A 57,671-nucleotide genomic window follows, 5' to 3' on the forward strand; every position below is an offset into this window, starting at 1 on the left:
TGGTGCGCAGCACCCGTGTGTCCTCGCTCAGCTCATACTGTTCGGTTTCGTCGGGTGTGGCACCGTCGATCCGGCTTTCCACCACAACCATCGATGCCCGCCGCCCGGTCGATGCGATGAGCTCAGCCCGGTCGATCTGCTCGTCGATGCGGGCCGAGACGTCGAGCATGCGGCGGTTGATCACCGTGTCGGCGCCTTGCCGTCGACGGATATAGCCGCGTTCCTCGAGTCGGACCAGCGCCTCCCGCACCGCTGGCCGGGAGGCGGCCAGCCGCTCGGCCAGCGCCGGCTCGCCCGGCATCGGTGACCCAGACTGCGCAGACTCCCGCCACACTTCCTCCAGCCGCGCGGGTAGACCGCCGCGATCGCGGGGGAGGGGTGGCCGTGCTGGGGGCATGGCGGGAGTTTAGCGGAGGGTGGGGTGGGTTGTCTGACATGTGATACGGCGGGTGGTGCACGAACTGACACGACGATTCAGAGGAATCGGAACGGGTGGTTGCGTAGCGCTAGGTTTGCTGTGACCAGTGGAGTCGTGCGGATGAACCCAAGTTGGGCAGCGTGTACAGCGACTTGGTTTCCATCCCCGCTGTTACCGGGCCTCTCAAGACTACGAACACGAGGCATTGGCGGTGCGGGGTCGTTTGCCGCTGCGACCGTCGCCGGACTGCGCGTCCGGGCACGCCTGCTCAAAGCACCGACCTGACAGGCCCGTCGCTCCCGCGGAGAACGCACTTGATGGCTCCCAAGCAACGTCGCTGCAACCAATTGATCAACAATCACGGTGTAGTCCAAACAGGGTATTCCCACCTACTAACCACCATGGTAAAAATCGTTCTTCGCTGTTCCTGCTGTCATATTCGAGTGTCGGCTCGTTAGTCGCAATAAACGGACGCAAATCGAAGACGAAGTGTAGTAAATTCACGATTTAGAATTTCGCCGGGAGGTCCGCGACTAGTCGGCGAGTTGCGGTCCGCTAACTCGACCTTTGCTGGTCCTTATCGCCCCGGCTCGAGAAGTGTGTCCCAAATCACTTGTCCAACCGGCAATCCGGCATCGTTAGCAGCTCTAACGATGCTGGTCAGCGAACATGCAGGTCACCGTTGGGGCCGGCTAACGGAGATGTGGACAAACCCGATGTAGCAGACTGGCTTGGCGTGTGCGCTGCCGGCCCAAACCTCCCAATCTTTGCGATGGCGGAAGGGCTGCGGTCCGCTTTCAAGTTGTCAAAGTCAGGTGACTGCAATAACCTTCTCAGCATCCGTTCAGGGTCAAAAAATGGTCTCTGAAGAAGCCTAGAAATGGCGGCGCTGGCTCTGTGCTGCCTTTTTTGGCGTTCCAGTAAAAACACTGTGAACGGGGTCGGGGAGAGGAAGCGACGTTGGCGAATGGTCAGGCGTACGACGCTTCACGTGGAGTGACGTCGGCGCGACTCGGACAGCGACTGCGATTCGTGAGTCGCTCGGGCGAGCGCTCACGCTCGTGGGTCCAGGGTTACCTCGCACGCCTCGCCTGGTCTGATGCGGTGATCATCGCGGTGGCGATGACAGTCGCGCAGTGGGCGCGGTTCGGCGCCGACGACGCTTTGACCCCGAACGGCGCAATTAAGGCGCCGGCCGCTTACGTGTCAATCGTTCTCGGGGTGGTGTGGCTACTGGCCTTGCGCGCGTTCCAGACCCTTGACCGGCGCATCATCGGGTCGGGCCCGCAGGAGTACAGCCGAGTGGTCACGGCCTGCTTCTCGGTATTCGGCGCACTCGCGATTCTCGACCTCCTGTTCCGGCTCAACATCGCCCGCGGGTTTTTGGCGTTAGCGCTGCCGATTGGCACGTTTGGGTTGCTGTTCACCAGGTGGCTGTGGCGGCGCCGGCTCTTACGGCAGCACGCTGCAGGCAAGAACCTGGAGCATGTGCTAGTCGTTGGTTCGCCGAGTTCTGCAATGCCCCTGACAGACCGACTGATGAGGCAGCCGAGCCTGGGATACCGGGTCGTGGGAATCTGCCTTCCAGCGCGCAGTGGACTTCGCGAATCAGTGACCGTAGGTGAACGTCAGATCCCGGTCCTCGGCAATTTCGACGACGTAGCCAACGCAGTTGGGCGCTCGGGTGCAACGACGGTTGCGGTCACGTCGGCAGAAGCCGTTGGGCACAGCGCTATGCAAAGTTTGTCGTGGGATCTCGAAGGTCTGGACGTCGACATGCTGGTGGCGCCGGGCATCACTGACGTAGCGGGTCCACGCATGATGGTGCGCCCGGTAGCTGGTCTACCCCTGGTTCATATCGACAAGCCGCAATACGAGGGCGCTACACGCTTCCGCAAGGCCTTTGTAGACCGAGTCGGTGCCGCGGTCATCGTGACACTGCTGACGCCGGTGCTCCTTGCTGTGGCGGTGGCGATCAAAGTGGATTCGCGCGGACCAGTCTTCTACCGGGCTACCCGCGTGGGCATCAACAACAAGCCCTTCCGGATGTGGAAGTTCCGATCGATGGTGCCGGACGCCGACGCGTTCAAGGAGAACCTTCGCTCACATAACGAGGGCTCAGGCCTTCTGTTCAAGATGCGTGACGACCCTCGGATCACTAAGGTCGGCGCCGTTATCCGGCGATACAGCCTTGACGAACTTCCCCAGCTGCTGAATGTGCTTACCGGCACGATGAGCCTGGTGGGGCCACGCCCACCGCTGCCAGATGAAGTCGACCAGTACGACGGCCGCGTTGCCCGCCGGATGTTGGTGAAGCCGGGGATGACGGGGCTCTGGCAGGTGTCTGGGCGGTCGGACCTGTCGTGGGAGGAGTCTGTGCGACTTGACCTGTCGTATGTGGAGAACTGGTCGATAATGCAGGACGCGCTCATCTTGTGGAAGACCGTAAGAGCAGTCGTAGCGAAGGATGGAGCGTACTGATGAGGATGGTGGTGCTCGGGCTCGGATACCTAGGCGCGACACATGCGGCGTGCATGGCTGAATTGGGGCACGAAGTCCTTGGGATTGAGGTCGCTCCGGAGAAGCGCGAGCAGCTTGCGGTGGGTGAAGTTCCTTTCTATGAACCGGGCCTACCTGATCTGCTAAGAAGGCACATCGAATCCGGTGCATTGAGGGTCTCGGCCTCATATGGTGAAGCGGCCGATTTTGCCGACTTATTCTTTATAGCAGTAGGAACGCCGCAGAAAAAGGGAGAATACAGCGCCGACTTGACGCACGTCGACGGAGCGGTCGAAGAGTTGGTACCGCTGCTTACCCGCGATTCTCTAATCCTTGGCAAGTCGACGGTACCTGTAGGCACCGCGCAGCGGCTCGCAGACCGCATCGACGACCTGGCGAAGGACGTCAACGTCGAAATCGCATGGAATCCCGAGTTCCTCCGCGAAGGCTATGCTGTCCAGGACACGCTCAATCCCGACCGATTGGTGCTCGGCGCGTTTACGGGTGGTCAGGCTGAGCTAGTATGCCGTACGATCTATTCCTCTATAATCGAGACGGGCACGCCGCTGATCGTTACCGATCCGCCGACGGCAGAACTTGTTAAGACGTCCGCCAATGCCTTTCTAGCAACGAAAATATCATTCATCAATGCGATCGCCGAGGTATGCGATGCGGCTGGAGCAGATGTCCAGGCTATAGCCGAGGCGATCGGGTATGACGCCCGAATCGGTCGAAGATTTCTGAACGCGGGGCTGGGATTTGGCGGTGGGTGTCTTCCGAAAGATATTCGAGCGTTTATGGCACGAGCTGGTGAGCTCGGAGCCGCAGAGGCGCTGAGCTTCCTACGCGAGGTCGATAACGTCAACATGCGTCGCCGCACGCGAATGGTCGAGCTAACGCGGAAGGTCTGTGGAGGCTCGCTCCTCGGAAAACGAATCGCCATACTAGGTGCAGCGTTTAAACCCGAGTCTGACGATGTAAGGGATTCGCCAGCATTGAACGTCGCGGGCCAGATCCAGCTCCAAGGTGCGTCAGTAACTGTTTATGACCCTAAAGCGATGGACAACTCGCGCAAACTGTTTCCAACGCTCGACTACGCGGTCACGGCGGTCGAGGCCTGCGAAGGCGCAGACGTTGTGCTAGTACTCACCGAATGGCAGGAGTTCATCGCCTTGGTTCCTGGTGAGCTGAGTGTAGTGGTTCGCCAAAGGAATATTATCGACGGCCGGCTTTGTCTCACACGTATGTCGTGGGAGGACAAGGGCTGGAACTACTTCGCTTGAAGGATCTTTAACAACTATGACACCGAGAACAGCAGCCAGCTTCCATCTGCGAAGTTCCAAAGTAAGCAACAAGAAACTCTCTCGAAAGACCGCTGAGATAATTTGGAAGGACGGCGGCGACGAAAAATCCGTACTCTGGCTGTTTCTGGTTAACGAGATTCTTGCGACATTTCTTCTGCCATCTCGAATTCGTACACAGCTACTACGGATGTTCATCCCCGGCATTGATCGGCGCGCGATAATACGCGCACACGTAATATTCAAGTCGCGAAACGTTAGTATAGGCAAAGGCGCCGTTATTTCCTACCGAACGCTGTTCGACACTCGCGACGGCATCACTATCGGAGAATACGTATCCGTAGGGGCGGACGTTCGATTTCTCACGTCCGACCATGAAATGTCAGACCCAAATCGGAGGTCGGGTCAGAGGCTCGGTGCACCTATAACAGTCGGTGATGGAGCTCGGGTCGCCACAGCTAGCACAGTTTTGATGGGCACGGAAATAGGGCAAGGGGCGGTGGTCGCTGCAGCATCCGTGGTGCGAGGGCGACTTAGATCAAACTGTCTGTACGCAGGAGCGCCGGCGCAATTTAAGCGAGAACTCCCGGGGGCTGGCGAATGAGCTGCGACGACAGTTTCCGAGAAGAGCGAAGAATAGATCGATTTGGAACAATGCTAATACCAAATGTTCCTGGACTTGAAGCTGGTCCTACTGACGCTCCGCAGCTCGAGCTGAACATGGCTTTCGTACACGACTATCTGACACAGACCGGCGGTGCGGAACGTGTCGCTCTAGCCATCGCTTCAGGTTTCAACTTATCAACGATACATACAACCTTCTATGACGAAGATTCAACATTCACGGAATTTCGCGATTTTAAGATCGAACATCCAAAGTCAAACTTCGGATGGCTCGCTAAGAAGAACATTCGCCTGACCCTCCCTATAATGAGACGATCGATTCGTAATATCGAGATTCCTGACGCTGATGTGGTCATCTGCAGCAGCAGTGGATGGGCCCACGGTGTCCGTACAGATACGCCTAAGGTGATCTATTTCCATACTCCAGCAAGATGGCTCTACGAAAAGGAAGACTTCTTCAAAGGTCCGACCGGAGCTTTGCGTCCCTTCATAGGCGGTTTCGAAAAGAAATTAAGGATCTGGGATAGGGAAGCGGTCGAATCGGCAGAAGTATTGGTGGCTAACTCTTCGACAGTTGCAGCCAGGATACAGAAGGTCTACGGCCGTGAAGCCCGCGTCGTTCATCCTCCAGTGACCATAAACACGGAGGGAGTCGCGGAACGACCCCCAGGAGTTCCTGACGAGTATCTCCTCATTGTTGCACGAAAACGTGGGTACAAGAACGTAGACGAGGTGTGCCATGCAACAAAAGGCATGGGAATTCCACTTATCGTCGTCGGTGGAGATGTTGGAATCGAGGATAGTAGCGCAGTCATTCGACTTGGGCGTGTCCCGGAATCTGAATTACGCTGGCTCTACCGGAACTGCAGTGCGCTGATCGCGGCTGCACATGAGGACTTTGGACTGACGCCAATTGAGGCGAATTCTTACGGGCGACCGGTTGTGGCGCTTCGCCGCGGCGGTTATCTCGATTCAATGGTTGAAGGAACTACGGCCGTATTCTTTGAACGACTTGCAGAAGAACAAATTCAGGCGGCAATTTCAGAGGCACTGAAAACACAGTGGGTTCCCGAGACGATTCGCAGGAATGCAGCGCGTTTTCGCTTGGATGAATTCATCCGTCAGTTGGGCATCGCTGCGCGCGAAGCAACCGAAGTGCGGAAAGTCGTGGGAGGCCAATAGATTATGGACGAGGTGTCGCGAAGCAGAGTTAGTTACACGGTGACGATACTGTCCACGGCCGATTGGGATGCACCACTATGGACAAACAAACAACAGATTGCGAGTCGCCTAGCTCAGCGCGGCCACAAGGTGGTATACGTAAACTCGCTGGGCTTGCGTCAGCCTTCTGTTTCGAGCGCCGATCTAGGTCGAGTGTGGCGCGTCGTGGAAAGGGGCTTAGGTAAGCTCTTAGCGCGATTGCGCTTCAGAGAAATCACCCTTCGTTCGGTTGGGCAGGCAGATAATGGCCGAAAATCTCCTACGGTACTGAGTTTGCCCGTGGTACCATTTCATCGATTCCGCATCGCGCGAACGGTGAATGTAGCGCTTCTCAAGATGGCGGCGCGAAATATTTCTGGAGATGTGTTGTGGACCTTTTCTCCTGTGACCTACGGATTAGAGCGATCGCATTCCGCGCTTGTTTACCATAGTGTCGATATTCTTCAAAACTTGCCTCGTGTACCAAAGCAGTTTGTTCAGCGCTCAGAAGATGCAATCGTCGCAGTTGCCGACGAAATTGTAACTAGCTCGCAGGAAATCGCTAAGTCAATAGGTCTTCGCCATGATAGAGAAGTTCTGGTCTGGGAGAACGTAGGTGACGTCTCCCTTTTCAGAGCATCGATGCTCAAGAGTCGTAAGTCTACCGTAGTTTTCTGCGGCAACCTGACCCCGACGAAGGTAGACTTTGATCTATTACTAAGCCTTGCCTCGGCTGGTATTCATTTGACAATTGCGGGCCCAACTTCGATTGACGGCGAGAGGGCACGGGTTTCAATTCAAACGTTGCTGGCACATCCGAATGTTTCGTATGTCGGCACACTTACGCAAAACGATTTAGCAGTATTATGCGGATCAGCCTCTATCGGCCTCATCCCATATAAAATCAATGACTATACTCGAGGTGTGTTTCCCTTGAAGGTGTTTGAGTATCTTGCTGCTGGGCTTCCAGTTGTTAGCACGCGCTTGCCGAGTCTTCGGGGAAGGTCAATTTACGGACTGGAGACGGCAGATCGCGGATCATTCGTCGATAGGGTTCTAACACTAACGTCGACTACGATACCGACCAATTTTCGGGAGGCAGTGTCTGACGCAGTTTCTAATAACTCTTGGGACGCGCGAACAGACGAGGTCGAGATCCTCCTGGATACCATTATGGATGGAAAGAGCGCGCGTTGCGAAGCCTAAACGTGCGCTTTAGTAGCCTGGCGGAAAGCCGTGACCAGTTCCGGGGTATCCTTATGTATCTCGCTGGTCCATTGTTGGGAATTGCGAGCGGCCCGGTGTTGGCAAGATGTCTTGGCCCAGACGGACGTGGCCAGTTCGCGGCGATCATGGCGCCGATCTCTATAGCAGGAGCGATTGCAAGTCTCGGATTCCCTAGTGCCATCGTATATTTTTCTGCGCGGGTTGGACGTCCGCTAGGCGTCTACAAGCGCGCCACAGCTGTTTGTATCGCCCCCGCGCTCTTAACTTATGGCGCCATGATTGTCTATGCTAGAACAGTCAGTGCGAATCAAGGCCTTTCTTTTTGGGCGCTTGTTATCGCCTGGAGCGCTATTCTTCTCTCAGCGGTCGTGCAATTGAGGCGTGCATTGTGGCAGTCGGTTTCCGCATGGCGCTTACTAGACGTGGAGCGGGGCCTGGCTGCCGTCTTGCGCTTCGGTTCCGTTGTGGGGATTGCGTATCTAGTACAGGGTTCGGCGATAGCGGTCGCGGGCGCCGCGCTGGTGGCCTTTCTTCTGTCGAGCGCACTGCTCTTCATCAGACGGCCCGCTCAAGTTCCACCCGCTGAGGACCAACTGCTTCCGAGTGTTTCCACGATGGTCCGGTACAGCACGGTCGCGGCGGTCGGTACGGTGACGACCATTGCTGGGGCGAGACTCGATCAACTTCTGATGCCGGCTACTTCAAGCTCTCGTGAGCTTGGGTACTACGCGGTTGCAGTAACGATCGCTGAGGTGCCGCTCGTCCTTGGCACGCTCGCTTCGCGAAACACGTTGACGTTATCGTCAGCTGGCCTCTCAACGCAAGAGATCATCTCACGCATAAGGGTATATCTGGCCGGTAGCTTCGTGTTGGTGGGAATATTAGTCGTGTTAGCGCCATACTTCATTCCGTTCGTTTTTGGAACCGCTTTCCAAGAATCCGTCGGTCCAACCTGCATCCTTCTTGTTGGAACGCTATGTACGTCCCTGTCATTGGTGTTGTCAGCGGTACTTCAAGGCCGCGGGCGTCCTGGACTTGGAAGCTTTGTGCCCGTCGTAAACGTTGTTATTGTGGCGCTTGGCTTCGTAGTATTCTGGGGCGACATCTCGAGTCACCGCGCAAGCGTGATCTCACTAGTTGGTTCTGTCATGTCGGCCATATTCGGATTTTTTCTCGTCATGAGGAGACAGCAACCGACACCCGCCGCCGTCGCTGCGCAATCCGTCAACAGCGTTCGCGGATAGGGGTCAGCTTATGCACGTCGCGGTAATTGCGAGTTCGGAGACTTCCGGCGGCGCTGAGGAGTACCTATATCGGCTTTATCATGCGCTGTCGAGGGACCACGGGGTTCGCGTCACCGTCCTGGGTCAGTTTCCAGAATGGCCACGCGAAATAGGTGAAACGGTGGATGTCGGCGCGGGGCCCAAATTCACCCGGCGCAGGGGATTGCCCGTGCAGGCAATAGAGACGATGAGTTACATACCTCAGGTGCTCCGTAGCCTCGGTGAGCTGCATCCGGATGTCGTTCATATCCAGTATTTTCGCGAGAAGATCTTCTTGCCGTGGATAGTCTCTCGTTCCTACCCGCTGGTTTGGACTGAGCATGCTCCGTTGCCCACTAATTTCCCGATGGGTGGTCGCCGTTTAGTCGCTCGCCAGTCGCGGTTCGCTCGCGTGATTGCTGTCTCGAATGGTGTCGCGCGTGACCTGAGCTTAGCGGGGATCGATTCGACAGTTATTGCCAATCCGGTGCCGCAATCCATAGGAGTCCAGCGAAGGCATGGGGGAGAAGCTAGCGCGCCTGCTGACGCCGGGTACGTTCTCTACGTTGGTCGCCTGCACGCGAACAAACGGGTCGATCTCCTTCTAGATGTAGCGCGCGTTATGCCAGACCGGAGGTTTGTGATCGCTGGTACCGGACCTGCTGCCGGCACGCTCGCTTCGTCGGCACCGCCTAATGTGGATTTCATCGGTCATGTCGCGGTGTCCGACGATCTATACAGAAATAGTCGGGCGGTTGTGATCACGTCGGGCCGACCGGCACGAGAAGGGCTGCCGATGGCTCTGTTAGAGGCACGTTCAGTTGGCGCCCGGGTAATGATGGCAAGCGACTGCCACGCCGCCGACGATGCGCTAGCACTCGGCGGCGAGGTGTTCGAACCTACTGTGGACGCGCTGGCCACAACACTCGCACGCGAAGAAGCCATGTCTATTGAGAACCCGATGTCTGGGGGTCTCTCCGAGACAGAATGGGCGCGTATGCATCATAAAATTCTTAATGAGGCGATCAATCGAGGTGCTCGATGATTCTCTCCGTTTGCCTCTATTTCACGCTGTTCGCCTTAATTAACGTACGGGCGATCATGAAGTACCTTGATCGCAATGTCATGCAATGCATCATCTCATTTGTCGCAGGCTGGATGTACACGGTATGCATGTGGATCCCTGCTGTACTGCAAAGCGCCGGGCGGACGACCAGCAAACTGGTCGGCCCGGGGGTATTGCCGTTGCCCAGCTGGCCTGAAATATATGAACTGAGTCTACACTGGTCAATTGAACTTGCAACGATTATCGTTGCGGAGCTAATTGCTGTACGGCTCGTCTGTGTTGAGCGCCGAAGCACAAAAGCGTCCAGGTTTAGTGAGTACGATTGGAAGATTTCCTCGTGCATTTTGATCATGGTCGGCGTCGCGGCAATGGTCTTCTTCCCAGTCGACTTAACCAGCCGTGCTGCTACGGGCCAGGGCATACTGGCGATCCTGCGATCATGCCTGGTCTGTGGACTCGCAATTTTGGCATACTTTCGCGCGTTTAAAAGTCCTTGGTTGACCGTCGTCCTCGCGACCGGAGTTGCGATACTAGTAGCCGGAAATGTTCGTTCACCGATCTCCGTGGTTATCGTAGCTGCTGTTGCTGGCGTTATCGCCCGTGGATCAATCTATCGTGTCAAGACCTTGGCTATGGGTGTTGTTCTCATTGTGACTGCGACTATGGTCGGCGCGTTTATGTCGGATATGCGTGCGAACATTACGAGGCATCAGGGTCAGTCTACAGGCGACTTGATCCGCAACATCGCGGCTGATCCCATAGCTGCACCGTTTAGAGCTGGAATTGACACTCTGGACGGATACCGCTTCGCCCAGTTCGCTGCAAAGCTAGAACCGTCCGCGCTATCAGATCTGCTCTCACCCCTTTATACGTTCATTCCCCGGAGCATTTGGGTGGATAAGCCGGACTCACTAGCGGTGAGGCTGAGCACAAAGTACTTGGGGTATAAATCGAGTGGCCAATTTCTATCACCGACGGGCTATCTTACTGTCGCTACCGGCAGTTATATTGTCGCCATTCTCGTTCTAGGATTCACCGTCGTTCTCCTCGTAGCCTTTGCGAACTTTTTCTCAAATACTTACTGGCTCACTCTCGTACTGGTTGTTACATTTAGATTATTTTTGAATGGTACCAGCTTTGATATCTATTATGGTCTGACTCTGCTTCTGCCAACCATAGTGGCGGTGGCGTCCTGCAGAGTTTTTGTGGCTCCGGACCGTGGCGTACCTTTATTGACTGTCGACCGAGCGCGTGATGGGTTGGTGAGATATGAGTAGTCAAAAAGACAAGTTTGTGAGTATAGCTAAAGAGGTTGTCTACCGCAATTTGATAAGCATTGAATACTCGAACTGTGATCGACGGGAACTAGGTCAGATTAGCAAATGGGGCCTTCAGTCGGACCTTTACGAACGGTTTGCGAGAAACTCTCTATTGGCCGCTTTTCTGATTCGGAGTGGCGACCTCTCTATTGTCGAATCGCAGAGTATTGTGTCTAACTTTCGGAAACGCGTGTTGCTGAATCTCCCTGATGATCGCGCGTCTGGATGGTGGGGCCTTTCTCATATTCGGCAGTCTTATGTCGAATCGGGCGGACTGGCCATGGCGTATCTTGTGTGCCCACTTCTGTTCGAAGACGATAGTGCGACTCCGCTTATGGACTGTTCTGAGGTTCGGGGTCGAATTACCGAGTGGTTTCGAACCAACTTAAACCGATACTCATCCGACAATAACTGGCTTATTTATAGACTGGTGCTGATTAGGGCTCTGGCAAGACTTGGTTTGCGGGAGCCGGGCTTCGATCGTATCGAGAGTAAGTGCTATTCCCGAATCGAAGCGTGGTACCGGGCGCACGGTTGGTATGCGGACGGTCCGGGGAATTCTATTGATTACTATAGTTCGTGGTCTTATAACTTTTATCTACCGCTTCTAGGTCTTCTCGACTCCGGCGAGCGGGATGACCGTTCTGAACTATACCTAGATCGTTGTGACGAGCACAGTTCGACTCTAATGGGAATGGTGGATTCGATGGGAGCTCCGGTCTTCTTTGGGCGTAGCATGACGTATAGATTCGCTGTGGTCGCCCCGCTAGCCATCTCCGCGCTTCGAACATCGATTACGCCTGATCTATCGCGCGCGCTAGGGCAGACTTGGATGCGCTGCGTGGATTATTTCGCAGATAGCGGCGTTGTCGATGGCGGGGTAGTTCGCTTGGGGTATCTCAAGGATACGAAGACAGTTGCTCAACGCTATTCTGGGTTTGGGTCCTCGTATTGGTGCTTTAAGGCTTTCGTGGCGCTTCTCGTGCCTTCCTCATCCTGCTTCTGGGAGACGAGACCAGCAGATCGGGTAAGGGCCACGTCTCTGATGGAATTTGGCGCTTGCGTCTCGCGGGAGCACGGTGTTGCACACCTCCACAATCACGCTGTTGATTTTCACCGCGGTCGAAGGCATGGCTGGTTCCACGATGATCCGTTGTATGCCAACATGAGTTATTCGTCCCGCTCCGTGCCAGTTGTTATATCGAACATCCGATCAAATCATTTTGCACTTCTTCGGGGTACGAATGGCACCGAGCGAGGGCAGTTGGTGCGGCAGGCAGTGGGCCAAAGTTGGATTTCATCTACTTCGTATCCCCGTTGGCGCATCCCTGGCTCCGGCTTGCCTATATTCCGATACGGAAAGTTCGACAGCATTGGCCCACGGACAATGCCAAGCCGGTACGTTTTATCTCACACCTCAATCTTTGCCGGATCGTGGGTGGTTGATGTTTTTTACGTTCGTAACAGTCTGGCATGCAGAAACCGCGCAGTACGTTTCGCGTCGTGGGCTTTGCCGAGTAATGCTGCCGACGCTATTTCAATCCATCAGAGCGAATACCGAGATTGTCGCGTAACTCGTATAGCGAGCGCTGGTTTCGCGAATGTCTTTGTGACGCTCGCGGGATACGAATCGACAGACCTCATCGTCAGTGATCTCGAGACGCCTCTTGGAGACGTCGTTGCGATGCCGGTCGCACGCGGTGCAGTCTGCGCCGAGCAGCCTTTCGTGTCAGCTCGTCGCCTGTTCTCGACTTGCGAGCCTCGTCGGCCCGAGCTTGAAAATATTCCTTGCGCTCGGGTGGTCGGTAATTCGGTGACCATTCAGCATATAGATTGTGTATGGACAGTTTCGGTGGAAGGTGTTATCGATGCCAGCTGACTCACAGCTTTGCGCCGATCAATTGGTTGACGGTGCGAGGCCTTCACTCCTTGACGTACCAGTTTGTCTGCTCGGACACATCGGGCGGGATCTGTGATGGACGACCAGTTACCTGTCCCATCTACGCGATTGAATCGCAGGCGTCTTTTGAAGTCCTTCGCTGGTACGGCCGTTGCTGGAGCTGGAGCGCTGGGCCTAACCGGCTGCAGAAGCCTCGAGGGTAGTTCGCAGAGTTTCTCTGAGAGGTCGGTCTGGGAGCGGCCTGCCGTCAATTTGGAGGCGAAGAGGTACTGGAATTCGGCGGTCGCAGCACGAGGTGGTGGCAAGGTTGCTGGACTTATCCTAGGCGGTTCGACCGCTGAAGGGGCCGTGGCAAAACCGTGGACTGCGCGTTTTTCAACTCAGCTTGAAAAGTCGATCCAGGCTTCGTTTGCGCCCCGCCCTTCGTCCGGTGGATACGTCATCCGTGCCCGTGACAGTGCATGGGCTGTTACTGGAGCCTCAGAGGAGTCTCCTTACGACCTAGGTCTGCGAAACAGGCTCCTCGCGAAGCGATCGACTCTCACTCACACTTCGGTTCAACCGGTAACAGGTCTGCAGATTCTTTTTCTTCAAGGACCTGGATCGTCACCCTTCGAGGTTGTGATCGATGATCTTCCTCCAATACTCGTGATCCCGAACGTGCGGCGTCCCTTAAATTCACCGACCGGTGTTTGGGAGTCGCCGACTCTGAAGCGCAGCATTCACACTGTTCGTATCGTCGCTCATGGTCCTGTGTCCTTGGGAAATACGGCTTTTCGAGATGGCGATCGAGAGAGCGGGTTTTCGTTGTATCAAGGCGGTCATGCGGGGTGGTCCACCCTCGACTTCCTACTCGATGGTGCCGAAAGTATGTGGGAACGGTTCTCGTTCCTGCAGCCTAGTCTAGTCATATTGTGCGTGGGGACGAATGATAGAGGTAACGGCATTCAGCCGCAACGATTTGAGTATCAGGTTCGCACCCTGGTCGAGAGGATCGATTCGCTCAGTAGTATCCCGCCCTGGGTCGTGCTCGTTGCACAGCACAACACGTCACCTCGTGGTCCCGCGTCTTGGACTGACTACATGGAGTCGATGCGGAGAATCGCTCGGTCTTCGCATAATGTCACCTATACTTCTTTTTTCGAATTTCTGCCGCAGGTTCCGGGCAGATTCAATGACCCTAATGATCTTCTGGCGGATGATGACACCCACCTGAACGCAACCGGACATCTCCTTGCGGCTAAGGTGCTGGCGGCTCAGATGCAGTTTCCGATTACATCGTCGTGGTCGGTTTGAGATCAGAAGGATCTTGCCCGAAATTGTTTTCAGTCCATTGTCGGAGGTAACTATGTCATTTCGTTCGGAATCAGACGCTCAGATTCGGCAGTTCAATCGTTATCTAGTGGTCGCGCGTGAGCGTTGGTGGATCGTCGCAGTCGTTGCCGCTGCGTTCGCAGTGGTTGCTCTGGCGATTTCATTGCTTCAGACGCCAATGTACAAATCGACAGCGACGTTGTACGTCACGTCCGGTACTACGGCTAATTCGCAGAATGCTTACCAAGGCAGTCTTGCGTCCCAGCAGCGTGTGGATTCCTACGTTCGCCTGGTCAAGTCGGATGCGGTCTTAAGCGATGCAATCCGGTACGGCGATGTTGCAATGACTATTGATGACGCCCGGAAGGCAGTAAGCGCGAACGCGGCTCCCGATACGGTTCTGTTGAACGTCGTTGCGGTACGTGATTCGTCTGCAAGCGCGGCTGCGTTAGCTAACGCAGTAGCTTCGTCGATGACGCGATATGTTGCGTCTCTGGAACGACCAAGCGCAAGTGAAGTCCCTCTCGCAAAAGTGACGGTGGTTACTCCGGCAGTGCCCGCAGCTTCCCCATTCTCGCCCAGCATCATTCGAAACATCTTGTTAGGTTTGTTTATCGGAATTATAGCTGGTCTATTATTTCTGCTCGCGCGTGCGAGATTCGATAATAAGATACGCGATGAGGCTGACATTGAGACGATAACTGGTCAGGGGCCACTGACTCTAGTAGCTGTAGATGGCTCCCTGCACGCTCGCCCGCTAGCCGATTTCGAATCGGGTTCATCGCTAGCTACTGAGGCGTATCGACGTTTACGTACAAATGTTGCGTTCGCTAGCGTTGACCAGCCTGCCTGCAAACTCTTGGTGAGTAGTCCCGGCGAAGGTGAAGGAAAGACGACGACGGCGATCAACCTGGCTGCATCCCTGGCTGAAGCGGGTGGCCGTGTTGTCCTTGTGGATGCGGATTTGCGAAAGCCGGCCGTTGCTGATCGACTGAATGTAGCGGGTGCTGTCGGGCTTACAGATTGCCTTCGCGACGGCTTGCCTGTAGCAAGTCTGGTGCAGAGATCCGACATGTCGGGTCTCGATATCCTGCCGAGTGGTCAGCTGCCGCCGAATCCCGCGGAGCTTCTCGGCTCTCAACGCGCACGAGATGTACTTGACGTGCTCGGCGGCGCGTACGATTTCGTTATCGTTGATTCGCCGCCAATATTGCCCGTGACCGATGCTTGCGTCTTGTCGCAATGGGTTGACGGGACAATTGTTGTTATTCGTGCCGGACGCACGAAACGTCCAGACTTGATATCGACCCTCACGCAGCTTTCGAAAGCCAAGGCATTGGTATTGGGGACTGTTGTCAATGCGGCGACTGTTAGCGGAAAAGCGTACCGCTATGGTTACTATGGGGATAGAGGCACGGCTTCCGCTGGTGACAGTGAACTGGCGAGTGAGAGTTCTAATTCTCTAGCCGGTGCGGAACTGACTTCGTGACCGTAATGTCACTTAGTCTCGGCAGTGTTTCCGGGTGGGTAGTAGAGGTTCTGGTGGTTACGGTTGGTTTCCCGCGCACGGTCAGGAGCAAGCGGCGCATCACGTCGATTCTTTGCGGGTCTCGATCTGTCAGCATATTGGCATGGCGCGGCGGCTTCGTGGAGCAGGGGTGCGGGGCGCAATTTTTGACGGATCCGCGTCGTTCGGAAACGTGTTTTTCTTATGGTTCGGATTGCATCCTTCCGGCCTGAGGTGACGAGGTCCGAAAAGGGGATTCCGTGACGGAGACGAAGGCGTTGGTCCGCTTCCGGCTTAGTGCAGCTCAACACTCTCTCTGGACCATCCAGCGCGCTATACCAGACGTGCCGATCACTACGGCGCAGTATGTCGAGATTGATGGACCGATCGACGTGGACGAATTCGTTTATCATACGAGCGAAGCGGTCCGATTGGCGAAGTTTACGCAGGTCAGGTTTGAGGATACAGACGACGGACTGGTCGGGATCTACGATCCCGCATTGCATTATTGGCCAGATGTCATTGACCTTCGCGGCGAGGTGGATCCGCGCAGCAAGGCAGAAGAGTTGATGCGCGAGGACTATTCGCGTGCACTCGACCCTCGCGTCGATCGTACGGCGCGCGGATGTCTGTTTCGACTCGCGGACGACAATTTTCTTCTGTACAACCGTGGGCACCACTTGCTTTCGGATGGGGTGGGCGGGAAGGGACGCATGGTCGAGGCGCTGGCGGCCTACACCGCCAGCGTGAAAGGTTTCCCGCTGCCAGAGCAAAAGCCGGTTGACTTCGATTTGCCGGCACGTGCGGACGCAAAGTATCGGGCGTCTACCCGGTTCGTCGCCGACCGCGAGTACTGGCGAAACACCATGGCGGGCGTCGGCATCGGCAAGACGCTGGCCCACCGTGAGGGCAAACCGGCGGCAATCGGCCGGAGAGTTGCCGCACCGATCCCCGACGCAACGATGGAACTGTTGAGTCGCGCCGCCGAACACCATTCGATGATTCTGCCATCGCTTCTTACAGCCGCGCTTGGCGCGTACCTAAGTCGCGTATCCGACGGAGATGAGGTGATTTTCCAGTTCCCGGTCGCGGCACGTACGACCGCGGAACTCCGTTCGACTCCATTGCCTGTTGCTAACACCGTTCCGCTGCGCACACATGTCACACCTGAGGTGACAGTGGCGTCCGCGCTGGAGACCACCCATTCGGCGATCATGGGTGCGCTTCGACACCAGCGATACCGCGGCGAGGACATCTGGGCCGATGTTGCTGCAGACGAGTTGAGCGGCCGAACACCACGCACTGGAGCACAAGAACGCTCAGGGCCGATGTTAAACCTCATGTTGTTCGACCGCGAGATGCTCTGCGGGGACGCCACAGCTACATTCCACGTCTTAACTGTTGGGCTGGCCGATGACCTCGCGATTAACATCTATCCGCTGCCGGCGAATACAGGTTCTGATTCTTTAATGGTCGGATTCGAGGCGAATCCGAATCGGTATGACGAGGCTGAGGTGGTGGAGCACCATCGTCAGTTTCTCGGGATGCTGGAGACCTTTTCGGGCGCGTTGCTGGCAGAGTCGGAGCGGTTGGTTGGAGATCTCAGGTTCGCTCCTTCTGAAGTTGGCGGCGGCGATCTCGAGGGCCTCGATGCTTCTCGTGCTAGCGGTACGTATTCGGTCGACTGGACGAGCCATACGAACGGAGTCGGGGTCGTACTCGATCAGAGGAAGCATCGGCTACCGCCCGCGGTTACAGGCGAGGTCTACCTCGAAGGGGTACCTACGGGGGATCAGGGGCACATCGATCCCGCGACGGGCGCGATCGTTGTGGACCATCGCCTCGTTGACCAGGCTACCGTCGATGGGATTCGCGTCGATCTTGGCGAACTCGAGCGGGCAGCGGCGCAGGTCGATGGAGTCGCCGCTGTCTCGGCGGTCGTTACTCCGACGGGGCTTGGAATCGGCGTCGTCCTTGACGGCGATGAGGATCCAATGCGGGTGCGAGGGGCAGTTCGACGCCGGGTAAACGCCCTTGTCCCGCAGCTTATCTGGCTAGATAAAGTCGTTGTTCTCGAAGACCTTCCGAAGACCGAGAAAGGCAGCGTCGACCGGGCGGCGATCTCGTCAGCATTGACCGCCGGCTCGCAACCAACGCCCCGGAACATCGACCCGCAGACACCGATTGAGCATGCGGTCGCCGCCGCCGTAGCGCAAACCATGGGTGTGTACCGGTGTTCGATGGACGACGAGTTAGTCCAACTCGGTGCTAACTCGATGGCGTTCATGCAGCTAGCCGCGCATCTCGGCGCGACGCTCAAGGTCATTGTCGGAGTGCGAGAACTTAGCGATGTCATCACGTTGCGGGACCTCGCTGCGGTTATTGAGAAGGCGCAGCCAAAGGACGACGGTACCGGCGGATCTTTGAGCTACCGGCCCAACCATGTTCAACAGGAGATCTGGTTGCTCAATCGCGCTGCGCAGGACGCTTCGAAGCGCTCACAAGCTCGTTCTTCAGGTGTCGGGACAGGTGAAGAAGCACGCTCCTTCACTGGCGGTGGAGATGCCGTGATTCACCACCCGCGTTACCGGACGGGTGGGGCGTATGGTGAAGTTCGCAATTCGACGGTGGTGCATGACGACATTGTCTACCACCTGCCCCTGCATTTCTCGCTGGCTGAAGGCATTACCGCAGACACGGTGCGGGCGGCGCTCATCGATGTTATTGCGCGCCATGAATCCTTGCGAACTGTGTACCCCGATGCGGGTGGCGAACCGGTGGCGGTCGTGCGGAGCATCGCCGACGCGACCGCTGCCGTACCCATCACCCACGCCACCATTGACGCGGCGGGCATCGAACGAGCTGTGTCCACCCCTTTCGACCTCACCGTGGCCTTACCATGGCGCGCAGTAGTCGATTCCGGCGATACTGTCGACGTCCTTATGGTTGCGCACCATATTGCCATTGACGAGTGGTCGCTACCCATTGTGCTCGAGGATTTCTCGCGTGCGGTGAAGGCGCGAAGGGCGGGGCATGCACCGAGGTGGGAGGCCGACGCGATCGGGTCCAGTGCCACCGGCGCGACCCCGGGCGAGTCGGAATCTCCGGCAGCCAAGCTCCATTGGATCCGCAGCTTGCGGGGCGCGCCGATGCAGATCTCGCTGCCGCCGCCAGCGAAGACGGGCACCACCGGACTGACCTGCGGACCGGCCGTCTACTTGCGTCGAGCAGTCGACGTCGGCACTCGCGACGCAGCGGCAGAGCGAGCACGAACCGCTGACACTACTCTCAACTCACTGCTTTGCTTGGCGCTCTCAGTGACGCTGAGCGACTATGCCGACATAGAAGATCTCGTGCTGTCAATGCCTGTGGCTGGGAGGAAGACCAGCGTAGAACTCCATGGAGTCGGGATGTATGTGCGTATGGTCCCGTTGCGCACGAGGGGGATACGTGGACTAACCGTCGCCGATGCGTTGTCGCAAGTCGGCGCGTCCGTGCGCAGTGCAGTGACCCACGCGGCGTCTGCGCCAGCCGGTCTGTCGGAGGTGATCATCTCGTACCACGCCGCGCAGCCTGACCTAGCCGTGTCAGGCATAATCGACCGGGGCGAAACGCTGCCGACCTTCCGGGCGCGGACGTCGCTGGAGTTCGGAATCTTTGACTCGCCCGAAGGGCTCGCCGTGACCCTCACTGTCGCAGAGCACCACGTCGACGTCTCCGCGGCCGAACGCATTCTCGAGCGGTTTGTCTCCACTGTCGCCGCACTCGCGCAGGTGGACGGCCGTGAGCGGGTAGCCACTTGTGCACCAAAAACTTTCTCGCCCGTGCGTTTGCCTCGCGTCGCGCCCGTGATCGATCCCATCGACGCCCTGTTGCGGCATGCGGGTGAGAATCCGCACGCCACCGCGGTGATCGCAGGAGAAGATCGACTCACCTACCGGCAGCTCGCCGCCCGAGCCTGGGACCTCGCGTGCCGGTTGAGGAACCTCGGGGTGAGCCCTGGTCAACGTGTTGCACTAATGATGCAGCGCGGCACGGACTTCGTGATCGCGATGATCGCGGCGTTGATGGCTGACGCGGTCTACGTGCCGGTCGACCCCGACGATCCCCAGGTACGCATCGACCTTCTGATGGACTCGACTCAGCCAGCGACGCTGGTGGGTGCCGGCCTACGGACGGCAGCAGGTCCCGGACTAGGGGTCGCTTTACCGATCCCGGGCGGCGCGTATGTGATCCACACGTCCGGATCGACAGGGGCGCCCAAGGGCGCCGTGGTCACTCGCGGCAACGTCGCGGCGATGCTTGGGGCAGCTTTCGATGCCGTCGGCCCCGGCGTTGACGACGTGTGGAGCTGGGTACACTCGGCTACCTTTGACTTCTCGGTTTGGGAGATCCTTGGAGCGTTGGCGTCCGGCGGCTCAGTCGTTGCAGTCAACCGTGACAGAGTGCGTGATCCGCAGTTGCTGGCAGAGACTCTTAATCGCCACGGTGTCACAATCCTGTCGCAGACGCCGACGGCGTTTGCGGCGCTTACCGATCCGGCGGTTGTCGACAGTGTTTTGCCCAGCGTGCGAACGGTGGTTTTCGGTGGCGAGGCGTTGAGTCCGGCTTCGTTGCGGCCCTTCGTGGCTCGTCGCTTGCGCTCCTCGCACCTCAGGGATCAGGGGGAGGCGTCCAGCGTGGGCGCCTCACACATCCGGGATGGCGAGGTTGCCGCGGAGTCGCACTACTCGGATCCCGTGGCCCGGGGGGCCGGTGGAGACGTTAGTTTCTCGCAGCCTGCGGATCGAGAGGATTCTGGGCAGCAAAGCGCTGCAGATCTTCGACTGATCAACATGTACGGGATCACCGAGACCACCGTGCATTTAACTGCCTGCGACATCGACCTTGACGACGAACGCAGCGTAATCGGTACCCCACTGGACGGTGTCGAATGGGTGATTTTGGACTCGCGACTACGTCCCGTGCCGATGGGTGGCCTCGGTGAGCTGTACGTCGCCGGCGACCAGGTTTCGATGGGATACCTCAATGCGACTGCGCTGACGGCCACGCGATTCGTCGCCGACCCGTATGGGTCGGGCACGCGCATGTATCGGACCGGTGATCGGGTGCGTGAAGTGACACCTGGCCGTCTCGCGTACCTGGGCCGCGACGACGACCAGGTGCAGCTTCGTGGTCACCGCATCGAACTCGGTGAGATCAGCACAGTCCTGCGATCAGTACCCGGTGTCGGAACGGTCAGGGTGTTGGTGGCCCCTGGCCGGGCGGCCGGCGATGAGCGGATCGTCGCTTTCGTCACGGAAGATGGACTGGCCGACTGGGACGACGTCAAGGCACTGAACGAATCTGTCATGCTCGAGGCCTGCGCGGCGCGACTACCCAGCTATGCAGTGCCGTCGCGAGTGCAGGTGGTCGAAGGCTGGCCGATGACTCCGAACGGCAAGCTGGACCGAGACAAACTGCTCGCAGATCTCGATGAGGCAGCTGAGCCATCACGGCCGCTAACCGAGGTGGAAGAGATTGTCGCGGCGGCGATGCGGGCGGTGATCGGCGTTGACGAGACAACCCGGATGGTGCCCGTGACCAACTTCTTCGCGGCCGGTGGTACGTCGCTGTCAGCGGCGCGGCTTGCCGCCGCGCTCGTCGCGGAAGGCCAGAGCGTCGGCGTCGCAGACGTGTTCGACCATCCGACCATTGAAGGTCTGGCCTGTGTCATTGCCGGCGCGAGCGGGGGGAGCACGGGGGAAGCCGTGCCATCGGTCGCCGAACGCCGCGACGAACCGGAGCGCCTCCCGTTGACACCCGAGCAGATGGACCTCTGGCTGCGGTGGCGCACCGAACCCGACTTCACCGGCTACCTGATGAACCTCGCGATCCCGGTACCGGCGGACCCCGAGGAAGCACGGCGGGCGGTGTCGGCGATCGTCGCACGCCACGACGCGTTGCGCACCAGCTTCCCCGTCCACGACGGATCGCCCTACCAGCGACGTTGGAGTGACGCCGAACTCGAAGGGCATCTGGAGCGTGAACTCGCGGCAGACACCGACGCGATGGTGGCGCCCATCGATCTGGCCGAGTCGCTGCCCTGGCGACTGCGGATCGTCGAACGTGAAGGCGAGACATGGCTTCTCGTCGTGGTCCATCACATCGCCCTCGACGGCGAATCGGTGCCGATCCTGCGGGACGAACTGACAGCCGAACTTGCCGGGACACCCGTTGTCGATCATGAGCGGGTCGATTACCGCCAGTACTCGCTGTGGCGCGACGAGATGGTGCAGGCCCGACGAAATGAGCTGGTGGCGCACTGGTCGGCGGCATTCGCCGAACCGGTGCAGCCGCTGCGGCTGCCGGAGATCAACCTGCGGGGCGGGGCCGACAGTGCGAAGGCTGCGCTGTCGGTGCATACCGCGCACGGTGAGCTCGGAGAATCCGTCACCGCTGCGTTGGATGAGCTGGCGGTGGAGCGACACAGTACGGCGTTCATTGCTGTACACACCTCGTTGGCAGCGGTCCTCGCCAGGCAGAGTGATTCATCGACAGTGACCATCGGCACCGCGGTGTCGGGGCGGCTGGATGCGCGGTTGGCGTCGGTTCCCGGGCTGTTTGCTCGGGCGGTGCCGTTGCACACGGCTATCGACCTCGAACTGCCCTTTGGCGAGTTGCTGTCGCGGGTGACCGAGGTTGACCTCGGTGCGTTTGCGAATGCGGATCTGCCGTTGACGGAGATTGCGGAGATCGCGGACCCGGGGCGCGGGTTGGCCGGTAATTCGTTGTTCGAGGTGTCGTTGGGGATGGTGCCGGGGGAGGTGGTTGAGGTTGCTGGGTTTCGTGGTGGTGGTGGTCTCGATACGCAGTCTCGCCTAGCGGCTCGGAGGCTACTCGACCAGCGGGTGGTGGGCGGAGACCAGCGGGGCACAGACGTGCCGCTGTTTGGGATTGATGTGTCGATGTATCAGGTGCAGGGGCGGCTGCACCTGACTATGAGCTGTACCGACGCGGTGGCCGGCGCGGAGCGGCTGGATGCGTTGTGCCAACTCGTGGTGGCGACGCTGGAACGGGCGGTCGGGAACGTTGATCGCCCGACTGCCGAACTGCTGGCCGGGGAGACGTCTGTGGCGGCTTCGGCGCCGGCGGTGGAGACACTCGGCGACCTCGTGACCACGGGGCTGGCCGAGCGCCCGGAGGCGATGGCTGTCGTCGGTGACGGTGCGATGACCAATGCCGAGCTCGACAGGCGGTCGGCGTTTCTGGCTCGGGAACTCACCGGTCACGGCATCGGGCCGGGGGATGTTGTGGTGCAGCATCTTCCGCGATCGGTGTGGAATGTGGTGGCGACTCTGGCGGTGGCGCGGGCGGGAGCCGCGTTCGTCAATGTCGATCCGCGTGATCCGGTGGAGCGGCGACGCACCATCATCGGTCGGGCTCGACCACGCGCAGTACTGACGTTGGCCGACGAGACGGTGCCGTACGTCGATGCGGCGATTCCTGTCATCGCGGTCGATGGGATCGAATCCGGTTCTGCCGCTCCGTTCGACGTGTCCGAACGGGTGCGTCCGCTCCGTGTCGACGACGCCGCGTACGTGACGTTCACCTCCGGCACCACCGGGACACCGAAGGGTGTGGTGGTCACCCACCGTGGCCTCGCCGGCTGGGCCCGGGACACCGTCGCACGCCTGCAGCTCACCGACGCCGACCGTGTGTTACACACGTACGCGCCAGGGTTCGATGCGCAGCTGATGGGACTGGTGGTGCCGCGGATCGTTGGAGCGAGCATCGTCATCTGCCCGCCCGACGTCATCGCCGCCGACGAACTCCGCGACGTGATCACCGACCACAACGTCAGCGTGCTGCTCACCACGCCATCCGTGCTCGCGACCCTACGACCCGACGACCTGCCGAGCGTGCGGCATGTGGCCGTCGGTGGCGAACCGCTGGGCGCCGGCCTGGTCCGTGACTGGACACCCTCGGTCACCATGAGCAACGAATACGGGCCCACCGAGGCCACCGTCGCGGTCAGTAGCGCACGACTCACGCATGGCGCCGATGGGGCGGTCCCGATCGGCACCATGGTCAGTAGCGCACGACTCACGCATGGCGCCGATGGGGCGGTCCCGATCGGCACCACCCTGGCCGGGGTCACCGCCCACGTCCTCGACAGCAAGCTGCGGCCGGTGCCCGTGCACACGGTCGGGGAGCTGTACGTCGCGGGAAGCTGCCTGGCGCGAGGCTATCTCGACGCTCCGGCCCTCACCGCCGCAGCATTCATCGCCGACCCCGCCGGCTCCGGACGGCGCATGTACCGCACCGGCGACCTGGTGCATCGCCGGCCCGACGGCACACTCGTCATCCACGGCCGGACCGATGACCAGGTCAAGATCCGCGGCATCCGCCTCGAACCCGCCGAAATCGACGCGGCCCTGTCGCAACTGCCCGAGGTGGCGACGTCGGTGACCGCGGTGCGCACCAACACCAGTGGCGAGAAGGTGCTGGTGTCGTGGGTGGTCGCCGAACCCGACACCGACCTCCGTCCCGACGCGCTGCGCGCCGAACTGTCGCATGTTTTGCCGCGCAGCATCGTTCCCGCCACGATCATCTCCGTCGACGCACTGCCGATCGGACCGAACGGCAAGGTCGACACGGCGCGGCTCCCGGAACCCGACATGGGTGCTGGCGCGCTGTCCGTCGGTGCGGCACTGTCGGGGGCGACCGAAGAGGTCATCGCCGAGGTATGGGCTGACGTTCTCGAGATCCCGGTCGCTCAGCTGACCGCGGACTCGGACTTCTTTTCGGCCGGCGGCACGTCGCTGTCAGCGACGCGGGTCACCGCACGGCTGTCAGGGGCGTTGGGTGTCGAGGTGCCGGTGCGGGTGCTGTTCGAGGCGCGGTCGGTGCGGGCCGTCGCCGAGCGCGTCGACGAACTGCGCAGCACCGCACCCGGTCCGGTACCCGAGTCGTTGCCGATCCCCGGCCATCTGCCGCTGGCCCATCCGCAGCGTGGCATGTGGATTCACCACCACTACGACCCGACGTCGACCGCGTACCACGTGCCGGTGGTGATCCGCATCGACGGCGACATCGACGTCGCCCAGCTGCGCCAGGCCGTCGATGCCGTCGTCGACACCCATGCCGTGCTGCGCACCGCCTACCCGGACAGCCCGGCCGGGCCGGTGCAGCGGATCGTCGACCGAGACGGCCCGGTCCTGGGCTACGAACGCGTCGACGCCGGAGCGGTCGGACCCGCCATCGACGTGTTCCTCTCCACACCGTTCGATCTCGAACACGAACCCGGGTTCCGGGCCGCCGTCTTCGACGTCAGCGACGAGTCATCAGATGCCGTCGCTGAACGGTACTTTGTGGCCGCGCTGCACCACATCGCGATCGACGGATGGTCGATGCGCATCCTCCTGCACGATCTGCTGCGCGCGTTCGGCGGCGACAGCCTGCCGTCGGATCAGGCGTTGACCTACGCCGACTTCACCCAGTGGGAGATGCGCCGCCTCGGCGGGCCCGACGACCCCGCCAGCCGCTACAGCCGCGAACTCGGCCACTGGCTCACCACACTCGACGGTGCCGGCGAACCGATCCGTATCCCCGGCCGACGTGACACCGCCGGCGCGCCCGGCCGCATCAGCCAACGGGTCGACGGCACCACAGCGCAGGAGCTGCGGCAGACGGCGGAGCGTCTGTCGGCCACGGTGGTCCACGTCGCGCACGCGGCGTTGGCGGCTGTGGTGGGGCAGTGGACCGGGCGCTGGGATGCGGTGGTCGGTGTGCCGGTCCACGGTCGTAGTGCACCCGAATGGGAATCGGTGGTCGGCATGTTCGTCAACACCGTCGCCCTGCGTACCCGGGTCGGCGCCGACGACCCGATGCGGGCCGTCGTCGAACAGGCCCGTGACGTCGCGCTCACCGCCGCCGACCATGCCGAGGTGCCCTACGACGCGGTCGCCCGCGCCGTACGCCCCAACGCCCACGACGGCTTCGACCCGCTCATCTCGGTGCTACTGGTGAACGAGGATGTGCTGCCGACGATCTCCGACGAGATCCTGACTGGCGGTGATGGCGGCGACGCGTGGCGGGCCGCGGTGGTCGATCGCATCGCCACCGTCGACGCCAAGTTCGACATCGAAGTGGTCCTCGCCGAAGACCAGAACGGCATCGCGGTCACGGTGGTGCACTCCGGGTACATCCCCAGAGATGTGGCGGAAGCTCTGCTCGGCGACTTCGTGACCGTGTTTGCGGCTGCTGCTGGGGACGTGGAGGTGTCGTTCCCGAGGCTTGATGCGCCAGCTGAGGCTTCGGGCCGTGCCGCGGTGACGGAAGTGCCGGCGGCGCGGGACGATGAGGCGTTGACCGGGCAGGTGGCCGCGGTGATGGCCGAGGTACTCGGAGTGCCGGAGACGACCGTCGGCGTGGGGGATGACTTCTTCGCCATTGGTGGGACGTCGTTGTCGGCGACGCGGGTGACGTCGACGCTGGGGCGTGAGCTCGGGGTGCGGGTGCCGACGCGGCTGCTGTTCGAGAATCCGAGTGCGCCGGAGTTGGCGGCTGTGGTTGCGGGGCTTCGGGATGAGGGGGTTCGTGGGGGTGGGGCCCTTCGTGACGCGCGCTCGTTCCTCGCGGGCTCCTCAGGGGGCGGTGGGGACGACCGCTCTGGCGCGGGCACTCCGGACGGGGCCCCACTTGCGTCGACGCAGCGGCGGATGTGGACTACCGCGCATCTGCTTGGGGAGGTGCCGATTTATGCGGTGCCTGTGGTGGTGCCGGTACCTGGAGGCCTTGGTGTCGACCAGGTGACTGGCGCAGTACATGCTGTGGTTGAACGGCATTCGGCGTTGCGGACACTGTTCCTGTCGGCGGCGGACGGGCCGCGGCAGCGGGTGTTGGCGGACTGGCGGCCGGAGATCGGACAGATGACCGTCGACGAGGCTGCGCAACGTCTTGACGAGTTTGCCGCGCCGTTCGACCTCGAGGCCGCACCACCGGTGCGCGCGTGGGTGCTGACGTCCGACTCCGATCCGGCGGCGGTGGTGATCGTCGGTCACCACATCGTGCTTGACGGGGAGTCGGCGTCGATCGTTGGTGACGAACTCGGTGCGGTGTTGGCCGGTGGTGAGCTGGATTCGGCGGCTGTGGGATTCGATGTCGTCGCGCGTCGGATGGCGATCGATGAGGAGCAGTCGCGGACCGAGCATCTGGGGTTCTGGGCGGAGGCGCTCGACGGATACAGTGGGCTGCTCGACCTGGTGCCGGATCGGCCTGCGGCGCGTGATCTGCGCACGGCGGTGGCCGAATTCGATCTCGATGAGGACGTAACGCAGCGGGTGGCGGCCGCTGCGCAGCGTGCCAAGGCCAGTGACTTCCACGTTTTGCACGCCGGTGTGGCGATGGCGCTTGCCGTTCAGGCCGGTACCGATGACGTCGCCGTGGCCACGCCGGTGTCGATGCGACGGGATGCCGACAGCGCTCGGACGGTTGGCATGTTGGTCTCGACGGTCGTGTTGCGGACACGGATCGGTGGTGGCCGCAGCGTCGGCGAGCTGATCGAGTCGGTGCGAGACGCGGACCTGGCGGCCATCGATCATGCCTCGGTGGCATTCGACGATGTGGTGGCGCTGGTCGATCCGCCGCGCGAGACGGGCGTGCATCCGTTGGTGCAGGTGGCGTTCTCCGTCGGGGGTGGTCTGGTGGCGCCGCAGGATGGCGGCGTGCTCGAGGCTCGGAGCGAGTTCGATCTGCATGTCGAGGCCTTGCTGGTTGACGGGTTGTGGCGGCTGCGGTTGACGTATGCGCGGGATCTGTTCGACGAGGACGGGATTGGGGTGCTGGGTCGGCGAATGGTCGATGGTGTGTCGGGGGTGGTTTCGGACGCCGGACGCTTGGTTGCCGGGGTTGATTTGTTGACGGTTGAGGAGCGGGGGTTTGTCGCCGGGAATGCTGTGGTTGGTGAGGTCGGGGTGGACCAGTGGTCTCGATACGCGGTCTCGCCTAGCGGCTCGACCGCTACTCGACCAGCGAATGGGGGCGGCTCGACCGCTACTCGACCAGCGAATGGGCGGCCGACTCCCGATGGTCGAGTAGCTTCCGAGCCGCTAGGCGAGGGAGCGTATCGAGACCACCGGTCGACGCGTGGGCGGATTCGGCGTGCGTGGTCTCGATACGCCTCCTCACTACGTTCGTCGGCTACTCGACCAGCGGAAGGGGGGTCGGCTACTCGACCAGCGGAGGGGGAGTCGGCTACTCGACCAGCGGAGGGGGTGTCGGCTACTCGACCGGCGGAGGGGGTGTCGGCTACTCGACCAGCGGAAGGCGCCGAGATTGCCGGGCCGCCGTTGTTGGGGGATTTGCTGGCCGCCGCGGTGGCACGGTATCCGGAGCGGGTGGCGCTGGATGACGGGCGGCGGCAGCTGACGTATCGGCAGTTCGACGACTGGGTCTCTGTGACGGCTCGGGCGTTGCGGCAGCGGGGGATCGTGGCCGGGAACGTGGTTGCGGTCGCGGTGCCGCGGTCCATCGAATCGGTGATCGGGCTGTGGGCGGTTAGCCGGATCGGGGCGGTGTGCGTGCCGGTCGACGTCACCTATCCGCGGGCGCGGCTGGATCAGGTGATCGCAGTGACCGGCGCTACGGTCATCGATGCCAATGACATTCCCGGTCAGCCGACGGAAGATGTTGCGCCGGAGCCGGTCACGCGCGTATCTCCGGATGCGTTGGCGTACGTGATCACCACGTCGGGCACCACCGGCGTACCGAACGTGGTGGGTGTGTCGCACCGCGGTGTGTATCGGGTGGCGTCACTGGGTGACGTGGTCGACGACGACCGGGTGGCCATGGCCATCAGCCCGGGCTTCGACGCGACCTTCCACGACATGCTGCTGCCGCTGGCGACCGGCGCCACCCTCGTGGTGGTTCCCGCCGACATCGCCGGTGGCCGCGACCTCACCGACTTCCTGCGCGAGCAGCGGGTGACCGTGTTCACCGCCACCCCGTCGGTGATGCGCACCCTGGCCGCACCCGAAATCGCCTCGCTACGAATGGTGTACATCGGTGGGGAGGCGCTGACCGCTGACCTCGCCGACACCTGGGCGCGCCACGCGCAGGTCAGGAACATCTACGGACCCACCGAGACCACGGTGACCGTGTCGACCAGCGTCTACCAGCCTCATGGACCGGTGCGGATCGGGCGACCACGCCCCGGCATCGGCGTGCAGGTCCTGGACCGGTATCTGCGTCCCGTGCCGCCGGGCGTGGTCGGCGAACTGTATGTCACCGGGACCGGAGTGGCGCGCGGCTATCTCGGCGATCCGGTTCTCACGGCGGCGAGCTTCGTCGCAGGTCCCGACGGGCAACGGTGGTACCGAACCGGCGACCTGGTGCGCTGGGACGTCGCGACCGCCGAACTCGTCTACCTCGGGCGCGCCGACCGGCAGATGAAGATTCGTGGCCAACGCGTCGAACCGGCCGAGATCGACGCCGTCCTGGTGGGCGCGGGTGCACAGCGCGCCGCGACCATCCTGCGCGACGGACCCGTCGGGCCGGCGCTGGTCTCCTACGTCGTGGCGGCCGAGATATCGACCGACACCCTCGCCACCGCGTGCCGTGCCGTGCTGCCCCGACACATGGTGCCCAGCCGGATCATCCAAGTACCCGAGCTGCCGCTGACCGGCGCCGGGAAACTCGACGAGAAGCGGCTACCCGAACCCGAATGGTCGTCCTCCCGGCGGACACCCACCACGGCGACCGAGCAGGCGGTGGTCGACGCGTTCGCCGAGGTGCTCGGCGTCGACGTCGGCATGGAAGACGACTTCTTCGCCGCCGGCGGCAACTCCCTGGCGCTACTCACCCTGCGTGATGCGCTGCAGCGTCGGACCGAGCAGACGGTGTCCGGGCCGGAATTGTTCGCCCATCCGACGCCGGCGGAGATCGCGGCGCTGATCGAGGCGCCGGACCGTGTTGCCGACGATCGGGTGGTGCGTCTGTCGTCGCGTGGCAGTGACCAGGGCTCACCCGTGTGGTGCGTGCACACCGCGGCCGGCATCGTCGAACAGTTCCGGCCACTCGCCGACACCCTCACGATATCGGTGCTGGGACTGCAACTCCCGGAACTCATCGACGCCACGCGCGAGATGCCGGTGTCGTTGCCGGAGTTGGCGGCACTGCATGTGGCCGCGCTGCGGGCCGAACAACAGAGTGGGCCGTACCGGCTGGTCGGGTGGTCGCTCGGTGGGGTGATCGCGCATGAGATCGCACGCCAGCTCGTCGACGCCGGTGACGAGGTCACGCAGCTGGTGCTGCTCGATCCGCGCACCCCAGCCGAGCTGGCCGAGGTTTCGGACGACGAGCTGCGGGCCGTCCATCCTCTGCGGGAGGCGGCGCAGCGTCGTGACCCGGAGGCGGTGCAGCGCTTCGACGAACGGACCGCGATCATGGCGCAGGCCGCCCGCACCTACGATCTGCAGCCGGTATCGGCGGGGACGGTTCTCTACGTCGCCGCCGCCGACAACGACGATCCGGACGCGTGGGGTCGGGCGGTCGGCGGGAACGTCGAGGTGATGCGCGTCGACGCCGTTCACGCCGACCTGGGCGAACCTGCGATCCTGCACGCAATCGCGCGAGTACTCGAGGAGGAGTCATGAGCGCACCGGTCGACGCTGTGTCGTCGGTCCTGTTCATCTGCACCGGCAACATCTGCCGCTCACCCATCGGTGAACGGGTGCTGCAGGGTATGACGGATCGGTCGGGGGTGACCGTGGCGTCGACGAGTGCGGGTGTGGGCGCGATGAACGGGCACGGCATGCATCCGCTGTCGATCGAGGTGCTCGTCGAACACGGTTACGACGCGGCCGGATTCGAATCCCGCTACCTGCGGCCGCCGATGCTCAAGGACGCCGACCTGGTGCTCTGCATGACCCGCGACCACCGAGCCGCCGCCCAGCAGATGCTGCCGGTGCGGTGGAAGCGGATGTTCACCGTCACCGAATTCGCTGAGCTGGCCACCGGCGGAACACTCGACGAGATCATCGCGACCCGCTCACGCATCGACACCAACTCGCCGCACCTGGACATCCTCGACCCGATGGGTCAGCCGAAAGAGGAGTTCGAGCGGGTGTTCGCCGAGATCGAGCCGAAGGTCGCGGCCATCGCGGACTGGCTCGTCGGCGCGTCGGTGGCCGACAACACGGGGGAGAAACCATGATCCGTCGAGCGCTGAGCAATCGCGCCGTCCAGATCGGTGCGGTACTGGTCGTGATCATCGCGGCATTGCTGGCATGGCTGGCGTTCTCGGCGTGGAAGGTCAAGGGCGACCTGGAATCGGCGCGGAGCGAGGCGTCGCGCGCCCGGACCCTGGCCCTCGACGGGAACCAGGAGGCCGCCGCGATGGCGGCGAACGCGGCCGCCGACAACGCGCACAGTGCCGACGACTGGTCGCATGGCATCGTGTGGTCGGCGGCATCGTCGATTCCGTGGCTGGGCTCACCGCTGGAATCGGTGCAGCAGATGAGTTCTGCGGTGTCCGATCTGGCGACCGACGTGCTGGTGCCCACCGCACAGCTGGCTTCGGCGCTCAACCCGTCCGAGCTGCGCTCCGGCGACTCGATCAACACGATGCCACTGCGGAGGGCGCAGACGCAGTTGGCCGAGGTCGCGGCGAAGTCGTCGGAGATCAGCGACCGGGTTGATCACATCGATCCGAGCTGGCTGGGCACCGTCGCCGACGCGCAGGCCCAACTGTCCGACCAGGTCGACGAGGCCGCCGCCACCTTGAACGGCACCAACGTTGCGGCGCAACTGGTCCCGTCGATGCTCGGCGGCACCGGGCCACGCAACTACTTCCTGGCGTTCCAGACACCGTCGGAATCCCGCGGAACCGGCGGTCTCGTCGGCGGATTCGCCATCCTCAACGCCCGCACCGGCCACGTCACCGTGCCCACCCTGGGCGCCAACTCCACCTTCCAGGACCCGGCCCGTCCACAGGTGGATCTCGGCCCCGACTATGACGCGATCTACTCGCCGTACCGCCCCTACACCGACTTCCGGAACGGCAACCTCAGCGCGCATTTCCCGGATGCCGCGCAGATCTGGATCGCCAACTGGAAGAAGCAGACCGGGCAACGGCTCGACGGTGCGATGGCACTCGATCCGATCGCGTTGAGCTACGTACTCAAGGTGACCGGGCCGGTGACGCTGCCCAACGGGGACAAGATCACCGCCGACAACGTCGTCCCCATCACCCTGTCCACGTCGTATGTGCGGTTCCGCGGCGACAACGATGCCCGCAAGGCGTACCTTCAATCCATCGCCAAGGCCGTCGTCGACCAGCTCAGCACATCAAAGGGCGATACCGGCGCCATCCTCGAAGCACTCGGTCACGGTGTGCAGGAGCGCCGCATCATGATCTACAGCACGCACCCGGCGGAGGAACGCGTCTTGCAGACAACCAATCTCGGACACCAGATCTCCGACACCACAGCGCCCTATCTGCAGGTGGCGATCGGCAACGCCGGCGGCAACAAACTCGACTACTACCTGCGCCGCGACATCAGCTACCAGGCCGGCAGCTGCAGCGGCGACACCCGGGAGAGCACGGTCACCGTGAAACTCACCAACACGCTCGACGATCTGTCGTTGCCGGACTACGTCATCGCGCCGAACGGCACGCGGCTGGACATGCCACGCGGAACCAACCTGTCGAACGTGGAGATGCTCACCACCCAAGGGGCGGTCATCAAGGAGATCTCGGTGGACGGCAAGAGCCCCATGTACGTGGAAGAGACGCTGCACGGCAGGCCGTATGTGTCGACGATGGTGCGTATCCCGCCCGGAAAGTCGGTGACCGTGAAACTGACGATGGATGAACCGACAGTGGCCGGGAAACCCGACGTGCCGATCCAGCCGCTGGTGGACGATCCGACGGTGAACGTCGACGTTCCCGTCTGCGGGGCGTCGTGAATCCCGCGCTGCGGCGACGGCATACGCTGGCGGCCACGGCCGCGGTGGTGAGTGCGGCACTGCTGTTCGGTGCGGGGACCGCTGCGGCAGTCGATCCGACGACGATGCGCAGCGGATGCTCGTATTCGAACGCCGCCGAGAAGGCGCAGAACATCCAGACCTGCACGGTGTGGTCGGAATCCATGCAGTCCAACGTCACCGTCAAGGTGCGGCCGTCGAGTCAACAAGCGGGACAGCAAGAGCAAGCCGTCTACTTCCTCGGCGGCGTCGGCGGAGACGGCGAGGCCGGCAGCCTCATGTCGCAGTACAGCACCCAGTACACCCTGGTGGAGGTACAGGGCAGTTCGAAGGCGTGGTCGTCCAACTGGGAGGACCTGCCCGTCGATGCCGATGGCAACACGCTGACCAATGCCAGTGGCGGGGAGTACGACCCGCAGTGGGAAACCTTCATCGGCGAAGAATTGCCCGCCTATCTGAACAACAACTTCTCCGTCGACGAAACCGGCAACGCCATCGTCGGACTGTCGATGAGCGGCGGACAGGCGGTGAACATCGCGTTGAAGTATCCCGAGGTGTTCAAGGTCGCGCACTCGATCTCCGGTACTACCAGACCGACAGCGTCCTCGGCTATGTGCTGATCCCGTACATCCTCAGTACCCGCGAAGGAATCGCCAACGGCCTGGACGGCATGTGGGGCAACCCCTTTTCGCCCGGAAACCAGTGGGCCGCCAACGACGTCACCCGCCACATCATCGAATCCAAGAACAACGACCAGACCATCATCATCTCCGCCGGCACCGGCATCCTCACCGGACAGGCCGAACTCGACGAACTCATGGGTCTCGGCGGCATCGGCGAAGTGATCTTCGGCAGTGGGCTGGAGACCCTGTCGTTCGCATCGACCGTGATCCTCAACGGCGTCGCCCTGGTGTTCGGCCTACCGGTCGAGTTCAACTACACCAACGGCGCCCACACCTGGACACACTGGAACGCGAACGCCGCCACCGAGGCCGGGATGGTGCAGGACGCGTTGAAGAAGTATGAGGTGCCGACGGATACGGTGGTTGGGGCCTCGGCCTCGTCTGATGCTGGAGACGTGGTCGATACGCCTGCGGTGCAGAAGGTTTCGACGTCGAAGGTGTCGACTGTCGCGCCGAGCGAGGCCAGTGCGGCGCCGAGCGCACCGACGGTTGCGCAGGCTGAGCCTACGGTTGCGAAGACCGAACCCGCTGATTCGCCTACCGAGCCCACCTCCGCGCCTAACGAGGCCAGTGCGTCGGGGCCTGAGCCCATTTCTGCGCCTATCGAGCCCAGTTCATCGCCTGCTGATTCGGCATCGCCGCCGCCCGAGCCTGCCGACACGATCTCCTCAGGCGCACCGGCATCAGACCCCACCTTGACGGATTCGTCCGACGGCGGGTCGACGGATGAGGCGTCGAGTGACTCCGCGTCCGAGTCCGATGCTCGGCTGGATCAGGAAGGTTCCGCCACAGACGTTTCTGACAATTTGAGTGGTGCAGCAGGCAGCGTCGAAGGCGAAGGTGCCGCGGCGTCGTGACGTGTGGGGGCGCGAGTCTGGAACCAGTCGGGCACTCGGTGCGTCAGACGTAGTGCTGAGCGCGCGGGGGTCAACGTGACGTCGGCGCTCGACGATCCCGACACCCTGGCCGACCGCATGATCGCGGCGCTCCCGCTCGGCGACCCTTACGACGCGCTGATCGGCCCGTTCTATGACATGCAGGGTGTTATTGCGTTCCTGGGCATCACCAAGTCGGCCGTCGTGAAACGGTTGCGCAGCTGCCGGTTGATCGGTTGCCAGCTAGCCGACGCCAGTCGCACCTGGGTGTTTCCCACCTGGCAGTTCGCAGGCGACGCCACCTTGATCGACGGGATGTCGGAGGTGTGGGCGGTACTGGCCGTCGACGCAGACCCCTGGACGGCCGCAGCATGGATGTGCAGTCCGAACTCGGGTCTTGACGGGGGCACGCCGGTGACGTGGCTGACCAATGGCCGAAGCATCGACGAGGTGCTCGCGGCGGCCCGACGCGTGACCGCCCGGTGGGGTGCATGAAACGGCAACGCCCGTATCAGAAACCGCCGGCACCACCGCTCGACCGACTTCCGGTCACCGAGCTCACCACCGACATCGACCTCTACCTGCCATCGCAACAGCCGTGGACCGTGGTGGTTCAGCGGCACCGGAGATAGGCGTTTCGACCTCGCCCCGCCACGCGGCACCTGTTACCTGAGGCTGAGCGAGGTAGCCGCGGTGCGAGAAGCGATCGGCCCTGAGCTCATCGAGTTCGGTTACATCACGGCCGAATTCGCTGGTGGCAGACAGGTGTCGCGGCTGCGGCTGCCCCGGGACCATCCCGTCGCCAATAACACCGCGCCGTCGGCTGCGGAATTCGGGGTCCCCCGAGAGCTGTGCACGATGACGCCGTACGACGTGCCGCAACAGTGGGCGACGGCGTTGGCCGGTGTCGCCGATGGCATCCGCTACGAGACCCGCTTCAGTCCCGATCCCGAGGCGATCGCGGTCGCGATCTTCGGAGATGGGTGACGCCGGGTGGCCCGGGGCGCGACATCGGGAGTCGGTCAGCCTGACGGTCGCGGCCCGACGATGCGGTATCGAAGTGCGGCGGCCGCCGTCGGCGGTGACCATCGTGAAGCCGCTGGCTTGAGCGGTTCTGGCCGGTTGACACAAAGCTCAGTGTGGTGTTATAGTCCGCGCGATTCCAACGCACTGGACGGACGGCCGATGAGTGACCTGCTGGAGTACGAAATTGTCCAGGAGGCGATCAGCACGCTGATGGCGCGAGTCGCGGCTGAAGTGCAGACTGAGTCCACCCGTGTCGACCTGGTACGCCTTCAAGAGGTGCGTACCCAACTCGATCCGTCGATGCCGCAGACAACTCGAATCGCTCGGCGGCTACTGGAAACCCAGTTTGGGAAAGTCTGAGCGGGCCGCGAGTCCAGGGCCCGCGCCGGTCGCCTCGACCAAAAGCCGGTTGTATCGCCGATGACTATCGACGCGGACGCGGTCTTCGACGATTCAGTCGTTCCGCTGATTCTCCGTGATCCATCGCCCGCCTCGGGCACCCCGGAGATTCATTTCTACGGGGGCCGGGAGCGGGAAATCAGGAATCCTCAGGACTGTTCGCATATGACAGGCTCCTGACTGTCGATGACCAGCAGGCTGCCGACGTTACTGAAGAGGCTACGGGCCAGTTCGTTGAATTGGCGATTGCTTGTCGATCGAGCACCATGTTCACGCGAAGATTGAGGGTTCGGAACTCGGAACAATTACTATCGACCCTGCCTGCACCTGATCGCTGTGCATCAGTATCGGAGCAGGTTTCGAATTCTTGCTCGATACTGCGGCGCTTGGCGATAACCGGATACGGTCGTTACACGACCAGAGCTGCTCATGATCGCGCCTATTCGGTACAAGAGGACGTAGTCGGAAGGTTCTTCGACTATCAAATGCTTTACGAAATCTCTCTCAACAACGGCAACCAGGAGTTCGTCACGTCATGTCCAATGGTGAGCGATAGGAAACATGATTTCTTAGCCCATCTCAGAGAAGACTGCTGGGACCCCCGGGAAGTGTCAAGCGCCAGCCTTGACACTTACGGAGTAGCAGCCTCCGTCGTCGTGGTAGTCGTCGTCTCCTCAGTCGTGGTCTCGGTGGTCGGCTCCTCCGTCGTTGTCTCAACCTCCGGAGTCGTGGTTTCGACGGTCGGTTCCTCGGTGACCGGCGGTGCCGGTGCCTCGGTGGTTTCGGTGGTTTCCGTGGTTGTCGGTGTGCTGGTCTCCGGAAGGGCCCGCCACGAGGCGGACGCGACGGTGGTCGGGGTGCCGGGGCCGGCAGGGCTGAGCGGTGTCAGCGAAACGGTCCAGACTCCGGTGCTGTCGGTGGCCGAGGCGACCTGGGAGCTCAGCAGCGCCGACGCCGATACCTCGCGGGCGACGGAGTCGCTGCAGGTCAAGGCGAGTCGAGGTGCGGTCGAGGGTTCGGCCGGCACCGTGCAGGTCACCGAGCGGCCGTCCTTGTCGAACGACAGGCTGCCGATCTGTTCGCCGGCTCCGGTGAAGGTGGTCGGTGTCGGGCGTGGCGCCTCGGTGGAGGTCGCCTCCGATGCCGCGGTGGGTGGTGCGGCCGCCGCAGCCCGGGACTCGCCGGCTGCCGTCGACTCTCCGGAGGTGTCAGCTGCGGAAGCATCGGACGAGCCGCTGACCTCCGGATTGTCGCCGTTCTCCTCTGCGCGCGCCTGGACGTCGTCGGCGGCCTGGGTGCTGCCGGCTGCGGCGAGACCGTTCTGGGCAGCTTGTTCGTCGGAGCCGGCGGTGAACGGCACGTTCAACGTTGCGGGTGTCGGGAGTGCCCCGCTCTGCGGTGGCAGGCCGGCGAGGTTGAGCACGTTGCCGACGGTGCGGGTGAACATCTGCGCGGTGTCGACGTTGATCAACGACAGCGCAGCCGTCGCCCGTGCCGCGGTCGGATCCGCGGCGGGCGCAACGACTGTGGTGTTGTTGACGACGGTGACATTCTCGGTGTTGTAGGCGACGCGCACCACCTGCCGGGTCTGGTATCCGGGCCAGGTGGTGCCGACGATCCGATAGCCTCCGACCGGCGTCGCCGCGGGCGGGGCCAGCGGGTTGCCGCAGCTGCACACCGCACGGGGTACACCTGCGCCGTCGACGAGGATGGGTGTGCCCGCCTGCAGCACCGACTGGAACGCGTACGCGGTCTCGCTGTGATAGGTGTGGTTGGTCACCCAGGTGTCGGCGGTGAGCACCACCGGCGTGAGGGTGTTGAGGTAGTAGGGGATGTCGCTCGGATTGATCCCGAAGACACTGGCCCACGCGCGGGCCGACGTCGGATCATTGGCCAGGGAATTACCCAGTGCGGCAACGTCACAGCTTGCGGAATTGCCTGCGCCGTACAGGCCTGCCTGGGTCCCGTTCACGGTGCGGACCCCACGGTTTTGCGCGCCGCGCTCGGCGGCCATCCGAATCCCATCGGGCAGCTGACGATTCGTGAGCGCAACCGACGGGGTGAACGGGTCCTCGGGGGTATCGCCCACGCCGAACAGACGCAACGCGGGCGTCAGCGGGTTGCCGTCCTCGGACTTGACGGTCAGGACGATCAGTGTGCTCAGCACCAGGACCAGCACCGCGGCGATCGCGCCGAGGATCAGAGTCAGGTTGCGGCGCTTGTGCGTCGCCGCGGCGGGCGAGGGCATCGGGGGATAGGGATTGGGGTTTCCGGGGTAGGTCATCGCTCGGCTTTCTCTGGCGCACAGTCGTCTCAGAAGGTGCCGAGGCCGAGCGTGATCCCCCGAAACTCTTGTCTCACGCCCGATAACCGTCGCCACGGCGGTGTGCGCTGATCGAAACACCGGATTTGGGATCGCACAACCGGTATGGGGTCGGTGTGGTCAGATTCGTATCAAAGGATGAACGGTGGGGTAGTCAGTTTGGGTGAACTCTGGCCGGAGGCTCCGTCTGTTGTGGTGATACGTGCAGGTTCGCCGCATGTCTCGCCGTCACGTGTTCGACGTCTGTCCGGTTGGTGCGGACGTTCCGCGGAACGCCGGAGGCGGGCGTGAACTCCGCCAGCCACCCGAACAGCGGTCGGGCCGGAGCCGTCGATTTGGCCGGGATGAGGCCGATCGGGCTCATGATCGGTGGCAGGGTCTCGGGTACGAGTGGTTTGCTGATGATCTGATCGTCGTTCACGGGTGTGGCGGTTCGCCATGCGTCGCCGAGATGGACCAGCGCAACGATGGTCCCGTGATCGGTCATCGCGGCACCCACCTCGATGTCGAGGGCTCCGGCGAGCGCGAGAAGTACGCACTCAAACTCGCGGGCCGTTGCGCTTCCGGCTTTCAGCACGGCGGCCGCCGGTCGGGGCGCGCTGGTGGCGGATCGGTCGATACTGACCAGCTCCTCCAACCCGGCGCGGAGAGTGACCACGCGTGTTTCGTCGTCGCCGGTGCCGCTCAACACTTCAGCGATCGGCAGCAACTGCGGTTCGGGTGTGATCTGCGGCAGCAGATCCGAGAGAAGACGTTTGCGCTTGCCCTGGACGCGGGTTCGGACACGCCCTTGTTTGGTGACCACCGCCGTCGGCGGTGACAGCCGGCCGATGAGGTCGCGAGCCTCCTCGATGGCCGATGACTCGGCGAACTGCTGTGTCTGGGGAAGGTCGACGGTCGCGTTCTGGTAGGCGACATCTCCCTGCCGCGCATACAGGATCAGATCGGCGGCGAGCGCGGCGGAACGGGTCGAGCGCGGCACGGGCAGATCGATGTGCCGAGGAACGGTCGGTGTTCGTAGTTCCGCATGCGCTGTGCCGTCGTTGCCGATGATCACGAGGTGGGCCTCGGCCGGTCCCGTGTCGAGCGTGACGGATGTGCCGTTTGCGGGTCCCAACTCCAGGTGTGCCCGGCTGTGCATCAGGTGCTCGAAGTCGGTGCGCGGGAGATCGACTCCGCGGGGCGGCGAGTTGATCCGATCCGGGTCCAGGAAGTCGGCACCACGCGCCCGCCGCCACAGGAGCGGCACCCGCGTGCGGCGCGCATCGGGCTCCTGGAGATGCTCGAGGAACCAGAGCAGTCGTCCACTGCCGCGCCGTGGCTGTGGTGTGAGGTGCCACCAGGTGAGGCGGCGGGCGAGGTCGCCGGCGACCACCGGTTGCCAGGTGCCGAAACCGATGTAGCCCAGCGCGGCAATCCAACCCAGGTAGCGCGGCAGCGCGTCGACGGCCCGGGTCAGTTCCGACCGCGACATCCCGGCACCGGATACCCGCAGCCGGTCGGGCGTCGACAGTGCCGCTGCGGCCGCGGCGGCGCAGAACCGGGAGCCGAAATCGTTGTCGAGCAGACGATTCAAGGTCGGCGTCGAGGCGAGGGTCTCGTCGACCCATTGCGTGTAGGTCTTCGGATTGACCGGCCACTCACTCATGGCAGGTACCTGGTTGGCGATCGCCGCGATGACGATGTGCTCGGCGTCGGTCGCGTCCACAGGGGTGGGCAGTGTGGACAGGTGGGCGTGCAGATTGCACGCCGCGTCCACCCCGACCATGAGGCGGGTGGTCAGCGCGCCCAGCTCGGTCACCCGGAGGCCATCGTCGGTTTCGTCGATCAGCCTGTGGCGGATGAGTTGGTCGAGAACGCCGGTGAGGTCGCGACGTTCGCTGGTCTGGGCGTACGCGTAGGTGCCCTCGTACCAGAGTTGCGCATCGTCGCGGTGGGCGATGCTGCCGAGGAGGATCTCGGCGAGCACGGCGTCGGCGAGCTTGTCGACGAGCCGGCTGTTCACGCGGTACCCGGCGACAAGTCTTCTCCGCCAAGCGAGTTCCTCGTCACGCGGCACGAGGATGAAGCCGAAGCCCTCGGATTCGTGGCCGGCGCGGCCTGCACGGCCGAGCATCTGCTGGGCCTGACTGGTCTCGAGCTCGGACATCCCCAGCGTCAGGTCACGGATGATGACCGAGCGGGCCGGTGTGTTCACCCCGGTCGAGAGGCCGGATGTTGCCACGAGGGTGTCGATCTGTCGCGCATTGAATGCCGCCAGCGCCCGCTGGGCCTTCGGGGCGTCCCGAAAATGGATGCCGACGCCCCGCGGAAAGGTCTGTTCCACCAGGGCGTCGTCCTCGACGCCGCGGTAGCGGACCCCGGCTTGCAGGCCCGCGGTGCGTCGGACCGCGTTCTTGCTGCCGCAGAAGATCAGCACACTGCCCGCCGTGGCCCCAGATGATGTGGAATCGGCGCCGTCGTCGGACAATTCGTGCATGAGTTCGGTCAGGGCCTCGTCTTTGGCCTCCTCGTCGGCCCACGGTTTGCCCGAGGACTGTGAGTCATAGGTGACGAACTGGGTGATGAGGTTGGTGGGTCGCCAGTTGACCGTGATGAGCTGAGCGTTGAACCAGGCGGCGAGTTCGTCGGCATTGGCCGCCGTCGCCGACAGCGCGACGATCCGTGTGCGTTCGGCCGACGCCCGCAGACGTGCGAGCAGCGACTCCAGGGTGGCGCCCCGTTCGCGGTCGCCGACGAGGTGGACCTCGTCGACGATCAGACAGCCGACAGTGTCCAGGAACGATCTCAATGATGAACGGCGGTAGAGTGATTCGAACTTCTCAGTGGTCGCGACCCATAGTTGCGCGGTGCGGATGCGTTCGCTGGACAGGTTCGTCTCGCCGGTCAGCTCGATCGAACTGATGCCGTGATCGCGCCAACGGGCGGCGGTCGCGGCCACTTCGGCAGCCAGAGCGCGCGCCGGCAAGAGCCACACCGCCGGTCGCTTCTCCAGAAGGATCGAGCGGAGCGCGGCGACCTCGCCGATCAGCGTCTTCCCGGAACTCGTCGGCGCCACGACCATCACATGGCCCGAGGTGCTCAGCACCGTCGGAACGGACTTCGACTGCAGCGGGTTGAGTCGATCGAACCGATCCAGGTAGGGGAGAAGCGGCGGCGGAATCAGGGTCGTCGTCGGAGTCCATGTCTCCTCGCCCGCGGTGACCCGGTCCTGGCTGTCGATCATGAGGTCGAAGCCTGCCTCGAACGCCTCGACCAACTGCGGTGCGGTGTGCACCGTCCCCGAGTTCTCGTTGACCTCGAGTTCCTTGCGCGTGAAGTTCGTCGAATGGTTCAGGACGCGGTCGTCGGCCAGTAGGACCTTCTCGTGCAGGTTGCGGACGGTCACCACACGAACGCCGGCGCTGCGGAGGCGGCGCAGGGCGGCATCGTTGGAGGCTTCGGGTCGGGCGAGCACGATGACGTCGACGTGGCGTCGGTGCGCGGCGATCGTGTCGTCGAGGAGGGTGCGTGCCGGGTCGGAGGTGTCCCACCACGGGACCTTGATCCACAGGCGGTCCTTGGCCGTGCCGACGAACGTCCGCAGCCTGCGGTAGAGCGTGGCATCGATGCCGCTTTCCGCCGAGTAGCTGTCGACGTACTCGCTGCCCACCGAGGCCTCCTGTCCCATGTCTTGCTCATTGAACTGCGGGGCGTCGGGGATTGCAATTGGCGGTGGTGGGGGTGGGTGCCGGTGTCAGTTTGAGGATGAAATGTCATTCAAACGGGTGTAGGTGCATTCCCAATGTGGCGGCAAAGGTCGAAAATCAACAGATGCGCCGCTGATGCGGGCGGAGCTTGCGATCACCACGGAGTGAAGGGTGACGTCGGTGACAGGACAGAGCGGAGGACTGGTCGAGGTCCTCACGCATGGCGTGAGCGGAACCGAGATCTCGACCGTCCTGGACACGACGAGGGTGAAGGCCGTCCCGAACCCGAATGCGAGTCCGCACTCCAAGGGTCAGTTTGCGGCGTGTGCGGACCAGCCGCAGCATGTGGCAACCCACGGGCACGAACGAATCGCCTATCGGTGGGGCGGGATGACCTCCGGCCTGAAAGTGCAGGCGATCTGGGCGCTGTTTGCGCCGTTCGCACTGGTGAACGTGGCGTCGTGGATGGTTCCCGACCCCAAATCCAGACGATTCACGGTGTTGGTGGAAATCCTTCGCGCGCTGTTCCGATTGATCGGATTGGCTCTGACAGCAGTTCTCATCGCGCAGATCACCTACATCGTGGCCGATGCGCTCGCCAGTCAATGCCAGCAGTTGACGGTGGGCGATCACTCGTCGCGGTGCTGGACGTGGTTGGGAAACGACTGGTGGGGCGCTCACAATTCGGCGCTGCGTGCGTGGGCCGTCCTCGCTGTGCTGCTCGTCATCTTCGGGGTGGGTGCGTTCGTGTCGCTGTGGCGGGACAACGACCACGACCTGCGCGCTGAAGTGACGGGATCGAAAGCAGACTCGAAGCGAACCTATGTGGAGCGGTTTCGGGACCGGGTCGCCGAGAACCGCCCACCGTCGGCGATCGACGATGGCGGCTGGCAGCCGCCGGCCATCGCAGCGGACGATTTCGTCCGGCCCTTCGACGGACGCGCCACGTTCCTGCTGACCACCCATGCGATCGTGGGCATCCTGACGGCCGCGTTCATGTTAGCTGGCGGCAGGTTGGACAACGGGCTGCAGTGGACTGTGCTGGTCCTCATCGGCATTGCCGCGCTGGTCACCGCAGCCTGCAACGATCCCCGTGCCTCCGGCGGTCAGGACCGGTTCGGCGGCCCGAACTCGACACTCCCGCTGCTACGCCGCATGTGGTGGGCGTTCACGTCGTGGCGGTCGGCCGGATGGGTGGCCGCCAGCTTCCTGATCCTGTGGTGGATCTGCGCATGGACGCTGCCCGGCCGTCTCGACAGCGCCCTGAACAGTCAACGCGCAGATTCGGATTCGGCGATTCATTCGATCGGCGGGTCGAACGTCATCGGCGCCGCGCTGGTGGTCGCGGCAGTACTGCTCGCAGCGGCGATCGTGGTGACCGCCGCGATCGTTCTCTTTCGGGGGCAACAGCAGTCACCGGTCGCGCCCTGGCTTCGGGGTTGGCACGCGCCCCTGGTGGCAGCGCTCGGCGTGCTCCTGGGTACCGGCGCCGGCGTGGCGCTGAGCCAACTCATCATCGGTGCTGTCGTGACGGATTCGAGGCCGCAGTCGGCGCCGACGAACGTCGTGGCAAAGGTGTGGACGTCGGTGGTTCAACTGCTGTCGGCAGGTGCGCTCGACGACACGAACATGGTGACCCCCAGACCCTATGCGGCCATCACGTGGATGTGGGGCATGGCGGCGATGGTCAGTGCCGGGCTGATCGTCGTCATTGTGAGCGTGGCGATGCTCATCCCGCGGCTCACCGGGCGTGATGCGTTCGTGCTGTGGGCGCCCAGGGTCACGATGGCGCGGGTCCTTCGCGTGAGGCGGACGCGTGGGCCGGTGTTCCGGTGGACCCTCGCGGCCGGCAAGTCGATGATCCCGGGCCTGGTGGGGATCTATGCGACCGCGGCGATGGTCTCGGCCGTCGTGGCGCAGTTCTCCCCGGGCTGGGTGGCGGAGACTGTCTGGATTCAGACACTCGGCATCCTGGTGCTGGTGGTGCTGGCGCTGTTCCTGCTGCGGTCGGTGTACAACGCGGCGAAGAGTCCGAAGAAGAACGGGCGCAGTCTCGGCGTGATCTGGGACCTCGCCTCGTTCTGGCCGCGCGAAGCACACCCATTGGTCCCGCCGGCCTATGCGCCGCGAGCCATTCGTGACCTCGAGGCCTACGTCAAGAACCGGCTGAACGACGGCGACCGGGTGATCCTCGGCGGACACAGTCAGGGTTCGCTGTTGATGTATGCGGTCGCCTGCCGGCTGGTGTGGATGGCCAAGACCGAGCAGATGGCCAGGGAGGAACACCAGGAGACGACCGCGCCCGGGGACGACGTCGACCAACGAATCGAACCGCCCCGGATCGGATTGCTCACCTACGGTTCGCAACTCGGCTGGGCCTATGGTCGCGCGTTCCCGACGGCGCTCGGGCACACCTCGCATGTGGCGCTGCGATCGATGCTCAAGGGGCGCTGGATCAACATGGTCCGGTTCACCGACTATATCGGCGACGGTGTGTTCTGCCATGTGGGTCGTCGGGGGCTGACGACGTATGTGGGTGGGGACATCGTGAGATCGTCGCAGAGTGAGGCGGACACCGTCGCCGACGGTCCGTGCTTCGAGTTGACCACTGCGGTCGACGACGGCCAAACGGTCAGCGAGGTGTGGCTACCGGATCCGTCGCCGGGCGACGACCCGGAGTCGGTGACCCGCCAGCATTCGGCCTACACCTCCGATCGGACCTGGGATGTGTGGATCGACAAGCTGTGGCCGCCGCCTTCTGCGATGACCGCCGACGTCGACAACGTTCCAGACGAAAGTTTAGGACAGCGAACAGAATTGACAGCGGTGATGACCATGCCGGCACCCGAGGCTGAGTCGTCGGATGCTGCTGGACTCAGCAAAACTGCGCCCGTCGATCCATGATCTGTGAGGACATGCAGACGTCGGCGGTCAGAACGTCTCCGTTCAGGACGGATTCTGCCGCCCGGATCCATGCGAATGAGCGCCATTTCTGAGGCAGGCGTGAATGCATTTGACGGACAACAAAGTGCAGTTCGTTTGGCTAATTAATCGGGCGTTCGCGCTGATCAACCCATGGTGTGTCGCGGGTGCTGGTGGGGTAGCCGCCACCGGAAATGTAGTAGCGGACTACCTACGACAACGTGACTCATGTGGTGCACGGTGAACAATGTGCGGAACACGCCGCGCCCCGAGCCCAAGGAGCCTGGCATGACTTCGTCACATGGCCGTCGACGGGTGCCCTGATGAGCGGCGATGCGGCACAGTCCGGCTCGCGCCGCTTGCAGGCGATCGACCAGTTGCCGCTGCCGTACTCCGAGGCCCTGCGCCTGCGGGCCGCCGGAATCGGCGACGAACTGATCGCTTCCATACTCGGCGTCGACATCGAGGCACTGCCGGGCGTATACGCCCTGGCCGAGGACAAGATCGCGGCGATCCTCGACAATTCCGGGCGACCGTCGGCGTAGGTCGCGAAGATCTCCGGAACCCCGATGCCCGCGCCACCGCCGCCATATCCTGAGATGGTGGACGGGTGGCCGCTGGTCGGTCGCGACGAGGAAATTCGACGCATCTGCGACGCGGTCGGCGGCCGTGACGCGTCGGGGATAGTCCTGTCGGGTACGGCGGGCGTCGGCAAGACGCGGTTGGCCCGCGAATGCGCCGCCCGCGCCCGCAGCCATGGATTGGTGTGCCGGACGGTCACCGCCACCGCCTCGGCACGCTCGATACCGCTCGGCGCGTTCGCCGACTACGCGCGATCATTGGGTCCCGACCTGCTCGACCGCATCACCGACGTCGCCGACGCGGTCGCCGACGCGTCCGAGCGGGTGCTGCTGGTCGTCGACGACGCGCACCTTCTCGACGACCAGTCGGCGCTGGTGGTGGCCCAGCTCGTCCGGCAGCGCCGGGCCGCGCTGATCGTCACCGTCCGCCAGGGCGAGACGGTGTGCGACGCCGTACGGTCACTGTGGAAGGACGACATCGTACCGCTGCTGTCGATCCAGCCGCTGTCGGTGGCCGACGTGATCACCCTGGCGGAGGCCGCGCTCGGCGGACAGGTGGATTCGGCCAGCGCGCAACGATTCTGGCAGCACACTCACGGCAACATTCTCTATCTGCGCCAACTCCTCGTCGACGAGCGCGCCGCCGGGCACATCCGTGAGATCGGCGGAGTGTTCGTCTGGGAAGGCCGGCCGCAGGTGTCGGCCACCCTCGCCGACCTCGTTGCCGCCTCGATCGGCCGACAGCCTCCGGCCGTGCTCGATGTCGTCGACACTCTCGCTGCCGCAGGCATTCTGGATCTTCAGGTGCTGGCCGACATCTGCGGGGCCGACGCCGTCGACGCCGCGGAGATCGCGGGCATGATCCTTGTCGACACCGACGACGAGTGGCAGACCGCGCAGTTGGCACACCCGCTGTACGGGGAGGTGCGTATGGCTCAGCTGCCGACCCTTCGAGTCCGTGGGCTGCGCGGCCGGATCGCCGACGCCCTGCGTCGCCAGTCCGAATCGTTGTCACCGGTCCAGAAGGTGCGGCTGGCCGTGCTGAGCGCGCAGTCCGACACAGCCGTCGCGGTCGACGAATTGGTCGTCGGGGCCCGCGCTGCCGTCGATCTCCTCGACGCCGACACTGCCGAGACGCTGGCCCGCGCCGCAGTCCGCCGCCAGGACTGCCCGAGGACCCGGTGGACGCTGTACTTCGCCCACATCAGCGCGGGACACCTGGCGGGTGCCCTCCAGGTAGCCCGAGAGATCCGGGAGCGAACAACCGATCCCGGCGAACTGACCCTGATCGCCCTGCGGATTGCCATGGTGGCCGTCAGCTACGGCGAAATGGTGACCGCCGAGGAAGAGTTGGCCCGGGTGTCGCAGGCCGACAGTGCCCGCCACGGGTACGAGCGGCTGTACCAGTGCGCGCAGGGGTCGGCGCACACCATGCGCCGCGAGTGGCAGGCCGCGATCGACACGTTGACACCCATCGCGGAGACCTCCACGCGGAAGGGCATATTCGCCGACCACTTCGCCATTCTCGCACTCATCCTGTCGCTGGCAGCGGTGGGACGGATCGATGCCACCCACGCCCACTTCGACCGCGCCTGGAACGTGGCCCGCGCGCTGCCCACCGAGTCCAGCTACGGCCTGGCTCTGACCTACGCGATCGCGCTCGAGATCGGCGGATACCTCGATCAGGCCCACCAGCTCGCCGATCGGATCCAGCCGCTCTCGGCCGATCATCCACGCACCCTCGCCGTCCGAGCCGAAACCTTCGGCAAGATCGCCGACGCCTGCGGCGACCTCGCCGTCGCGCAACGATGGCTGCGTGAGGCGGGCGCCCGGTTCTCCACCATCGATTTCAAGCTGCTCTCCGGTATCCGATTGCGCCCCTTCCTCATCGGTCCGAAGGAGGACACCGACTGCCTGCCCGCATCGTTCGTCGGACCCACCTCCGCACCCATGTTCTACGCATTCGAGGTGCCGATGACCGACGGATGGAAACGGGCGGTGCAGGGCGACCTCACCCACGCCATCGAAGCTCTGAACGTCGAATCCGAAGCGGCACAACGCAGCGGCGCATTGGGCGTCGAGGTCATGCTGCGTCAGGAAGCGGTGCAACTGGGTTGCCGCGCCGAGGCCGACCGGCTGACGGAGCTCACCCGGCTGGTGGACGGACCGCGCGTGCACGCTGCGGCCAAGCATGCCACCGGCCTTGCCGCCGTCGACGCCGACCAACTCATGGATGCCGCCGCCGGCTACGAGGCGTTCGGCGACCGGGTCGCCGCTGCTGATGCTGCGGCGCAGGCCGCGTGCGTGTACCGGCACGAAGGGCGGCGCGGCGCCGCGATGACCGCGACGGCGATGTCCGACCGGATCGCCGAGATTACCGGCGCGTGCACGCCGGCGCGCAAGGCCAACTCGGCGGTGGTCCCGCTGACCATGCGCCAACGCGAGATCCTCGAACTGGCGGCGACGGGGTTGTCGAACCGGGAGATCGCGCGTGAGATCGGCATGTCGGTGCGCACCGTCGAAGGCCACATCTTCCGGGCCTCACAGCGCACCGGCACCGCCAACCGTCACGAACTCATCGCGGTGCTGCGTGGGCAGCCGGAGTGAGGTGCGGTCGTCACGTCCGTCCTCCGAACCGCGCCCGCAACGCCCGCCGATCCACCTTCCCCGGCCCCCGCGTCGGCAGCTCCGCCAGCTCGATGACCTCGCGTGGCGCGGCATAGCGATCCAGTCGTTCGGTCACCATGCCGCGGATGTGTTCGGCGTCGACTGTGCTTGTGCCGGAGGCGACCACGAAGGCGACCACCTGCTCGCCGAGACGTTCGTCGGGCAGGCCAACGACGGCGCACTCGGCGATGGACGGGTCGTCGAGGATCACGGCCTCCACCACCTGGGGCACGATGGTGAGTCCGCCACTGCTGATCGCTTCGTCGGCGCGACCGAGGATGGAGAGCACACCGTCGTCATCGACGGTTCCGAGGTCGTCGGTGCGAAACCAGCCGGGCTCGGCGAAGGCCGGATGGTCGGGGCGGTTGCGGTAGCCGCGGGCCACCATCGGTCCGCCGAGGATCACCCGGCCGACGCCGTCGGGGTTGGGGTGTTCGATCCGGATGGTGACACCGTCCAGCCGAACGCCGTCGTAGACACAGCCGCCGGCGGTCTCGCTCATGCCGTAGGTGCGGGTGATCGGTATCCCGGCGTCGATTGATTTGCGCAGCAACGGAATCGGGGTGGCTGCGCCGCCGACGAGGAGCGAATCGCACTCACGCAGGGCGGCGGTGGCGCGCGGGGAGTCGAGGACCTTGATCAGCTGGGTCGGGACCAGCGAGGTGTAGCGGCGCGGGCCGTCGAGGGTGTCGAGGGCGTCGGCGAAGGCATCCGGATCGAAGCCATCGCCGACGTCGAGGACCGTCGGGGTGAAGCCGGAGGCCAAGGCGCGCAACAGGACCTGTAAGCCGGCGATGTGGTGCGGAGCGAGTGCCAGCAGCCAGTTGCCGGGCCCGCCGAGCCGGTCGGCGGTGGCCTGCGCCGAGGCGGTCAGACTTGCGGGTGTGTGCTGGGCACCCTTGGGGACGCCGGTGGTGCCCGAGGTGGAGATGACCAGCGAGATGTCGTCGTCGATCGGTTCGTCGACGCCGAGGGCCTCACGCAGGATGGCGACCTCGCGCGGAACGTCGGGGACCGGGACGTAGGCGGCCGAACCATCGAGGATCGCCGAGAGCTCGGCGCGACGGTCGAGAACGTCGGGCCGGGTGGGGAGGTGAAGGGCGCGAAGGGTCTTCAGGACTCGTCTCCGGCCGGGTCGTCGGGTTCCGTCGACGGACTATTGGGTTCTGTCGGCGAGTTTTCGGGTTCCGTCGGCGGATTATTGGGTTCTGTCGGCGGGATTTGGGGTTCTGTCGGCGGATTATTGGGTTCTGTCGGCGGGGGTGGCGGAGGTGGGGTGGCGGGGGCGAGGGGGGAGTCGTCGAAGGGCCAGCCGGAGGCCTCGAGGTGTTTGCGGACGCGGGTGACGTCGGCCTCGTGGGGGAGTTCGTGGGTGACCTTGGTGATCTTCACCCCGGCGTCGATCTTGGAGATCGGCTCGGGCGGCGGGGCGGACTCGGCGATCAGGTCGGCGGAGACCTCCTCGATCTCCTCCTCGGTCAGCTGACGTCGGAGCAGCGCGACGAGTGGAATGTAGTCGGCCTGCGGCACGCCCTCGGGGTAGCCGGCGCGCAGCCACTCGATGATTCGTTGAAGAAACTGCGGTCGATCCATGGCTACACCCCCTTCATTCCGGCAGCAAGACACCCGATGACCTGCTGCGATTGTATTCGCTGCGTCGGTGACCGTCAGTTGGCGCTCGACGAGGCCAGCGGCCATCCGACGGCCGCGAGACGCGAGGCCACCTGATTGATCTCCTCGGGAGTCGGCTCGCTGTCGGTCACGCCGGCGATCGCTCCGCCGATCTGTTCCTCGGTCACCGGCTCCTTCACGCCGTATTCACGGGCGAGGTGCAGCGCGACGGTGGTGACCTCCTGCTCGTCGAGCACGCGGGTCAGCAATGCCATCAACGGCGGGAAGTCGGTCCGGGAGACGCCTTCGGGATAGCCCTTGCGAATCCAGTTGATCGCCGACTCGAACAACGGGGTGCCTTCAGCCATGGATGTTGATGCCTTCGATAGACGTTGTGATCGGCACTACTTGTACGCCCCGGACGGGAAGATCTGGATGTCGAAGTAGTAGAGGATCGTCTGTCGGGTGATCCACAGCAGCCCGAACGCGATGGCCGCGATGACGATCGCGAACAGCACATACGCCGCGGCACGCAGCGCCGGATTCGGAGCGGCCACCGTTCCGTCGGCGTTCTGGCCCCCTTGACCTGCCGCCATCAAGCGGATGCCGATCGCGAACACGGCGGGCAGACCGGCACCGAACAGCAGGCCGATCACCAGGACCTTGAGGATGGATTCGAGGATGTCCATGACGATGTCCTTTCAGGTCTGTCAGGCGGTCGGGGACTTGGCTGACGGCGCCTGGGCCGGGGGCTGCGGCGTGTCGGCGGCCGGGATGATCGAGTTGGTGGACTCGTCCCAATCGGCGTTGACGTTGGCCGCGTTGACCTTGTTCTGCTGCGCGCGCCAGTACATGTACGACGAGGCCGCGATCAGCAGCGCGAAGATGACGATCGAGCCGACGACGTCGCCCATCAGGTGTCCGAGGAAGTAGCAGATGGCGCCGACGAGTCCGGCAGCCGGAAGTGTGGTGACCCAGGCGACGACCATGCGACCGGCGACGGCCCAGCGAACCTGTGCGCCCTTCTTGCCGACGCCTGAGCCGAGGATCGAACCGGTCGCGACTTGCGTGGTCGACAACGCCATGCCCGCGGCGCTCGAGGTGAGGATGATCGCCGCCGACGATGCCTCCGCGGCCATACCCTGCGGCGAGGTGATCTCGACGAGGCCCTTGCCCAGGGTGCGGATGATGCGCCAGCCACCGAGATAGGTGCCCAGGGCGATGGCGGCCGCGCACGAGAAAACGATCCACACGGGCAGGCCGTGGCTGACCGAACCGGCGTTGAGGTGGCCCGAGGCGATCAGCGCCATCGCGATGACACCCATCGTCTTCTGCGCGTCACCGGTGCCGTGGGCCAGGGAGACCAGCGAGGCGGTGACGATCTGGCCCGAGCGGAAGCCGCTCTCCTTGCGCGACTCCAGCACTTTGGCGGTGATCCGGAAGACCAGCCAGGTGCCGCAGGCCGCGACCGCACAGGCGATGAACGGCGACGCCAGCGCCGGGACGATGATCTTCGACATGATGCCGTGCCAGTTGATGCCGCTGGTGCCGAGCGCGGCGATGCCCGAGCCGATCAGACCGCCGAACAGGGCGTGCGACGAACTCGACGGCAGGCCGAACAGCCACGTGAAGAGGTTCCACAGGATGCCGCCGATCAGGCCGGCGAAGATGATCATCAGCGCTGTCGTGGGAGACAGGCCGGAGACCAGGTCGCCCTTGTCCGGGCCGGACGTCTGCTGGATGTTCAGCACGTCCTTGGTGATGGTGGCGGCGACCTCGACGGAGAGGAAGGCGCCGACGAGGTTCAGGATGGCCGAGAGCCCGACCGCGACCTTCGGCTTGAGTGCCCCGGTGGCGATGGAGGTCGCCATCGCGTTTCCGGTGTCGTGGAATCCGTTGGTGAAGTCAAAGCCGAGTGCCGTGATGACAAGCAGCACAAGGATCAGCATCTCGCCGGTCATGCTCATAATGATGCGGTCTGGCCGGTCTCAAAACCTAAAAATCGGCTGTCCGATTTGACCGATCCGAGCTGGGAGTTTCTCGCGCGGCGACAGCTGTTCATCCAGTGTTCATGTTGTCGCACTCATCGCGCTGCAAAATGTGCCCGCGCCGTTATCTGAGGCGTCGCCGGGACGAGGCATTTCGACCGGCGCACGACCTCAGCTTTCAGTCGTGCGCGTTGTAGATCGCTTCGGCGAGTTCGAGCTTGAGCTGCTGGAACTCCTGTGTGGCGATCACCTGTGGCGAGCGCACCCCGTCCGGGCTGTCGCCGGGCAACTCGATCCGCCGGTCGATGATGACGCGTCCGGGCCGGGCACTCATCACCAGCACTCGCGTCGAGAGGAACACCGCTTCCTCCACGGAGTGTGTGACGAATTTCTCCACGGAGTGTGTGACGAACACGATGGTCTTGCGTTGTCGCCGCCACATCGACAGCAACTCCACCTGCAGTTTCTCCCGGGTCAGTGGGTCGAGTGCGCCGAACGGTTCGTCCATCAGGATGATTCGCGGATCGTTCACCAGTACCCGCGCGATCTGGGCGCGCTGCTGCATGCCGCCGGACAGCTCGTACGGGCGTCGTTCGCCGAAATCTTTGTATCGGGGCTCTGGCGGGCAGGATGACGTGGGTGATCACCTGGGTGCGGGACGCGCCCAGGGCGCGAGCTTTCATGTAATCGGTTTCGACGCCCATGATTCCGGACATCGTCGCGATCGTGATTGCCGGAAACGCCCCAGAAACAGCAGCCAGATCTTGGAGCTGTCACCCCGGGCGAAGATGCGCTGCAGGCCCCGCACATCGTCCTACTAACGGTAGGATGACCATATGGCCAAAGAGAAGGTCTCTGTGACCATCGACCATGCGGTGTTGGCGACTGCCGACGCTGACGCGAAAGCGGCGGGGTTGAATCGTTCGGAGTTGATCGAACGGGCTCTGCGTAACGAACATCTTCGGGTTGCTCTGGCAAGTTACTCGGCCAGCACTGTTCCCGCCTTGCGTATCGACGAGTATGCCGAGCTGATCTATCAGACAAATCGGTCCGGAGACTTGTGATCACACCCGGAGACGTGGTGCCCAGACGTGACACCGACCGCGAGATCTATGTTGCAGTCCTGTCCAACTCCATTCATTTCGCCGCCGACACCGGGCGCGCAATAGTGTGCCCCTACATTCCGGGTCCCGTGCCGCCGAGTGCGATGGCGATGGTCGTCCCTGTGCGCCGGCCGGAAGGCGTGGTACTCCCTGAGCTTGTCCAATGGCTTCCGGTCGTGGCACTCGACGACCCTATTGGCAACATTGGTTCCGACGCGCTGGCGCAGACTGTTGCGCTGATGACCGCGCTCGTCACCTGACGGACCACTCGGCGGCTTGTCGACCGGCGTACGGTCACGATGGTCGGCACGATTCCGCCCGTTTGGTGGTGACCTGGTGCCGCGCGCACGGATATTGATCGGCGGATGCCCCGCGGGCACAGCCGTCGAGAGGTCGAGAGGTCCGCCGACTCCAATGGGTAGCGACTTGGTTGAGGGAGGGCATCGTATTCCTGTGCGGTGCAAGAAATGTGGGGCGCCGACGTCTGTGCCCGCCGACTCTGCGGTGAAGCTGCGAGGATTCACTGACAGGCGGACTCGGCGGCAGCGATACTCCGCGCCGACGGCAGCGAGTAAATCGTCGCTGTGCCGCCGAACACTGCGAGCTCGGAGTCGATTCGCCGACCATGCCGGTGTGGGCGGGTATCACCGTAGAGCAACGGGTTTCACTGATCCCGTGAATGTCCGCTCAGCGGCGGACGCGTCGGCGCTCAACTCTGTACACCCGTCCCACATTTATAGAGTGAGTTGAGGATCACAGCCGCGGACTCTGGCGTCATCACGCGTCCATCGGCTGGCCTCTCGACTGCAGTCCGGCGTGGACACGTGGCCCGTTTCCCTTGGGCGCTTGCCGACTATCCGGAGCGTGTAACCAGGCCGTTGGCGTTGACCCTCGGCGACGACGTTGTCCTCGGCGTCCCTTAAGCGCAGGTTGGGTCTGCGGCTCTGCAGCGTCCGCGTGATCTGCGACGCCGACGGGGTGCCGGGGACGCGCCCAGACGAAGTCGTCGACGTCGCAGTCGTCACAGGGAGCAAGTCATATATCGACGACTTAGCCCAGGTAGCCGCGCGGATTCACCCGACCCTTGTATCCGTTGTTCCATGCCGGGGGATCTTTCAGGACCTCGAAATGCAGATGAGGCCCCGACGCGGCGCCGGTGGCTCCGGAGTACCCGATCAGCTGCCCCTTCGACACCCGCTGGCCATTGTTGATGACCGTGCGGCTCATGTGCGCGTAGCCCGTGAAGAACCCGCCATGGTTGATCAGGACGCAGATGCCGGCTTCGGAACCCATCCATGAGTTCTGGCTTCCGTAGCCCTCGAACTTCACCACCCCATCGCCTGCCGCAAAGACGCGGGTGCCAACGGGGACTCCGAGATCGATGCCGTTGTGGCCCTTCATTCCGTACTTCGCGTAGAGGCCTGGATTTGCGCCGAAGTCCTGGGTCACTCGGGGGTTGGCGACCGGCCATCGGAGACCTCGATTCGACGTCGGGGCGGGCTGTGATGCCCCGCACTTTCCCGTCACCGGATTGTTCGAGCCGGTCTGTATATCGACGTCTGCGACGTAATTCTTGTCGGACGTCCGGTACCACAGGTTGTCCCAGCCGCCGTTGGGAAGGTGTGCGCTGAAGTAGCCCTTGACGGCTTGCCCGCGTTCGTAGCAGGTGAGCGACAGTCGTTGGCCCTTCTGATACCAGCCGTGTTGCGTAGATTTTAGTGTGGGCCCGGACATTCGTTGTGTCTTGGCCATCACGGTGGCCGTCGGAGCAGCGTTCGCCGGTGCCGCGAATACTGTCAGTTGTGCGGCGCCCACCACGATCAGTGCGGCGATCACGGCGCTGGTCCGCCGGTGACGGGTGTGTGGGCCTGTCCATCGGATTGGGAATCTGGTAACGGTTGAGAGAAACCTACCCATTGGAACTTCTCCTTGTTGTGGGAAGGCATGCGCGTGGGAACGCTGAATTGTTCGGACGCACAGCCGTCGGCTGAGTCCGACGTGGCGGTGATTCGTATCTCTGTCACGGGGACAACGCAATTCGCGTCCGGAATTTCGGTACACGATTGCTCCACCATGGTCTCACCGGCCCGGAACGGGTGGTATACCTCATCTGAGGTAACCACGCGTCCATGGATCTGGCGTGTGTACACTCGGGAGTCTGAAACAGACTGCTGCACAGGGCAATATGAGGGATCTCAGTCCTGCCGGGTGTGGCACCTGGGTCATTCAAAGGAATGGTCGCGATCGGTGGACACGTGTTAGCCGGCCGCCTCGGTCGACTACGACCTGACCGCCACTCGCCCGAGCACTCATGTGAGAATCGGCTGACCCGATCTCGTGACCGGCGCTGGTGGCAATCTCGGGGTATAGCGGTGTTGCTCGGCATGTTAGGGCCGCTCAGTGACGACAGCCAATAGCGGGCGGTCGGCGCCGGACATCGGGTCCTGAGCATCGGCAACCGGCGAGGGCGAGTCGCCGATTCTGCGTCAGTGTTGGACAAACATAGTCCGTTGCGCATCGGTGTATTGCGCAGTCCGGTCAGCAGCGGTGGCCGACATGACCCGAAGGTGCCACGCGCTATCGTGAACTCGATGGCAGAGGAGGCGTCACCAGAAGCCTCCGGCTCGTCATCGGACAGAACGTTGACCCGGGTGATGCACAGGCGGCGGAATCGGTAGGCAGAGTTGCTGTTACGTCGGTTCCGGGTGGGGCCCATAGTGCGGTTCGGACCCAGGACGAACTGGCGCGCCTGGCCGGGTGCGGCGTCAACTCGACCGGCGGTTCCCGCCGTCGAAGAACTCCCTGCTCTTCTCCCGCGCCACCGGCACATCAGATTGCAGTGACACACTACTGAGCGCCTTCCCTCGTACCGCGACGACGATTCCTTTGTGGGTCGTCCGGCCCGCAGCCACCGAGAGGAGTTCGAAGATGTTGAAGAGACTGTTTGTCGTCGCGGCCGCGACGGCAGTCGTGTCCGTGCCATTCGCCGGAGCCGCGTGGGCCGACACCTCCAGCGGGCTGGGTGCGGGCGGTATCCCGGGGCACACCGGCGAGGTGATCGGTGCGGTCAACCCCGACTACAACCCGGACGGCGGCCCCCTTCCTCCCGGCGACGTGACCTCCGGTGTCGCAAAGCAGGACGGCAACACACCGGGAGCCTTCGGCGAGTCGCTCGATGGCTTCTTCGGAGGCGCAGGTATCCCGACCGACTATGGCCCGACGCCGCCCGGGTTGGGCCTCAAGGTGTTCACACCGGGGTGCGGCCACGGCGCTCACGCCACCGACAAGGCCGGATCGATTCCCGACAACGCGTGCTACTGACCGGAGCGTCGGGTGGCGGCAGCGGTTGTGTGCGGGGCCTGCGGCACCTCCCTGCGCGCCGGGGGCCCGGTTCTGCGACCGATGTGGCGCGCCTACCGGGGCTTCCGTTGCGCCCGCGGAGTACAAGCAGGCGACGGTGCTGTTCGCAGATGTGGTCCGGTCGATGGGGTTTGGCTGCGGTGCTCGAGCGGAGCGCTTCCGCGAGGTCATGACCGAACTTGCCAAGCAGTCGGCGTCGGTGGCCGAACACTATGGCGGGAGCGTGGAGTACACCGGGGGCGGCGTGATGGCGTGTTCCGCGCGCCGCTGGCGTTGGAGGATCACGCTGTCCGCGCCTGCCTGGCCGGCCTGGACATCCAACAGCGGGTCGGAGAGTTGGCCGCCGAGGTGGATCGCCACGACGGTGTGGAACTGCGGCTGCGGGTGGGGGTCAACTCCTGGCGGGTGATCGTCGGTGAGATCGGTTCGGGCTCATTGGGTTACGGCGCGGTCGGGGACCCGGTCCGGTTCGCCCAGCGGATGGAGTCGGTGTCGCCGCCGGGTGGGGTGCTGTTGTCGGAGTCGACCGCGCGGCTGGTCGAACACGTGGCCGTGCTCGCGGAACCGGAGCGTCTTCGTGTCAAGGGTGTCGACGGGCCGGTGGTGCGCCGACTGCTGGCGATCAGCCCGTCGGAGATGGCGCTCGCGCGCACCGACACCACCTTCGTCGGCCGACGCGGGGAGATGGCGGCCCTCGATGCGCTGATGGATCGGGCGATGGGTGGCCTCGGCACTGTCGTGCACGTGATCGGACTGCCGGGCAGCGGCCCGCCATCAGAGCGCCCTCAATCGGTAGCGATCGAACGCTCGGGTAGGACTGTGACGTCGGCAACCGCTGTGGAAGAATCCGATCATGACTGCTGCGATGAAGCTTGGAATGCCGATCAACTACGCGGGCGACTTCCGCGAGACGATCAACAACCTCACCGATTACGAGGCGGCCGGCGTCGAACGCATCACCGTCCCCGAGGCGTACAGCTTCGACGCGGTCAGCCAGCTCGGGTACATCGCGGCCAAGACCGAGAAGATGGAACTGCAGACCGGCATCCTGCCGATGTTCTCGCGCACCCCCACCAACCTGGCGATGACCGCCGCCGGGCTCGACTACATCAGCGGCGGCCGCACCGTGCTGGGCATCGGTGCGTCGGGGCCGCAGGTCATCGAGGGATTCCACGGCGTCAAGTACGACTACCCGGTCGGCCGGGCCCGCGAGCACGCCGAGATCTGCCGCATGGTGTGGCGCCGCGATAAGACCGACTACCAGGGCAAGCACTACACGCTGCCGCTCGACGAGGAGCACGGCGGTTCCGGTCTGGGCAAGCCGCTGAAGATCATCAACCACCCGGTGCGTGAACGCATCCCGATGCTGCTGGCCGCCATCGGCCCCAAGAACACCGAACTCGCTGCCGAGATGTTCGAGGAGTTCCAGCCGATTCTGTTCCACCCGGAGCAGATCGAGGCCGCGTTCGGTGAGGCCCTGGCCGCGGGCAAGGCCAAGCGGGACCCGTCGCTGGGTGAGCTGGGCATCGTCGTGCAGGCCACCGCCCGCGTCTCCGACGATGCGCAGGAGATCGAGAAGGCGAAGACGCTGGTGCGTCATCACGCTGCGCTCTACATCGGCGGCATGGGTGCGCGCGGCAAGAACTTCTACAACACCCTCGCGCAGCGTTACGGCTACGTCGAGGAGGCCAAGCTGATCCAGGATCTGTACCTGGACGGCAAGAAGGCCGAGGCCGCAGAGGCCGTGCCGGCGGATCTGGTGAACTCGATGTCGCTGATCGGCTCGCGTTCGGAGGTGGCCGAGCGGGCTGCCGCGTTCCGCGAGGCCGGGGTCACCTG

35 protein-coding genes and 2 pseudogenes (2 of these 37 cut by a window edge) are annotated in these 57,671 nt (G+C 63.2%); 27 read left to right on the plus strand and 10 right to left on the minus strand.

What is annotated here, in order from left to right; all coding sequences use genetic code 11:
- A protein-coding gene (locus AC4AMJ_RS02605) for a GntR family transcriptional regulator (protein WP_489917118.1) crosses the window boundary here: on the minus strand, positions 1 to 397 show its 5' portion. Its footprint begins 335 nt before the window's first position; 397 of the gene's 732 nt are visible here — the first part of the coding sequence; it begins with the start codon at positions 395 to 397; its stop codon lies beyond the left edge, outside the window.
- 981 nt (positions 398 to 1,378) lie between these two features.
- On the opposite strand from AC4AMJ_RS02605, the gene AC4AMJ_RS02610 reads away from it, so the two are divergent.
- The 19 genes from AC4AMJ_RS02610 to AC4AMJ_RS02700 all read left to right on the plus strand — a co-directional run bounded on the left by AC4AMJ_RS02610 (position 1,379) and on the right by AC4AMJ_RS02700 (position 35,549).
- Positions 1,379 to 2,899, plus strand: a complete 1,521-nt coding sequence (locus tag AC4AMJ_RS02610) for a sugar transferase (protein WP_489917120.1) — start codon at positions 1,379 to 1,381, stop codon at positions 2,897 to 2,899.
- Positions 2,899 to 4,200, plus strand: a complete 1,302-nt coding sequence (locus tag AC4AMJ_RS02615) for a UDP-glucose dehydrogenase family protein (protein WP_489917122.1) — start codon at positions 2,899 to 2,901, stop codon at positions 4,198 to 4,200. Before AC4AMJ_RS02610 ends, AC4AMJ_RS02615 begins: the two co-directional genes overlap by 1 nt.
- A gap of 738 nt (positions 4,201 to 4,938) precedes the next feature.
- Positions 4,939 to 6,024 carry a glycosyltransferase gene (locus AC4AMJ_RS02620; protein ID WP_489917124.1) on the plus strand — a complete coding sequence of 362 codons (1,086 nt, stop codon included), beginning with the start codon at positions 4,939 to 4,941 and terminating at the stop codon, positions 6,022 to 6,024.
- 39 nt (positions 6,025 to 6,063) lie between these two features.
- The gene (locus AC4AMJ_RS02625; RefSeq protein WP_489917126.1) at positions 6,064 to 7,248 is read left to right on the plus strand and encodes a glycosyltransferase; all 1,185 of its coding nucleotides are present in this window, start codon (positions 6,064 to 6,066) and stop codon (positions 7,246 to 7,248) included.
- A gap of 53 nt (positions 7,249 to 7,301) precedes the next feature.
- A complete protein-coding gene (locus tag AC4AMJ_RS02630; protein ID WP_489917128.1) occupies positions 7,302 to 8,513 on the plus strand; it encodes an oligosaccharide flippase family protein in 1,212 nt (403 codons plus the stop codon).
- Positions 8,514 to 8,523: 10 nt separating this feature from the next.
- Positions 8,524 to 9,576: a glycosyltransferase family 4 protein gene (locus tag AC4AMJ_RS02635; RefSeq protein WP_489917130.1), complete on the plus strand. Its 1,053-nt coding sequence runs from the start codon at positions 8,524 to 8,526 to the stop codon at positions 9,574 to 9,576.
- Positions 9,573 to 10,874: a hypothetical protein gene (locus tag AC4AMJ_RS02640; RefSeq protein ID WP_489917132.1), complete on the plus strand. Its 1,302-nt coding sequence runs from the start codon at positions 9,573 to 9,575 to the stop codon at positions 10,872 to 10,874. The genes AC4AMJ_RS02635 and AC4AMJ_RS02640 overlap by 4 nt, the downstream gene beginning before the upstream one ends.
- A complete protein-coding gene (locus AC4AMJ_RS02645; RefSeq protein WP_489917134.1) occupies positions 10,867 to 12,795 on the plus strand; it encodes a DUF2264 domain-containing protein in 1,929 nt (642 codons plus the stop codon). The genes AC4AMJ_RS02640 and AC4AMJ_RS02645 overlap by 8 nt, the downstream gene beginning before the upstream one ends.
- A gap of 642 nt (positions 12,796 to 13,437) precedes the next feature.
- Complete coding sequence (locus AC4AMJ_RS02650) at positions 13,438 to 14,112, plus strand: SGNH/GDSL hydrolase family protein (RefSeq protein ID WP_489917136.1); 675 nt, start codon at positions 13,438 to 13,440, stop codon at positions 14,110 to 14,112.
- A gap of 52 nt (positions 14,113 to 14,164) precedes the next feature.
- Positions 14,165 to 15,619: a tyrosine-protein kinase domain-containing protein gene (locus AC4AMJ_RS02655; RefSeq protein ID WP_489917138.1), complete on the plus strand. Its 1,455-nt coding sequence runs from the start codon at positions 14,165 to 14,167 to the stop codon at positions 15,617 to 15,619.
- A 278-nt stretch (positions 15,620 to 15,897) separates the two neighbouring features.
- A complete protein-coding gene (locus AC4AMJ_RS02660; RefSeq protein ID WP_489917140.1) occupies positions 15,898 to 30,273 on the plus strand; it encodes an amino acid adenylation domain-containing protein in 14,376 nt (4,791 codons plus the stop codon).
- Positions 30,270 to 30,833, plus strand: coding sequence for an arsenate reductase/protein-tyrosine-phosphatase family protein (locus AC4AMJ_RS02665; RefSeq protein ID WP_489917142.1), 564 nt, complete (start codon positions 30,270 to 30,272; stop codon positions 30,831 to 30,833). The genes AC4AMJ_RS02660 and AC4AMJ_RS02665 overlap by 4 nt, the downstream gene beginning before the upstream one ends.
- A complete protein-coding gene (locus tag AC4AMJ_RS02670; RefSeq protein ID WP_489917144.1) occupies positions 30,830 to 32,587 on the plus strand; it encodes a DUF4012 domain-containing protein in 1,758 nt (585 codons plus the stop codon). The genes AC4AMJ_RS02665 and AC4AMJ_RS02670 overlap by 4 nt, the downstream gene beginning before the upstream one ends.
- A complete protein-coding gene (locus AC4AMJ_RS02675; protein WP_489917146.1) occupies positions 32,584 to 33,225 on the plus strand; it encodes an alpha/beta hydrolase-fold protein in 642 nt (213 codons plus the stop codon). Before AC4AMJ_RS02670 ends, AC4AMJ_RS02675 begins: the two co-directional genes overlap by 4 nt.
- Positions 33,219 to 34,145 carry a hypothetical protein gene (locus AC4AMJ_RS02680; protein WP_489917148.1) on the plus strand — a complete coding sequence of 309 codons (927 nt, stop codon included), beginning with the start codon at positions 33,219 to 33,221 and terminating at the stop codon, positions 34,143 to 34,145. Before AC4AMJ_RS02675 ends, AC4AMJ_RS02680 begins: the two co-directional genes overlap by 7 nt.
- 75 nt (positions 34,146 to 34,220) lie before the next feature.
- A complete protein-coding gene (locus AC4AMJ_RS02685; RefSeq protein WP_489917150.1) occupies positions 34,221 to 34,658 on the plus strand; it encodes a hypothetical protein in 438 nt (145 codons plus the stop codon).
- A complete protein-coding gene (locus AC4AMJ_RS02690) occupies positions 34,655 to 34,795 on the plus strand; it encodes a hypothetical protein (RefSeq protein ID WP_489917152.1) in 141 nt (46 codons plus the stop codon). Before AC4AMJ_RS02685 ends, AC4AMJ_RS02690 begins: the two co-directional genes overlap by 4 nt.
- A 61-nt stretch (positions 34,796 to 34,856) precedes the next feature.
- A complete protein-coding gene (locus AC4AMJ_RS02695; RefSeq protein ID WP_489917154.1) occupies positions 34,857 to 35,150 on the plus strand; it encodes a hypothetical protein in 294 nt (97 codons plus the stop codon).
- Between the two features lie 198 nt (positions 35,151 to 35,348).
- Positions 35,349 to 35,549, plus strand: a complete 201-nt coding sequence (locus tag AC4AMJ_RS02700) for a hypothetical protein (protein ID WP_489897110.1) — start codon at positions 35,349 to 35,351, stop codon at positions 35,547 to 35,549.
- Positions 35,550 to 36,219: 670 nt separating this feature from the next.
- On the opposite strand, the gene AC4AMJ_RS02705 is transcribed toward AC4AMJ_RS02700, so the two are convergent.
- Together AC4AMJ_RS02705 and AC4AMJ_RS02710 are read right to left on the minus strand one after the other, a co-directional pair.
- Positions 36,220 to 37,872: a DUF6777 domain-containing protein gene (locus AC4AMJ_RS02705; RefSeq protein ID WP_489917156.1), complete on the minus strand. Its 1,653-nt coding sequence runs from the start codon at positions 37,870 to 37,872 to the stop codon at positions 36,220 to 36,222.
- Between the two features lie 193 nt (positions 37,873 to 38,065).
- On the minus strand, positions 38,066 to 41,581 hold the full coding sequence (locus AC4AMJ_RS02710) for a DEAD/DEAH box helicase (RefSeq protein ID WP_489917158.1): 3,516 nt from the start codon (positions 41,579 to 41,581) through the stop codon (positions 38,066 to 38,068).
- Between the two features lie 199 nt (positions 41,582 to 41,780).
- Between AC4AMJ_RS02710 and AC4AMJ_RS02715 the strand changes: the two genes are divergently transcribed.
- The 3 genes from AC4AMJ_RS02715 to AC4AMJ_RS02725 all read left to right on the plus strand — a co-directional run bounded on the left by AC4AMJ_RS02715 (position 41,781) and on the right by AC4AMJ_RS02725 (position 47,710).
- Positions 41,781 to 44,504 carry a hypothetical protein gene (locus AC4AMJ_RS02715; protein WP_489917160.1) on the plus strand — a complete coding sequence of 908 codons (2,724 nt, stop codon included), beginning with the start codon at positions 41,781 to 41,783 and terminating at the stop codon, positions 44,502 to 44,504.
- 341 nt (positions 44,505 to 44,845) lie between these two features.
- The gene (locus AC4AMJ_RS02720) at positions 44,846 to 45,067 is read left to right on the plus strand and encodes a hypothetical protein (RefSeq protein WP_489917162.1); all 222 of its coding nucleotides are present in this window, start codon (positions 44,846 to 44,848) and stop codon (positions 45,065 to 45,067) included.
- Between the two features lie 57 nt (positions 45,068 to 45,124).
- Positions 45,125 to 47,710 carry a LuxR C-terminal-related transcriptional regulator gene (locus AC4AMJ_RS02725; protein ID WP_489917164.1) on the plus strand — a complete coding sequence of 862 codons (2,586 nt, stop codon included), beginning with the start codon at positions 45,125 to 45,127 and terminating at the stop codon, positions 47,708 to 47,710.
- 10 nt (positions 47,711 to 47,720) lie between these two features.
- Here AC4AMJ_RS02725 and menE read toward each other — a convergent pair whose 3' ends face one another.
- From menE to AC4AMJ_RS02755, 6 genes and pseudogenes are all read right to left on the minus strand, one after another.
- A complete protein-coding gene (menE, locus tag AC4AMJ_RS02730; RefSeq protein ID WP_489918358.1) occupies positions 47,721 to 48,887 on the minus strand; it encodes an o-succinylbenzoate--CoA ligase in 1,167 nt (388 codons plus the stop codon).
- A 161-nt stretch (positions 48,888 to 49,048) separates the two neighbouring features.
- Positions 49,049 to 49,363 (minus strand): annotated as a pseudogene (locus AC4AMJ_RS02735) (DUF3349 domain-containing protein); the annotation flags it as partial.
- A gap of 74 nt (positions 49,364 to 49,437) precedes the next feature.
- The gene (locus AC4AMJ_RS02740) at positions 49,438 to 49,749 is read right to left on the minus strand and encodes a DUF3349 domain-containing protein (RefSeq protein ID WP_489897102.1); all 312 of its coding nucleotides are present in this window, start codon (positions 49,747 to 49,749) and stop codon (positions 49,438 to 49,440) included.
- Between the two features lie 36 nt (positions 49,750 to 49,785).
- Positions 49,786 to 50,070, minus strand: a complete 285-nt coding sequence (locus AC4AMJ_RS02745; protein WP_489917165.1) for a hypothetical protein — start codon at positions 50,068 to 50,070, stop codon at positions 49,786 to 49,788.
- Between the two features lie 21 nt (positions 50,071 to 50,091).
- The gene (locus AC4AMJ_RS02750; protein ID WP_489917166.1) at positions 50,092 to 51,342 is read right to left on the minus strand and encodes an inorganic phosphate transporter; all 1,251 of its coding nucleotides are present in this window, start codon (positions 51,340 to 51,342) and stop codon (positions 50,092 to 50,094) included.
- 205 nt (positions 51,343 to 51,547) lie between these two features.
- Entirely contained in the window at positions 51,548 to 51,934 is a 387-nt protein-coding gene (locus AC4AMJ_RS02755; protein WP_489917167.1) for a hypothetical protein, read from the minus strand.
- A 271-nt stretch (positions 51,935 to 52,205) separates the two neighbouring features.
- On the opposite strand from AC4AMJ_RS02755, the gene AC4AMJ_RS02760 reads away from it, so the two are divergent.
- Together AC4AMJ_RS02760 and AC4AMJ_RS02765 are read left to right on the plus strand one after the other, a co-directional pair.
- The gene (locus tag AC4AMJ_RS02760) at positions 52,206 to 52,433 is read left to right on the plus strand and encodes a ribbon-helix-helix protein, CopG family (protein ID WP_489897099.1); all 228 of its coding nucleotides are present in this window, start codon (positions 52,206 to 52,208) and stop codon (positions 52,431 to 52,433) included.
- Positions 52,430 to 52,732 carry a toxin gene (locus tag AC4AMJ_RS02765; RefSeq protein WP_489917168.1) on the plus strand — a complete coding sequence of 101 codons (303 nt, stop codon included), beginning with the start codon at positions 52,430 to 52,432 and terminating at the stop codon, positions 52,730 to 52,732. The genes AC4AMJ_RS02760 and AC4AMJ_RS02765 overlap by 4 nt, the downstream gene beginning before the upstream one ends.
- A 790-nt stretch (positions 52,733 to 53,522) precedes the next feature.
- Here AC4AMJ_RS02765 and AC4AMJ_RS02770 read toward each other — a convergent pair.
- Complete coding sequence (locus tag AC4AMJ_RS02770; protein WP_489917169.1) at positions 53,523 to 54,308, minus strand: M23 family metallopeptidase; 786 nt, start codon at positions 54,306 to 54,308, stop codon at positions 53,523 to 53,525.
- Between the two features lie 1,092 nt (positions 54,309 to 55,400).
- Here AC4AMJ_RS02770 and AC4AMJ_RS02775 point away from each other — a divergent pair.
- From AC4AMJ_RS02775 to AC4AMJ_RS02785, 3 genes and pseudogenes are all read left to right on the plus strand, one after another.
- The gene (locus AC4AMJ_RS02775) at positions 55,401 to 55,793 is read left to right on the plus strand and encodes a hypothetical protein (RefSeq protein WP_489897097.1); all 393 of its coding nucleotides are present in this window, start codon (positions 55,401 to 55,403) and stop codon (positions 55,791 to 55,793) included.
- 81 nt (positions 55,794 to 55,874) lie between these two features.
- A pseudogene (locus AC4AMJ_RS02780) lies at positions 55,875 to 56,408 on the plus strand (adenylate/guanylate cyclase domain-containing protein); the annotation flags it as partial.
- Positions 56,409 to 56,685: 277 nt separating this feature from the next.
- Positions 56,686 to 57,671, plus strand: partial view of an LLM class F420-dependent oxidoreductase gene (locus tag AC4AMJ_RS02785; protein WP_489917170.1) — the 5' portion only. It continues 82 nt past the right edge of the window; the window shows 986 of its 1,068 coding nt (coding positions 1-986); it begins with the start codon at positions 56,686 to 56,688; its stop codon lies off the right edge, out of view.

The sequence above is a fragment of the Gordonia sp. LMA484 genome (genome assembly GCF_058129505.1).

What these genes read in the sequence shown, in the direction of transcription:
- AC4AMJ_RS02615 (WP_489917122.1), top strand. Translation starts at nt 2,899, where the DNA reads ATGAGGATGGTGGTGCTCGGGCTCGGATACCTAGGCGCGACACATGCG.
- AC4AMJ_RS02620 (WP_489917124.1), top strand. Translation starts at nt 4,939, where the DNA reads ATGGCTTTCGTACACGACTATCTGACACAGACCGGCGGTGCGGAACGT.
- AC4AMJ_RS02630 (WP_489917128.1), top strand. Translation starts at nt 7,302, where the DNA reads ATGTATCTCGCTGGTCCATTGTTGGGAATTGCGAGCGGCCCGGTGTTG.
- AC4AMJ_RS02635 (WP_489917130.1), top strand. Translation starts at nt 8,524, where the DNA reads ATGCACGTCGCGGTAATTGCGAGTTCGGAGACTTCCGGCGGCGCTGAG.
- AC4AMJ_RS02640 (WP_489917132.1), top strand. Translation starts at nt 9,573, where the DNA reads ATGATTCTCTCCGTTTGCCTCTATTTCACGCTGTTCGCCTTAATTAAC.
- AC4AMJ_RS02645 (WP_489917134.1), top strand. Translation starts at nt 10,867, where the DNA reads ATGAGTAGTCAAAAAGACAAGTTTGTGAGTATAGCTAAAGAGGTTGTC.
- AC4AMJ_RS02655 (WP_489917138.1), top strand. Translation starts at nt 14,165, where the DNA reads ATGTCATTTCGTTCGGAATCAGACGCTCAGATTCGGCAGTTCAATCGT.
- AC4AMJ_RS02665 (WP_489917142.1), top strand. Translation starts at nt 30,270, where the DNA reads ATGAGCGCACCGGTCGACGCTGTGTCGTCGGTCCTGTTCATCTGCACC.
- AC4AMJ_RS02670 (WP_489917144.1), top strand. Translation starts at nt 30,830, where the DNA reads ATGATCCGTCGAGCGCTGAGCAATCGCGCCGTCCAGATCGGTGCGGTA.
- AC4AMJ_RS02690 (WP_489917152.1), top strand. Translation starts at nt 34,655, where the DNA reads ATGAAACGGCAACGCCCGTATCAGAAACCGCCGGCACCACCGCTCGAC.
- AC4AMJ_RS02700 (WP_489897110.1), top strand. Translation starts at nt 35,349, where the DNA reads ATGAGTGACCTGCTGGAGTACGAAATTGTCCAGGAGGCGATCAGCACG.
- AC4AMJ_RS02705 (WP_489917156.1), bottom strand. Translation starts at nt 37,872, where the DNA reads ATGACCTACCCCGGAAACCCCAATCCCTATCCCCCGATGCCCTCGCCC.
- AC4AMJ_RS02710 (WP_489917158.1), bottom strand. Translation starts at nt 41,581, where the DNA reads ATGGGACAGGAGGCCTCGGTGGGCAGCGAGTACGTCGACAGCTACTCG.
- AC4AMJ_RS02720 (WP_489917162.1), top strand. Translation starts at nt 44,846, where the DNA reads ATGAGCGGCGATGCGGCACAGTCCGGCTCGCGCCGCTTGCAGGCGATC.
- AC4AMJ_RS02740 (WP_489897102.1), bottom strand. Translation starts at nt 49,749, where the DNA reads ATGGCTGAAGGCACCCCGTTGTTCGAGTCGGCGATCAACTGGATTCGC.
- AC4AMJ_RS02745 (WP_489917165.1), bottom strand. Translation starts at nt 50,070, where the DNA reads ATGGACATCCTCGAATCCATCCTCAAGGTCCTGGTGATCGGCCTGCTG.
- AC4AMJ_RS02750 (WP_489917166.1), bottom strand. Translation starts at nt 51,342, where the DNA reads ATGACCGGCGAGATGCTGATCCTTGTGCTGCTTGTCATCACGGCACTC.
- AC4AMJ_RS02755 (WP_489917167.1), bottom strand. Translation starts at nt 51,934, where the DNA reads ATGCAGCAGCGCGCCCAGATCGCGCGGGTACTGGTGAACGATCCGCGA.
- AC4AMJ_RS02760 (WP_489897099.1), top strand. Translation starts at nt 52,206, where the DNA reads ATGGCCAAAGAGAAGGTCTCTGTGACCATCGACCATGCGGTGTTGGCG.
- AC4AMJ_RS02775 (WP_489897097.1), top strand. Translation starts at nt 55,401, where the DNA reads ATGTTGAAGAGACTGTTTGTCGTCGCGGCCGCGACGGCAGTCGTGTCC.